Annotated in this window: 52 protein-coding genes and 4 tRNA genes (2 of these 56 cut by a window edge); 35 read left to right on the top strand and 21 right to left on the bottom strand. The window is 64.8% G+C overall.

The window, feature by feature from the left end; translation table 11 throughout:
* From ACZIYR_RS09845 to ACZIYR_RS09825, 5 genes are all read left to right on the top strand, one after another.
* Positions 1–33, top strand: partial view of a TRAP transporter substrate-binding protein gene (locus ACZIYR_RS09845; RefSeq protein WP_473033586.1) — the 3' end only. The gene continues 948 nt to the left of window position 1, outside the view; only the last 33 of its 981 coding nucleotides appear in the window; its start codon lies beyond the left edge, outside the window; the stop codon is at positions 31–33.
* 82 nt (positions 34–115) lie between these two features.
* The gene (locus ACZIYR_RS09840; protein WP_483526562.1) at positions 116–658 is read left to right on the top strand and encodes a TRAP transporter small permease; all 543 of its coding nucleotides are present in this window, start codon (positions 116–118) and stop codon (positions 656–658) included.
* Complete coding sequence (locus ACZIYR_RS09835) at positions 658–1,953, top strand: TRAP transporter large permease (RefSeq protein ID WP_483526561.1); 1,296 nt, start codon at positions 658–660, stop codon at positions 1,951–1,953. The genes ACZIYR_RS09840 and ACZIYR_RS09835 overlap by 1 nt, the downstream gene beginning before the upstream one ends.
* A 75-nt stretch (positions 1,954–2,028) precedes the next feature.
* On the top strand, positions 2,029–2,490 hold the full coding sequence (locus ACZIYR_RS09830; RefSeq protein WP_473033583.1) for a tellurite resistance TerB family protein: 462 nt from the start codon (positions 2,029–2,031) through the stop codon (positions 2,488–2,490).
* Between the two features lie 110 nt (positions 2,491–2,600).
* Positions 2,601–3,851: an NAD(P)/FAD-dependent oxidoreductase gene (locus ACZIYR_RS09825; protein WP_483526560.1), complete on the top strand. Its 1,251-nt coding sequence runs from the start codon at positions 2,601–2,603 to the stop codon at positions 3,849–3,851.
* 6 nt (positions 3,852–3,857) lie between these two features.
* On the opposite strand, the gene ACZIYR_RS09820 is transcribed toward ACZIYR_RS09825, so the two are convergent.
* Positions 3,858–4,271 (bottom strand): hypothetical protein, encoded by a 414-nt coding sequence (locus ACZIYR_RS09820; RefSeq protein WP_473033582.1) that lies wholly within the window; start codon positions 4,269–4,271, stop codon positions 3,858–3,860.
* 143 nt (positions 4,272–4,414) lie between these two features.
* Here ACZIYR_RS09820 and pyrC point away from each other — a divergent pair, with 143 nt between their 5' ends.
* Positions 4,415–5,452 (top strand): dihydroorotase, encoded by a 1,038-nt coding sequence (pyrC, locus tag ACZIYR_RS09815; protein WP_483526559.1) that lies wholly within the window; start codon positions 4,415–4,417, stop codon positions 5,450–5,452.
* A 56-nt stretch (positions 5,453–5,508) separates the two neighbouring features.
* Here pyrC and mtnN read toward each other — a convergent pair whose 3' ends face one another.
* Positions 5,509–6,249, bottom strand: a complete 741-nt coding sequence (mtnN, locus tag ACZIYR_RS09810) for a 5'-methylthioadenosine/S-adenosylhomocysteine nucleosidase (protein ID WP_473033581.1) — start codon at positions 6,247–6,249, stop codon at positions 5,509–5,511.
* Between the two features lie 97 nt (positions 6,250–6,346).
* Positions 6,347–7,225 carry a bifunctional methylenetetrahydrofolate dehydrogenase/methenyltetrahydrofolate cyclohydrolase FolD gene (gene folD, locus ACZIYR_RS09805; protein WP_473033580.1) on the bottom strand — a complete coding sequence of 293 codons (879 nt, stop codon included), beginning with the start codon at positions 7,223–7,225 and terminating at the stop codon, positions 6,347–6,349.
* A 226-nt stretch (positions 7,226–7,451) separates the two neighbouring features.
* Between folD and ACZIYR_RS09800 the strand changes: the two genes are divergently transcribed.
* The 11 genes from ACZIYR_RS09800 to ACZIYR_RS09750 all read left to right on the top strand — a co-directional run bounded on the left by ACZIYR_RS09800 (position 7,452) and on the right by ACZIYR_RS09750 (position 17,850).
* Positions 7,452–7,528: transfer RNA gene (locus ACZIYR_RS09800), tRNA-Pro, on the top strand.
* 68 nt (positions 7,529–7,596) lie between these two features.
* Positions 7,597–7,673, top strand: a tRNA-Arg gene (locus ACZIYR_RS09795).
* A 48-nt stretch (positions 7,674–7,721) separates the two neighbouring features.
* Positions 7,722–7,796 (top strand) — tRNA-His (locus ACZIYR_RS09790).
* A 35-nt stretch (positions 7,797–7,831) separates the two neighbouring features.
* Positions 7,832–7,906: transfer RNA gene (locus ACZIYR_RS09785), tRNA-His, on the top strand.
* Positions 7,907–8,184: 278 nt separating this feature from the next.
* Complete coding sequence (gene tig, locus ACZIYR_RS09780; RefSeq protein ID WP_483526558.1) at positions 8,185–9,555, top strand: trigger factor; 1,371 nt, start codon at positions 8,185–8,187, stop codon at positions 9,553–9,555.
* A 91-nt stretch (positions 9,556–9,646) separates the two neighbouring features.
* Positions 9,647–10,267, top strand: a complete 621-nt coding sequence (clpP, locus tag ACZIYR_RS09775) for an ATP-dependent Clp endopeptidase proteolytic subunit ClpP (protein WP_483526557.1) — start codon at positions 9,647–9,649, stop codon at positions 10,265–10,267.
* Between the two features lie 76 nt (positions 10,268–10,343).
* A complete protein-coding gene (clpX, locus tag ACZIYR_RS09770; protein ID WP_483526556.1) occupies positions 10,344–11,621 on the top strand; it encodes an ATP-dependent Clp protease ATP-binding subunit ClpX in 1,278 nt (425 codons plus the stop codon).
* A gap of 149 nt (positions 11,622–11,770) precedes the next feature.
* Positions 11,771–14,179: an endopeptidase La gene (gene lon / locus ACZIYR_RS09765; protein ID WP_483526555.1), complete on the top strand. Its 2,409-nt coding sequence runs from the start codon at positions 11,771–11,773 to the stop codon at positions 14,177–14,179.
* A gap of 176 nt (positions 14,180–14,355) precedes the next feature.
* Positions 14,356–14,628, top strand: coding sequence for an HU family DNA-binding protein (locus tag ACZIYR_RS09760; RefSeq protein ID WP_238976310.1), 273 nt, complete (start codon positions 14,356–14,358; stop codon positions 14,626–14,628).
* 191 nt (positions 14,629–14,819) lie between these two features.
* Entirely contained in the window at positions 14,820–16,637 is a 1,818-nt protein-coding gene (locus ACZIYR_RS09755; RefSeq protein ID WP_483526554.1) for a SurA N-terminal domain-containing protein, read from the top strand.
* Positions 16,638–16,803: 166 nt separating this feature from the next.
* Entirely contained in the window at positions 16,804–17,850 is a 1,047-nt protein-coding gene (locus ACZIYR_RS09750; RefSeq protein WP_483526553.1) for a CobW family GTP-binding protein, read from the top strand.
* Positions 17,851–17,884: 34 nt separating this feature from the next.
* On the opposite strand, the gene ACZIYR_RS09745 is transcribed toward ACZIYR_RS09750, so the two are convergent.
* Positions 17,885–18,646 (bottom strand): UDP-2,3-diacylglucosamine diphosphatase, encoded by a 762-nt coding sequence (locus tag ACZIYR_RS09745; protein WP_473033575.1) that lies wholly within the window; start codon positions 18,644–18,646, stop codon positions 17,885–17,887.
* Positions 18,647–18,707: 61 nt separating this feature from the next.
* The gene (locus ACZIYR_RS09740; RefSeq protein ID WP_473033574.1) at positions 18,708–19,205 is read right to left on the bottom strand and encodes a peptidylprolyl isomerase; all 498 of its coding nucleotides are present in this window, start codon (positions 19,203–19,205) and stop codon (positions 18,708–18,710) included.
* A 312-nt stretch (positions 19,206–19,517) separates the two neighbouring features.
* On the opposite strand from ACZIYR_RS09740, the gene ACZIYR_RS09735 reads away from it, so the two are divergent.
* From ACZIYR_RS09735 to ACZIYR_RS09720, 4 genes are all read left to right on the top strand, one after another.
* The gene (locus ACZIYR_RS09735; protein WP_483526552.1) at positions 19,518–21,215 is read left to right on the top strand and encodes a glutamine--tRNA ligase/YqeY domain fusion protein; all 1,698 of its coding nucleotides are present in this window, start codon (positions 19,518–19,520) and stop codon (positions 21,213–21,215) included.
* Between the two features lies 1 nt (position 21,216).
* A complete protein-coding gene (gene cysS, locus ACZIYR_RS09730) occupies positions 21,217–22,617 on the top strand; it encodes a cysteine--tRNA ligase (RefSeq protein WP_483526551.1) in 1,401 nt (466 codons plus the stop codon).
* 201 nt (positions 22,618–22,818) lie between these two features.
* A complete protein-coding gene (locus ACZIYR_RS09725; protein ID WP_483526550.1) occupies positions 22,819–24,165 on the top strand; it encodes a type II toxin-antitoxin system HipA family toxin in 1,347 nt (448 codons plus the stop codon).
* Positions 24,162–24,467: a helix-turn-helix domain-containing protein gene (locus ACZIYR_RS09720; RefSeq protein WP_473033572.1), complete on the top strand. Its 306-nt coding sequence runs from the start codon at positions 24,162–24,164 to the stop codon at positions 24,465–24,467. The genes ACZIYR_RS09725 and ACZIYR_RS09720 overlap by 4 nt, the downstream gene beginning before the upstream one ends.
* An 82-nt stretch (positions 24,468–24,549) precedes the next feature.
* Here the strand turns inward: ACZIYR_RS09720 and ACZIYR_RS09715 are convergent, their stop codons facing one another.
* Complete coding sequence (locus ACZIYR_RS09715) at positions 24,550–25,527, bottom strand: DUF1853 family protein (protein ID WP_483526549.1); 978 nt, start codon at positions 25,525–25,527, stop codon at positions 24,550–24,552.
* Positions 25,528–25,619: 92 nt separating this feature from the next.
* Between ACZIYR_RS09715 and osmF the strand changes: the two genes are divergently transcribed.
* The 8 genes from osmF (at position 25,620) to ACZIYR_RS09675 (ending at position 35,456) form a co-directional block, all read left to right on the top strand.
* Positions 25,620–26,537 carry a glycine betaine ABC transporter substrate-binding protein OsmF gene (gene osmF / locus ACZIYR_RS09710; protein ID WP_483526548.1) on the top strand — a complete coding sequence of 306 codons (918 nt, stop codon included), beginning with the start codon at positions 25,620–25,622 and terminating at the stop codon, positions 26,535–26,537.
* A gap of 51 nt (positions 26,538–26,588) precedes the next feature.
* Entirely contained in the window at positions 26,589–27,710 is a 1,122-nt protein-coding gene (locus ACZIYR_RS09705; RefSeq protein WP_483529068.1) for an ABC transporter permease, read from the top strand.
* Positions 27,707–28,648, top strand: coding sequence for an ABC transporter ATP-binding protein (locus tag ACZIYR_RS09700; protein WP_483526547.1), 942 nt, complete (start codon positions 27,707–27,709; stop codon positions 28,646–28,648). Before ACZIYR_RS09705 ends, ACZIYR_RS09700 begins: the two co-directional genes overlap by 4 nt.
* Positions 28,649–28,650: 2 nt before the next feature.
* Entirely contained in the window at positions 28,651–29,403 is a 753-nt protein-coding gene (locus ACZIYR_RS09695; protein ID WP_483529067.1) for an ABC transporter permease, read from the top strand.
* A gap of 225 nt (positions 29,404–29,628) precedes the next feature.
* Positions 29,629–30,855, top strand: coding sequence for a thiamine pyrophosphate-dependent dehydrogenase E1 component subunit alpha (locus tag ACZIYR_RS09690; RefSeq protein WP_473033568.1), 1,227 nt, complete (start codon positions 29,629–29,631; stop codon positions 30,853–30,855).
* A gap of 1 nt (position 30,856) precedes the next feature.
* The gene (locus ACZIYR_RS09685) at positions 30,857–31,834 is read left to right on the top strand and encodes an alpha-ketoacid dehydrogenase subunit beta (protein ID WP_483526546.1); all 978 of its coding nucleotides are present in this window, start codon (positions 30,857–30,859) and stop codon (positions 31,832–31,834) included.
* Between the two features lie 28 nt (positions 31,835–31,862).
* On the top strand, positions 31,863–33,494 hold the full coding sequence (locus ACZIYR_RS09680) for a dihydrolipoyllysine-residue acetyltransferase (RefSeq protein ID WP_483526545.1): 1,632 nt from the start codon (positions 31,863–31,865) through the stop codon (positions 33,492–33,494).
* 129 nt (positions 33,495–33,623) lie between these two features.
* Complete coding sequence (locus ACZIYR_RS09675) at positions 33,624–35,456, top strand: protein kinase domain-containing protein (protein ID WP_483526544.1); 1,833 nt, start codon at positions 33,624–33,626, stop codon at positions 35,454–35,456.
* A gap of 16 nt (positions 35,457–35,472) precedes the next feature.
* Here the strand turns inward: ACZIYR_RS09675 and ACZIYR_RS09670 are convergent, their stop codons facing one another.
* From ACZIYR_RS09670 to ACZIYR_RS09655, 4 genes are all read right to left on the bottom strand, one after another.
* Positions 35,473–36,777 (bottom strand): TRAP transporter large permease, encoded by a 1,305-nt coding sequence (locus ACZIYR_RS09670; RefSeq protein WP_473033567.1) that lies wholly within the window; start codon positions 36,775–36,777, stop codon positions 35,473–35,475.
* Positions 36,778–36,807: 30 nt separating this feature from the next.
* A complete protein-coding gene (locus ACZIYR_RS09665; protein ID WP_473033565.1) occupies positions 36,808–37,365 on the bottom strand; it encodes a TRAP transporter small permease in 558 nt (185 codons plus the stop codon).
* A 142-nt stretch (positions 37,366–37,507) separates the two neighbouring features.
* A complete protein-coding gene (locus ACZIYR_RS09660) occupies positions 37,508–38,491 on the bottom strand; it encodes a TRAP transporter substrate-binding protein (RefSeq protein ID WP_473033564.1) in 984 nt (327 codons plus the stop codon).
* Positions 38,492–38,610: 119 nt separating this feature from the next.
* A complete protein-coding gene (locus ACZIYR_RS09655; protein WP_483526543.1) occupies positions 38,611–39,048 on the bottom strand; it encodes a VOC family protein in 438 nt (145 codons plus the stop codon).
* Between the two features lie 210 nt (positions 39,049–39,258).
* On the opposite strand from ACZIYR_RS09655, the gene ACZIYR_RS09650 reads away from it, so the two are divergent.
* Positions 39,259–40,008 (top strand): 5-oxoprolinase subunit PxpA, encoded by a 750-nt coding sequence (locus tag ACZIYR_RS09650; protein ID WP_483526542.1) that lies wholly within the window; start codon positions 39,259–39,261, stop codon positions 40,006–40,008.
* A 20-nt stretch (positions 40,009–40,028) separates the two neighbouring features.
* Here ACZIYR_RS09650 and ACZIYR_RS09645 read toward each other — a convergent pair whose 3' ends face one another.
* The gene (locus ACZIYR_RS09645) at positions 40,029–40,250 is read right to left on the bottom strand and encodes a hypothetical protein (RefSeq protein ID WP_483526541.1); all 222 of its coding nucleotides are present in this window, start codon (positions 40,248–40,250) and stop codon (positions 40,029–40,031) included.
* Between the two features lie 265 nt (positions 40,251–40,515).
* Here ACZIYR_RS09645 and sugE point away from each other — a divergent pair, with 265 nt between their 5' ends.
* Positions 40,516–40,830 (top strand): quaternary ammonium compound efflux SMR transporter SugE, encoded by a 315-nt coding sequence (sugE, locus tag ACZIYR_RS09640; RefSeq protein WP_473035028.1) that lies wholly within the window; start codon positions 40,516–40,518, stop codon positions 40,828–40,830.
* Here the strand turns inward: sugE and csiR are convergent, their stop codons facing one another.
* The 6 genes from csiR to ACZIYR_RS09610 all read right to left on the bottom strand — a co-directional run bounded on the left by csiR (position 40,831) and on the right by ACZIYR_RS09610 (position 46,953).
* Positions 40,831–41,493 carry a DNA-binding transcriptional regulator CsiR gene (csiR, locus tag ACZIYR_RS09635; protein ID WP_473035027.1) on the bottom strand — a complete coding sequence of 221 codons (663 nt, stop codon included), beginning with the start codon at positions 41,491–41,493 and terminating at the stop codon, positions 40,831–40,833.
* A gap of 208 nt (positions 41,494–41,701) precedes the next feature.
* Positions 41,702–42,316 carry an ABC-type transport auxiliary lipoprotein family protein gene (locus ACZIYR_RS09630; protein WP_483526540.1) on the bottom strand — a complete coding sequence of 205 codons (615 nt, stop codon included), beginning with the start codon at positions 42,314–42,316 and terminating at the stop codon, positions 41,702–41,704.
* A gap of 13 nt (positions 42,317–42,329) precedes the next feature.
* Entirely contained in the window at positions 42,330–43,268 is a 939-nt protein-coding gene (locus ACZIYR_RS09625) for an MlaD family protein (protein WP_483526539.1), read from the bottom strand.
* 5 nt (positions 43,269–43,273) lie between these two features.
* Positions 43,274–44,059, bottom strand: coding sequence for an ABC transporter ATP-binding protein (locus ACZIYR_RS09620; protein WP_483526538.1), 786 nt, complete (start codon positions 44,057–44,059; stop codon positions 43,274–43,276).
* The gene (locus ACZIYR_RS09615) at positions 44,056–45,177 is read right to left on the bottom strand and encodes an MlaE family ABC transporter permease (RefSeq protein ID WP_483526537.1); all 1,122 of its coding nucleotides are present in this window, start codon (positions 45,175–45,177) and stop codon (positions 44,056–44,058) included. The genes ACZIYR_RS09620 and ACZIYR_RS09615 overlap by 4 nt, the downstream gene beginning before the upstream one ends.
* Before the next feature lie 63 nt (positions 45,178–45,240).
* Positions 45,241–46,953 carry a SulP family inorganic anion transporter gene (locus ACZIYR_RS09610; protein ID WP_483529030.1) on the bottom strand — a complete coding sequence of 571 codons (1,713 nt, stop codon included), beginning with the start codon at positions 46,951–46,953 and terminating at the stop codon, positions 45,241–45,243.
* Positions 46,954–47,077: 124 nt separating this feature from the next.
* On the opposite strand from ACZIYR_RS09610, the gene ACZIYR_RS09605 reads away from it, so the two are divergent.
* Together ACZIYR_RS09605 and ACZIYR_RS09600 are read left to right on the top strand one after the other, a co-directional pair.
* Entirely contained in the window at positions 47,078–48,352 is a 1,275-nt protein-coding gene (locus ACZIYR_RS09605; RefSeq protein ID WP_483529029.1) for an O-acetylhomoserine aminocarboxypropyltransferase/cysteine synthase family protein, read from the top strand.
* 184 nt (positions 48,353–48,536) lie between these two features.
* Positions 48,537–50,129: a methyl-accepting chemotaxis protein gene (locus tag ACZIYR_RS09600; protein WP_483529028.1), complete on the top strand. Its 1,593-nt coding sequence runs from the start codon at positions 48,537–48,539 to the stop codon at positions 50,127–50,129.
* A 6-nt stretch (positions 50,130–50,135) separates the two neighbouring features.
* On the opposite strand, the gene ACZIYR_RS09595 is transcribed toward ACZIYR_RS09600, so the two are convergent.
* Together ACZIYR_RS09595 and rarD are read right to left on the bottom strand one after the other, a co-directional pair.
* On the bottom strand, positions 50,136–51,320 hold the full coding sequence (locus ACZIYR_RS09595; protein WP_483529027.1) for an NAD(P)/FAD-dependent oxidoreductase: 1,185 nt from the start codon (positions 51,318–51,320) through the stop codon (positions 50,136–50,138).
* A 21-nt stretch (positions 51,321–51,341) separates the two neighbouring features.
* Entirely contained in the window at positions 51,342–52,259 is a 918-nt protein-coding gene (gene rarD, locus ACZIYR_RS09590; protein ID WP_483529026.1) for an EamA family transporter RarD, read from the bottom strand.
* A 182-nt stretch (positions 52,260–52,441) separates the two neighbouring features.
* Here rarD and ACZIYR_RS09585 point away from each other — a divergent pair, with 182 nt between their 5' ends.
* Both ACZIYR_RS09585 and ACZIYR_RS09580 read left to right on the top strand, forming a co-directional pair.
* Positions 52,442–53,257 carry an amidohydrolase gene (locus ACZIYR_RS09585; RefSeq protein ID WP_473033539.1) on the top strand — a complete coding sequence of 272 codons (816 nt, stop codon included), beginning with the start codon at positions 52,442–52,444 and terminating at the stop codon, positions 53,255–53,257.
* Positions 53,257–53,955, top strand: coding sequence for a pseudouridine synthase (locus ACZIYR_RS09580; protein ID WP_473033538.1), 699 nt, complete (start codon positions 53,257–53,259; stop codon positions 53,953–53,955). Before ACZIYR_RS09585 ends, ACZIYR_RS09580 begins: the two co-directional genes overlap by 1 nt.
* Before the next feature lie 77 nt (positions 53,956–54,032).
* Here the strand turns inward: ACZIYR_RS09580 and ACZIYR_RS09575 are convergent, their stop codons facing one another.
* Entirely contained in the window at positions 54,033–55,622 is a 1,590-nt protein-coding gene (locus ACZIYR_RS09575) for an ABC transporter ATP-binding protein (RefSeq protein WP_483529025.1), read from the bottom strand.
* Between the two features lies 1 nt (position 55,623).
* Positions 55,624–55,642, bottom strand: the end of a protein-coding gene (locus ACZIYR_RS09570) for an ABC transporter permease (protein ID WP_483529024.1). Its footprint extends 1,061 nt past the window's final position; only the last 19 of its 1,080 coding nucleotides appear in the window; the start codon falls outside the window, past its right edge; it ends in the stop codon at positions 55,624–55,626.

Below are 55,642 nucleotides of genomic sequence, written 5' to 3'. Positions count from 1 at the left end.
GCCGATGCCATGGGGGAGAGCGCCGCCGACTGAACGCCATCGCCCCGATATCGATACGATTCGTCAGCGGCGCCCTCCGGGACGCCGCTGATTTTCTGCCTAAAGGAGTGCCATCTTGACATCTTCTGTTATGCCGCCTCCGAGAGGTCTGGACAGGGCGACCTTTTACCTGCTCCGCGGCATCACCCTGGTGTGTGATGCCGTCGGTGTGCTGCTGCTTGCCGGGATTTTGGGGTTGATTGTCGCCGCCGTGATTGCGCGTGATCTCCTCGGCCTGGGGATGCCCTGGACCGAGGAGGTGGCGTCCATGCTGGCGATCTACGCCGTTGCCTTCGGTTCGCTATCGGCCTGGGTGCGGATCGAACATCTGGTCGTGGATCTGTTCAGCCATCGCTTGGGGTGGCTTGCTCGCGGCCTCCAGTACCGTCTGGTGGCGCTGCTCTCCTGTGGATTCTTCTCCTTGGCCGCCTATGGCGCCTTGACCATGTCCGTTGCCAGTGCCCACAACCGCACGGTGTCGCTGGGTATCAGCTTCAGCTACCTCTATTACGGCATCTTCATCGCTTTTGCCGGCATGGCGGTGCTGGCGCTGTGGCAGACATTGCGCGGTCCGGTACCGTGGCAGGATTCCCTTCGCGCCGAGCAGGAGCCCAGCTGATGCAGGAACTCATGGTGTTCGTCGGCGGCCTGCTGCTATTGATGGCGATCGGGCTGCCGGTGGTGGTGGCCATCGGCATTACCTCCTTCATCGCCCTGGCGGTGACCGGCGCCGGCGGCCTGCCGGTGGAGCTGATGTCGCTGCGAATGGTGCAGACGCTCAACAACTTTACGCTGCTGGCCATCCCGCTTTTCATCCTCGCGGCCAACGTCATGAACACCGGCTCGACGACCACGAGGATATTCGATTTCGCTACCGCTCTGGTGGGCTTCACCAAGGGTGGGCTGGGGCATGCCAACGTCGTTGCCAGTTCGATCTTCGCCACGATGTCGGGTACTGCCGTGGCCGATGCCGCGGGTCTTGGCAGCATCGAAATCAAGGCCATGAAGGAGCGGGGCTATGACCTGGGGTACTCGGCGGGAATCACCGCTGCCTCGAGCGTCATCGGGCCGATTCTCCCGCCTAGCATTGCGCTGGTCGTCTATGGTTGGCTGGCCAACGTCAGCATTGGCGCTCTGTTCATGGCGGGGCTGGTGCCGGGTATCCTCATGGCGGTCCTGTTCATGGGGATGACGGTGGCGCTCGGTGCCGGCAAGCGCGTGGCGATGCCGCCCCCCGCGCCGTTCGACGGCAAGGAAGTATGGCGTACCGGCAAGCGGGCCATCCTGCCACTGCTGATGCCCGCGATCATCGTCGGGGGAATCTGGGGCGGTCTCTTCACGCCCACCGAGGCCGGTGCGATTGCCTCGCTCTACGCCGTCATTCTTGGCGGCTTGATCTATCGCGATCTCTCCCTGCTCGACCTGTTCAAGGCATTTCGGCGCACCCTGATGTTCAGCGCGGCGATTCTGCTGATCATCGCCGTCTCCAGCTTCTATGGTTGGATTCTGGTCCGTATCGGGATACCTCAGGCGCTGGCTGGCCAGGTCGCCGGCATCGACATGCCCACTGTCCTGCTGCTGCTGGCGTTTGCCCTGTTCTTCTTGCTGATCGGCTGTTTCATGTCGGTGATCGAGAGTATTCTCATCTTTACGCCGATCGTGGTGCCCGCCGCCCTGGCGGCCGGGCTAGATCCGATCCACTTCGGAATCGTCATGGTGCTCGCTCTGTCGGTAGGCGTCATTACGCCACCCTTCGGCACGGTGCTGTTTCTGATGGTGGGCATTACCCGGCTGCGCTACGCACAGATCGTGATCTCGATCCTGCCGTTTCTTATCCCTATTTTGCTAACGATTCTGATTCTGATCGCAGCGCCGCCTTTGACGACCTGGCTGCCCCGAACGCTGGGGTATTGATTGGCACAAGTGACCGCGGAGGGAACGCTCGTCTCCGCCCTGGGTCTCAGACGAGAAACGCGCAAGGGAATTCGTATGCTCGCAAGTATTCAGCGTTTCTTCCAGCAGGCCCTGGCGGAGCCCGAGACCGCCACCGATCCCGCCCCGACCCTGGAGCTGGCCGCAGCGGCGCTGCTCTGCGAGGTGATGCGCGCCGACTACCACACCGACCAGACCCAGCTCGGGGCCCTTCGCGAGCTGCTCATGACCCATTTCACGCTATCCGCGTCGGCGGTGGAGGAGCTGATGGAGATGGCGCGTGAGGAGGTGGAGGCCGCCGTGGATCATTACCAGTTCGTCAGCCTGATCAAGCAGCACTACGCCTATGACCAGCGCTGTGAGCTGGTGCGCATGATGTGGCTGCTGGCCAATGCCGACGGCGGCCACAATGCGCTGGAGGAGCATCGCATTCGGCGCCTGGCCGAGCTGCTGCATGTCAGCCACTCCGACTTTATCCGTACCAAGCTGCAGGTTCAGGGAGGTGGCAGCGAGACGTGACCGTTACGGGCCCTGGGGCGCCGCAGCGCCGCCTGTTCCAGGCTGCTAGAATGGACGCTTCGCTCCGGTAGCATTGCCGGGGCTTTTCGTCTGTAGAACGGAGGAGCGGCATGTCTCGCGAAACCATCGTCCTCGGGGCCGGTATGGTCGGAGTCTCCATCGCTTGGCATCTGGCCAGGCGCGGTCGGTCGGTGCTCCTGGTGGACCGTCGACCGCCGGGACGAGAGACCTCGTTCGGCAACGGCGGACTGATTCAGCGCGAGGCGGTGCGTCCCTATCCCTTCCCGCGTGAGGTGGGCAAACTGCTGAAGGTGCTGCCCAATCGTCGAGTCGATATTCGCTATAGCCTGGGCGGTATGCTGGAGGCAGCGGGACCGCTGTTCAGCTACTGGCGCCACTCGGCGCCAGCGCCGCATGCCCGGATCATTCCCGAGTATGCGTCGCTGATCATGCTGTCGACTCAGGAGCATGAGCCGATGATCGAGGCGGCAGGGGCCGCCGAGCTGGTGCGAAAAGAGGGCTGGCTTGAGGTCTACCGCAGCGCCGCCGAGCTGGATGCTCGGGCAGGCGAGGCTCGCGATGCCGAGCGGCGCTTCGGAGTTACCCACGAGCTGCTCGACACGGCCGCGCTTCGCACGCGCGAGCCGCTGATATCCGAGGATCCGGTAGGGGCGATTCACTGGACCAATGCCTGGAGCGTGGCCGACCCTGGGGGGCTGGTGGCCGCCTACGCGACTAGCTTCGAGCGGGAGGGTGGGCGCTTTCTACAGGCGGACGTTCAGGGAGTGACGCCATCGGGCAGGGGCTGGCGGGTCGCGACCGATGCCGGTCACCAGGAGGCCGAAGAGGTGGTAGTGGCCACTGGCCCCTGGGCCGGGCAGATGCTCAAGCCGCTGGGCTATCGGCTACCGACGTTCGTCAAGCGCGGCTACCACATGCACTACGGTGCTCGGGAGGGGCGGCGTCTCCATCACTGGCTGCTCGATGCCGAAGTGGGCTATATTCTGGCTCCCATGACCGCCGGTATCCGTTTGACCACCGGGGCCGAGCTGAAACCCCTGGACGCCCCGGCAGATTATGGCCAGCTGGCAGCGGCCGAACGGGTTGCCCGCGAGCTGTATCCGTCGCTGGGGGAGCGCCTCGAGGAGACGCCCTGGAAGGGCGCTCGCCCCTGCCTGCCGGACATGAAGCCGGTCATCGGGCCGGCCCCCCGGCATCGAGGGCTGTGGTTCGCCTTTGGCCATGGCCACCAGGGCTTCACGCTGGGGCCGGTGACCGGGCGCCTGGTCGCCGAGATGATGGTGGGGGAGACCCCGGCGGTCGACATGACGCCCTTCCGTGCCGAGCGTTTCGGTACCTGACCGAGATCACCGACGCCGGCTTAGCTGATGAATGATGAACTTGATCACCAGGGTCATCACGTAGACGACCCAGCCGGCGGTGGCGAGGACGTTGAACAGCAGCATTTTCTGCTGTCCGCTGAGCGGCACGAACAGCCACTCCAGCACGATGCCTAAGGCCAGCGCCAAGGCCATGGGCAGGGCCAGGATATGCATCCACATCTCGGTTCGCCGCTTGCGCACGTGATAGCGGCTGAGGTGCACACGGAAGGGGCGGTGCACGAAGCTGACCAGGATCATCGCGCCGAGGGCGAGCAGGGCGGCGAGGACGGGTTCCACGCTGTCCAGCCGGGCTGAGATGCTGATCGACCAGAAGACCAATAGCCACATAAGGCCGGCCAGAATGGCAACGATATCGGCATAGTGGCGGACCCTGGGCATGGTGAATCTTCCTCACGGCGGTAAACGGCGACGATGATACGGGAAATCGCCTCGTCTTGCCGCCGCTTTGCGGTGCCGGCCCCGCGCCGGTTCGCTTTCGGTATAATGGGTGTCGTCCATTCACCCAGATCACAGGACCGGCCGTGAACGCTATTACCCTGACCCGCCCCGATGACTGGCACCTGCATCTGCGCGACGACGAGGCGCTTAACGCCGTGGTCGCCGCCACCGCTCGCCAGATGGGGCGCGCTATCATCATGCCCAATCTCAAGCCGCCGGTGACCAGCACCGAGCAGGCCCTGGCCTATCGTCAGCGCATCCTGGCAGCACTGCCGGCCGGCTCGTCCTTCGAGCCGTTGATGACCCTCTATCTCACTGACAATACGCCGGCCGAGGAGATCGAGCGGGCCAAGGCCAGCGGTCTGGTGCAGGCGGTGAAGCTGTACCCCGCTGGTGCCACGACCAACTCGGACTCCGGCGTGACCGACCTGGCCCATTGTGATGCGGCGATTGCGGCCATGGCGCGACTCGGTATGCCGCTGCTGGTGCATGGTGAAGTGACCGATGCCGAGATCGATATCTTCGATCGCGAGGCAGTGTTCATCGAGCGAGTGATGAAGCCGCTGCTGGCGCGTCACCCCGACCTCAAGGTGGTGTTCGAGCATATCACCACCGCCGATGCCGCCGAGTTCGTGGCTCAGGCGCCGGCCAATGTGGCCGCCACCATTACCGCGCACCATCTGCTCTTCAACCGCAACCATATGCTGGTGGGGGGAATCCGTCCGCACTATTACTGCCTGCCGATCCTCAAGCGCGAGCGTCACCGGGAGGCGTTGCTGGCAGCCGCCACTTCGGGCAGCCCCAAGTTCTTCCTTGGCACCGACAGTGCGCCTCATGCCCAGGGCGACAAGGAGAGCGACTGTGGCTGCGCCGGGGCCTACACCGCACCGGCGGCCATCGAGCTCTATGCCACTGCCTTTGAGCAGGCCGGTGCCCTGGAGCGCCTGGAGGGCTTTGCCAGCCACTTCGGCCCCGACTTCTACGGTCTGTCGCGCAATGCGGATACCGTCACGCTGGTGCGTGAGTCCTGGCGGCTGCCCGCCTCGCTGCCCTATGCCGGCGGCCAGCGGATCGTGCCGCTCAAGGCCGGCGAGACCCTGGAGTGGAAGCTGCGCGACTGAGCCAGCCGCGAGTGACAGGGGCGGCCGCTCGCGGGCGGTCGCGCCGGTGCTGGAAGTCAGCCCGCCACCGGCTCGGCGTCGACAGGCTGGCTATGGTTGGCCAGGCGGGCCACCATGGTCTCGACCATGCGCGCCGAATGCGCTGCGGCCTTGTCGAGAAACTCCTCGAAAGAGAGGTGATTGTCTTCCCCGCCGGCGATATCGGACAGTGAGCGGATGACGACGAAGGGGCAGCCGTAATGGTGGCAAGTCTGGGCGATCGCAGCGGCCTCCATCTCGGCGGCCACCATGGTCGGAAAGCGGCTGCGCGTCTTGGCGACCAGTTCCGGGCAGGCCATGAAGACATCGCCGGTGGCGATCAGGCCCTCGACCACTCGGACTTCGCCCAGCGTTTCGATGCATTCCCGGGCAAGGGCCATCAAGCCCGGGTCGGGCAGGTAGGCGGCCGGCATGTCGGGAACCTGGCCATGTTCATAGCCGAAGACCACCGCATCGACATCGTGATGGCGAACCTCGTTGGACACCACCACGTCGCCGATCGCCAGTCCTTCACCGAAGCCACCGGCGGAGCCGGTGTTGATGATGGCTTCAGGCTTATAGACGTCCAGCAGCAGAGTGGTGCCGATGGCGGCATTCACCTTGCCGATGCCGGACTGCAGGATCACCACGTCGACCCCGTGCAGCTGGCCGTGGTGGAAGGTGCAGCCGACGTGAGAGCGGGTGCGGCGACCCACGAGCAGCGAAGCGAGGTGCTCCACCTCCTGGGGCATGGCGCCGATGATGCCGATGCGTTTCATTATCCGTGGGGTCTCCAGTTAGCCGGTGGGGCGTGTTGCCAAACCCCGCCAATGGGGGCATACGCGATGGCGCTGCGGCCAGCAAGGGGGTGAGTCGTCAGGCGTGTTCGGCGGCAGGGGTCATGGCATCGTGGACTTCCGCGGCGAACAGGGTGTTTTCCAGCAGCGAGGCCACCGTCATGGGGCCGACGCCCCCGGGAACCGGGGTGATCCAGGCGGCCCGCTGGGCGGCCGCATCGAACTCCAGGTCGCCGACCAATCGGCCGTCGGCTTCGCGGTTGATGCCGACGTCGATGACGATGGCGCCATCGCGTACCCATTCGCCCTTGACCAGCCCCGGCTTCCCGACGGCCACGACGAGCAGCTCGGCGCGGCGGACGTGCGCCTCCAGGTTGCGTGTGAAGCGGTGGCAGACGGTGGTGGTGCAGCCCGCCAGCATCAGCTCCAGGGCCATCGGCCGACCCACGATGTTGGAGGCGCCGACCACGGTGGCATCCAGGCCGCGGACGTCGAGGCCGGTCTCCTGCAACAGGGTCATGATGCCCTTGGGGGTGCAGGGGCGCAGCATCGGTAGCCGCTGCGCGAGGCGGCCCAGGTTGTAGGGGTGGAAGCCGTCGACATCCTTATGCGGCAGGATGCGCTCGAGAATCGGGCGCGGGTCGAGGTGTTCCGGAAGCGGCAGCTGTACGAGGATGCCGTCGATACGGGAGTCCTCGTTGAGCTCGTCGACCAGCTGCTCCAGGGTGCGTTGGCTGGTGTCTGCCGGAAGCGCGTGCTGAAAGGAGAGGATTCCAGCTTGCTCGCAGGCGCGATGCTTGTTGTTCACGTAGACCTGGGATGCCGGGTCATCGCCCACCAGGACGACGGCCAGGCCGGGAGTCCGCTTGCCCTCCGCCTGGCGCGCCTCGACCCGGCGTGCGACTTGCTGGCGGACATGGGCGGCAATGGCCTTGCCATCGATGCGTTGGGCGGTCATCGTCTCTCCCCCGTTGGTGGATGGTGTATGCGGCTGGCCAGCAGTCCGACGCGGCCGTGGCTCTGGCAGTCATGCAAGGATGGCGATTTTCGCATGCCGCGGCCCTCAGGCAAAGAGCAAAAAAGCCCCGCCCCGTCAGGTGGCTATTGACCAACGGAGATTCTCGCGTAGAATACGCAGCGCTCGATGAGGCCCTGTGGCGGCATCGGGGCCGTGCGAAGGCCGGCGGGGTGTAGCGCAGTCTGGTAGCGCGCCTGCTTTGGGAGCAGGATGTCGGGGGTTCAAATCCCTCCACCCCGACCACAACTCTCTGTTTGTGCTTGATATTTTTTCGGGCAGGGGTTGCGGTAAGGCGCCATGAAGCGTAGAATGCGCCCATAGCTCAACCGGATAGAGCAACGGCCTTCTAAGCCGTAGGTTGCAGGTTCGAGTCCTGCTGGGCGTGCCAGAGCGGCGTGTTCGCGGCGGTGATTCGATTCGAGCTGTTGTCGATATGGTGGATGTAGCTCAGTGGTAGAGCCCCGGATTGTGGCTCCGGTGGTCGTGGGTTCGATCCCCATCATCCACCCCACATCGACGCCCCAGGTGTTTGCGGTACTTGCAATGGTGGATGTAGCTCAGTGGTAGAGCCCCGGATTGTGGCTCCGGTGGTCGTGGGTTCGATCCCCATCATCCACCCCATTGCACGCGGCCCTGTCGCTGTTCCTTTCCCTCGCTTTCCTGGTCGATCGATTCCGTATGCCGGTCGCCGCCTCTCTTTGTCTGCTGTGTTTGGCGAAATCGGTGAGCTCTGCTGCGTGCCGGAGGGCGCCTGTGCTCCAGTTTGCCTTGAAATCGTGCCGCAGAGCCCCCACCCAGTCAGGGTGGCGCTTGCCAGCGCAAGGTGGGATTCTTAGAATCAACCTTTTGACCTTTTCCACGCATTCAACAGAACGCCCCCAGTCGGTAGAGGACTATTCATGCAAGTTTCCGTCGAAACGACCTCCCAGATCGAACGCCGTGTCACGTTTCAGGTGCCTGCGGCCGAGGTCGACGAAGCCGTCGAGGCACGCCTCAAGGACACGGCCAAGAACGTGCGCCTGAACGGCTTCCGCAAGGGTCGTGTGCCCATGTCCGTGGTGCGGCAGCGCTATGGCCGCGATGTGCGCGACGAGGTGGTGGGCGAGCTGATGCGCGAACGCTATGTTCGTGCCATTACCGAGGAAAATCTCAACCCGGCCGGTTTTCCGAGCATCGAGCCGAAGGTCAATGAGTCTGGCAAGGATCTGGAATTTGTTGCCTCCCTGGAGGTCTATCCGGAAATCGAGCTGAACTCGATCGAAGGTACCGAGGTTGAGCGTCCGGTTGTCGAGGTGTCGGAAGCCGATGTCGACGAGATGATCGAGACCCTGCGCAAGCAGAACGCCGCCTGGGAAGAGGTGGAACGTGCGGCGCAAGAGGGGGACCAGGTCACCATCGATTTTGAAGGCTTTCTGGGCGATGAGCCGTTCGAGGGCGGCAGCGCCGAGGGGCATGAGCTGGTGCTGGGCTCTGGCAGCTTTATCCCCGGTTTCGAAGGGCAGCTGGAGGGGGCTCAGGCGGGCGAGGACAAGGAGATTCAGGTCACCTTCCCCGAGGACTACCAGGCGGAGCACCTGGCCGGCAAGGAAGCGACCTTCAAGGTCAAGGTGCACAAGGTGAGCGGTCAGGCCTTGCCGGAGCTCGACGCGGAGTTCATTCAGCGCTTCGGCGTGGAAGACGGCGACCTCGAGAGGTTCCGCGAGGAGGTCAAGCGCAATATGGGGCGTGAGGCCAAGCAGGCCGTCGATAACCGCGTCAAGCAGCAGGTGCTCGAGGCACTGAAGAAAGCCAACGACGTGCCGGTACCGCAGTCGCTGGTGCAGCAGGAGACAGACGCCCTCAAGCGCCAGGCGGCCCAGCAGTTCGGTCTTGGTGAAGATTTCGACGTTTCCCAGCTGCCCAACGAGCTGTTCGCCGAGCAGGCCAAGGGGCGCGTGCAGGTCGGCCTGCTGTTGGCCGAAGTGATCAAGGCCGGCGAGCTCGATGCTACCGATGACGAGATCAGAGCCCGCGTCGAGGAACTCGCCGAGCAGTATCAGGACCCGCAGCAGGTCGTTGACTACTATATGAGCAACGATCAGCTGAAAACGCAGGTCAAGTCAGCGATCCTCGAAGAGAAGGCCGTCGATAAGCTGCTGGAGCAGGCGACCGTCAAGGACGTCGAGATGAGCTACCAGCAGGCCCTGGCTGCGGCACAGCAGCAGGCAGAGCAGGATGACGCCGACGAGGAGGCGCAGGCGGCCTCGGAAGGTGAGCAGGATAAGGCCTGATCATTCGGCCTGATACCCTTCCGGGGGCCGGGCAGGTCCCCGGAAGGTGGCGCGACCGCTTCCATTCATCGGATGCAAGGACATCACACTGATGAGCAACGAGTTCGAGACCCTGAACGCTGGCGGCCTGGTGCCGATGGTGGTCGAGCAGAGCGCGCGTGGCGAGCGGGCCTATGATATTTATTCCCGCCTGCTGAAGGAGCGCGTGATCTTCCTGGTGGGGCCGGTGGAAGACTACATGGCCAATCTGGTGGTGGCCCAGCTGCTGTTCCTGGAGTCCGAGAATCCGGACAAGGACATCCACCTGTATATCAACTCACCGGGCGGGGCGGTGACAGCCGGCATGGCGATCTACGACACCATGCAGTTCATCAAGCCGGACGTGTCCACCGTCTGTGTTGGCCAGGCGGCCAGCATGGGGGCCCTGCTGTTGACCGGCGGTGCGCCGGGCAAGCGCTACTGTCTGGCCAACTCGCGGATGATGATCCATCAGCCGCTGGGGGGCTATCAGGGGCAGGCGTCGGATATCGAGATCCATACCCGCGAGATCCTGGGGATTCGCGATCGTCTCAACCGCATTCTGGCTCATCATACCGGCCAGGACATCGAGACCATCGCTCGGGACACCGACCGCGACAACTTCATGGATGGCGACCAGGCGGTGGAGTATGGGCTGATCGACGCCACGCTGGATAAGCGGCCGACATCCTGATAGCGTAATTTCTAGACACGCCCTACATACGTGATTTCCGGCGGCCCCGGGCCGCCGAAGCGACAGAGGTACGCGAATGGCCGACGGCAAAGGCAAGGACGAAGGCGGTAAGCTGCTCTACTGCTCGTTCTGCGGCAAGAACCAGAACGAGGTGCGCAAGCTGATTGCCGGCCCGTCCGTGTATATCTGCGACGAGTGTGTCGATCTGTGTAACGACATCATTCGCGAGGAAGTTCTCGATGCCGAGGCCGAGAGCGACGAGGAGCGTCTGCCGGTTCCTCGCGAGATTCGTCGCACCCTCGACGACTACGTGATCGGGCAGGACCGTGCCAAGACGGTGCTGTCCGTCGCGGTATACAACCACTACAAGCGTCTTCGCGCCGGCATCAAGGGCGATGACGTCGAGCTGGGCAAGTCCAACATCCTGCTTATCGGTCCTACCGGCAGCGGCAAGACGCTGCTCGCGGAAACCATGGCGCGCCTGCTGAACGTGCCATTCACCATTGCTGATGCCACCACTCTGACCGAAGCGGGCTATGTGGGCGAGGATGTCGAGAACATCATCCAGAAGCTGCTGCAGAAGTGCGACTACGATGTGGAGAAGGCCCAGCGCGGCATCGTCTACATCGATGAGATCGACAAGATCTCGCGCAAGTCAGACAACCCCTCGATCACCCGCGATGTCTCGGGTGAGGGCGTTCAGCAGGCGCTGCTCAAGCTGATCGAGGGCACGACCGCGTCGGTGCCCCCTCAGGGGGGGCGCAAGCATCCGCAGCAGGAGTTCCTGCAGGTCGATACCGCCAATATCCTGTTCATCGTTGGCGGCGCCTTCGCCGGCCTGGACAAGGTCATTCGAGACCGCGCCGAGAAGGGCGGGATCGGCTTCAATGCGACAGTCAAGAGCAAGGATGAGACCAAGGGGGTCGGCGATCTGCTGCTCGACGTCGAACCCGAAGATCTGGTCAAGTTTGGTCTTATCCCCGAGTTCGTCGGTCGTCTCCCGGTGATCGCCACCCTTACCGAGCTGACCGAGAATGCCTTGATCCAGATCCTCACCGAGCCAAAAAACTCGTTGATCAAGCAGTATGCCCGGCTGTTCGACATGGAAGGCGTGGAACTCGAGTTCCGCGACGACGCCCTGCGTGCCGTGGCGGGCAAGGCCATGGCCCGCAAGACCGGTGCCCGTGGCCTGCGCTCCATTCTCGAGTCGGTACTGCTCGATACCATGTACGAAATTCCCTCGATGGAAGGGGTGACCAAGGTCGTGATCGACGCTTCGGTCATCGCCGGCGAGAGTGAGCCGCTGCTGATCTATTCCCAGCAGGAGCAGCGGGTCGACGGCACCGACGGCTGAAGATCGCTGCGATCGTTCGGTACCGCTGACTTGGAAGGGGTCGCCTGGGCGGCCCCTTTCCGCGTGCGCTGCCTGCCTTGCCCTTGCAATGGGGCTAGCCTGCCCCCATTCCTTCCGTATCCACCCGATTCGTTTGAGGAACGTCTGCGATGCAGCAGAACGCCGATCAGACCTTGAGTCTGCCCCTCCTGCCACTGCGCGATGTGGTCGTCTATCCGCAGATGGTGATACCGCTGTTCGTTGGCCGGGAGAAGTCGATCCAGGCTCTCGATGCGGCCATGGCGGCCGATAAGCGCGTGCTGCTGGTAGCCCAGCGAGAGGCCGGTCAGGATGACCCCGGCACCGACGATCTCTTTGCCATTGGGACCGTTGCCGAGATCATGCAGCTGCTCAAGCTGCCGGATGGCACCGTGAAGGTGCTGATCGAGGGCACCTCTCGTGCCGACCTGCGCGAGGTCCACCACACCGACCAGGGGTATAGCCTGGCCGAGGCGGTGCTGCGTGACAGCCAGCCACTCTCCGAGCGTGAGCAGGAAGCGCTGGTGCGCGTGCTGCTGAATCAGTTCGAGCAGTACGTCAAGCTCTCCAAGAAGGTACCCAACGAGGTCCTCAATTCCCTCTCGGGGATCGAGGACCCCAGTCGGCTGGTTGACACCATTTGCGCCCACCTTTCCCTGAAGATCGGCGACAAGCAGGAGCTGCTGGAGATGGATCGCGTACGCGACCGTATCGAGCACCTGATGGCGCTGATCGAATCGGAGATCGACCTGCTCCAGGTAGAGAAGCGGATTCGCTCGCGGGTCAAGGACCAGATGGAGAAGTCTCAGCGGGAGTACTATCTCAACGAGCAGATGAAGGCCATCCAGAAGGAGATGGGCGAGCTTGAGAACGTACCCAACGAGGCCGAGAAGTACGAGAAGGCGATCGAAGAGTCGGGCATGCCCAAGGAGGCGCGCGACAAAGCGACGCAGGAACTGGGCAAGCTGAAGATGATGTCGCCCAACTCCGCCGAGGCCACGGTGGTGCGCTCCTATCTCGACTGGCTGGTGTCGGTGCCCTGGAAGAAGCGTACTCGGGTCAAGCATGACCTGGTGCATGCACACAAGGTGCTGGATGAAGACCATTACGGTCTGGATGAGGTCAAGGAGCGTATCCTGGAGTACCTGGCCGTCCAGAAGCGGGTCAAGAAGCTCAAGGGGCCGGTCCTGTGCCTGGTAGGCCCTCCCGGGGTTGGTAAGACGTCGCTTGGACAGTCGATTGCGCGTGCCACCAATCGCAAGTATGTGCGGCTGGCGCTGGGTGGGGTTCGCGACGAATCCGAGATTCGTGGCCACCGGCGTACCTACATCGGCTCGCTGCCCGGCAAGATGATCCAGCGCATGAGCAAGGCGGGGGTCAAGAACCCGCTGTTCCTTCTCGACGAAGTCGACAAGATTGGCATGGATCACCGCGGTGACCCGGCATCGGCGCTGCTCGAGGTGCTCGATCCGGAACAGAATGACAAGTTCAGCGATCATTATCTGGAGCTGGACTACGATCTCTCCGACGTCATGTTCATCTGCACCGCCAACTCCATGAACATTCCCGGCCCGCTGCTGGATCGCATGGAGATCATCCGCCTGCCCGGCTACACAGAAGACGAGAAGCTGGCCATTGCACGCCGCTATCTGGTGCCCAAGCAGCTCAAGGCCAACGGTTTCAAGGAGGACGAGCTGGCGTTCTCCGATGAGTCACTGCTTGAGCTGATCCGCTACTACACCCGCGAGGCAGGCGTTCGCGAGCTGGAGCGCCAGATTGCCAAGGTGTGCCGCAAGGTGCTGCGTCAGCGCCTGGAAGCTGAGGGCAAGGAGGGTGCCCAGGCTGCCCAGACGCTCTCTGCGGCCGATATCGAGGCGCATGCCGGTGTTCGACGCTATAGTTACGGACTGGCCGACCAGGAAGACCAGGTCGGGCGCGTCACCGGCCTGGCCTGGACCTCCGTGGGGGGCGAGCTGCTTAGCATCGAGTCGGTCGTGACGCCGGGCAAGGGGCGCATCAACAAGACCGGCTCCTTGGGTGATGTCATGAAGGAGTCGGTCAGTGCGGCCCATACGGTGGTCAGGGCGCGTGCCGATGGCATGGGGATCGACCCCGAGCGCTTCGAAAAGGAAGACCTCCACATCCACGTGCCGGAGGGGGCCACGCCCAAGGACGGCCCCAGCGCCGGTATCGCCATGGTCACCGCCATGGTCTCTGCCTACACGGGCCGGCCGGTTCGCTGCGACCTGGCCATGACCGGGGAGGTCAATCTGCGCGGTGAGGTCATGCCCATTGGCGGCTTGAAGGAGAAATTGCTGGCCGCCCGGCGGGGTGGTATAAAGTCTGTGCTTATTCCGGAAGAGAACCGTCGGGACCTCAAGGAGGTGCCGGACAATATCAAGGACGCACTGGATATCCGGCCCGTTCGCTGGATCGACGAGGTGCTTGAGGCAGCGCTAGCCGAAAGGGGCGATGCCAAAAGCGATGAATCGCGAGCGGAAGACTCGACATCATCGCCCTCGATGATCAGTACGCATTGATGATGATTTTCGTGCCATCGCCGGGGTAAAACCCCGGTATGGCGCGGTTTTGCGCCGCTGTTTGCTTGACACATCTTTTGCGGCATTGCTATAAACTGCAGCCATGCTGTGATCGCGTTGCTCGCCGAACGTTGCGCTGATTAGAGCCATTTTCCGAAACAGTCAAGGGGTGAAGTGTGAACAAATCCGAGCTGATCGAAGCCATCGCCGCGTCTGCCGATATTCCTAAGGCCGCTGCGACTCGTGCGCTGGATGCCATGGTCGACACCGTCGCCGATAGCCTCAAGAACGGCGAGACCGTTTCCCTGGTGGGCTTTGGTACCTTCTCCGTCAAGGAGCGTGCTGCCCGCACTGGACGCAATCCGCAGACCGGCGAGCCGATCCAGATCAGCGCAGCCAAGGTGCCGACTTTCAAGGCCGGCAAGGCGCTCAAGGACTCCGTGAACTGAGCCGACGGGCCATTTGCGCCGAGGACAGTTGAAGTCGTCAGTCTCGCCGACGACTGTGAGAAATAGGCGCATCGCCACCGCGATGCGCCTTCTTTATGGGCTGGCAAACCGGCTACACCGTGGTCGAGGCATCGCTGCAAGGCGTATACTATGGCGCGACTGCCAGCCAATCATCATCAGCCGAGGCCTGCATGCTGCAAAGTATTCGTGATCGTTCCAGAAGTTGGGGCGCCAAGATCATCGTCGGTGCTGTGGTCGTGACCATGGCACTGTTCGGCGTCGAGTCATTGGTCGGGCTGTTTGGCGGAAGCGGGGATGAAGTGGCCAAGGTCAATGGCCAGACGATCACGCGCCAGCAGCTCGAGTTGGAGGTTCAGCGGGCCATTCGCACCGGTCAGGTGCCGCCCGAGCAGGAGCGGGCGCTACGTGGCCAGGTGCTTGACGAGCTGATCGGAGAGCGACTCATCACCGCTTTCGCCGAGGATGGCGGACTCTACCTCTCCGAGGAGCAGCTCGATCAGGTGATCGTGACCCTCCCAGAGTTTCAGGACCAGAGCGGTCGTTTTGACAGCGATCTGTTCCGTAATCGACTGGCCAGTGCCGGGTTTACGCCAACCAGCTTTCGTGAGGCGCTGAGGGTTGATCTCAAGCGCCAGCAGCTCCAGCAGGGCCTGGCGGTCAGCGACTTCACCCTCGAGAGTGAGCGCGAGGCCCTGGCGGCGCTTCAGCGTCAGACTCGCAGCTTCCGTCACCATACGCTCGGCCTTGAGGATCTGCCGGAGCCCGTGATCGTCAGCGAGGCCGATCTCCAGGCCTATTACGATGCGAATGCCGAGCGCTATCAGCGTCCCGAGCAGGTGCGCCTCGAGTATGTCATTGTGGATCGCGAAGAGATGGCCGCGGCCGTCGAGATCAGCGAGTCCGACCTGCGCGACGCTTGGGAGGCACGAGGACGTGACGCCGATCGCCGGGTATCGCATATCATGGTCACCTTCAACGGTGAGCGCAGCCGCGAAGAGGCCATTTCGCGACTCGAGTCGGTGCGTGAGCGCCTTGCCGAAGGGGAGGCGTTCGCTGATCTGGCCCAGACATATTCCGATGATGCCTCCACGGCCGAGCAGGGCGGTGACCTAGGTGTCATCAGCCGTGGCTTCTTCGGTGATGCTTTCGATGAGGCCGCCTTCGGAATTGGCCCCGGACAGGTGTCGAGAATCGTTGAGACCAGCAATGGCCTGCATCTTGTCAAGGTCACCGAGCTTGACCAGCCGCCGCTGGAGGAAATGCGTGATGAACTCACCCGCGAACTGGCCCTCGCGCAGGTCAGCGATACCTTCAACCGGCGTGTCCAGGCGCTGATCGACGAGAGTTTCGCCGCCGATGACCTGGATAGCGTCGCCGAGAGTCTCGACCTGCAGCTGCACGAGAGCGACTGGGTCTCCCGCGACGGCGGCGATGGCGTGCTCTCCGAGCCGGGTGTGATGAGCGAGGCCTTTAGCGAAGATGTCCTCGGTGAAGGGTTCAACAGTGAAGTGATCGAACTCGACGAGGACCGGCGCATGGTGCTGCGGGTCGCCGAGCATCGTGAGGCCACGGTGCTGCCCCTCGAGGAGGTGCGCGACCAGGTCATGGCGGCGGTGGAGCGCCGCGTGCAGCGTGAGGCGCTGCTCGAGGTGGCGCGGGACCGGGTAGACCAGCTCCGTGCTGGGGCGGAGCCCGAGCTTGACTGGGAGCGTGTCGAGAGAGTTGGCCGTCAGAGCGGCCAGGTCCCCCAGACCGTGTTGCGGGCAGCCTTCCGGCTTCCTCATCCTGCCGACGACCGGCCGGTGTACGGCCACGCCAGCGATGAGGATAGGGTTCATCTGATCGCTCTGGAGTCCGTCCAAGAGGGCGAGACTGACGCCCAGATGGAAGCCTTCGTGGCGCGCATGGCCGAGCAGCTGCGTGGCCAAGCCGCCGTTCAGGGGCTTCAGGTACACCTTCGCGATACCGCCGAGATCCAGCGCCGCTGACCCGGGCGCGACGATAAGCGAGGGGCGCCTGTGCGCCCCTCTCTTTTCCTCCGCCTTTATACCGTTATCTTTCTTTTAGTTGCCATCGTTGCTCGGGCCGGGCGACTTTTGGGTCGTCTGACCATAATGTTACTCTGTAACAATTACCGCCTTGGGAGCCCTCATCATGCCTGACAAGCCGCTCGAATCGATTCCTGTCCACCTGATTACCGGCTTTCTCGGTAGTGGCAAGAGCACGTTGATCCGCGGGCTGATCGAGCAGAAACCGCCGGAGGAGACCTGGGCCATCGTGATCAACGAGTTTGGTCAGATCGGTATCGACCAGGCGATGTTCGCCGAGCGGGATGATCTGGTCGTGAAAGGGCTGCCGGGCGGCTGCCTCTGCTGCCAGCTGGCGTTCGTGATGCAGGCGTCGCTGGTCAATCTGCTTCACCGCCACCGCCCCGACCGGCTGATCATCGAGCCCTCCGGGCTGGGGCATCCGGCGGGGCTGTTGGACGTGCTGCGTGGCGAGGCCTTCCAAGGGGTGCTGGAGGTTCGCGATATCATCGCGGTGCTCGATCCGCGCCGCCTGGACGACCCGCGATCCCGGGAGCATGAGACCTTCCGCGATCAGCTGGCCATGGCGGATGCGGTGGCATTGACCATGACCGACCTGGCCACGCCGCAGCAGGTGGCGGCGGCCAGGTCGCGTATGACCGCTCAGTGGCCGCCACGCAAGTGGGTGGCGGAGGCGCCGCACGGCGAGCTGCCGCCTACGCTGCTGCTGGAGAGCGGCCGACATCGCGAGGCGCGCGGCGGAGAGCGACGCAGCGAGGCGCACCGGCGGCTTCAGAGTCAGGCTGCCGAGGTGGTGGCGCTCGATGATGCCTTCGCTACGCTGCCGGAGCCGGGCCGGCCGTTTCGGGATGTCGGTGAGGCCTTGGGACAGGCCACCCTGGGGTGGCGCTGGCATCCGGTCGATCGCTTCGACCTCGATCGGGTGGCAGAGCTGCTCGGCGGCATGCCCGCCGGGCTGCGCATCAAGGGAGTGCTGCATACCGATGCCGGCTGGAAGCTCTACAACCGGGCCTCGGGGATGGTAAGCCTGAGTGCCAGCGCCTGGCGCCGAGATTCGCGGCTGGAGATCATCGGCGACAGCGACAGCCTGCCGAGCGCCGAGGCGTGTGAAGGGGCGCTGGCGGCCTGTCTTTTGGCGCCAGCGCGGGAGTGAGCCGCGACGAGCGTCACGGATGCCCGGTGCTCGGTTAGCCGAGCGGAAAGGGGGTCAGCCTGGGCGCGTCGTTCTCCTCGACCCGAATCTCCCAGCCCTGCTGCGGCTGCCAATCACCCAGCACCATGCGCTTGGCGGGGCGGTCATCGAGGGTGAAGTCATGCACCGCGGGGCGATGGGTATGCCCGTGGATCAGTGTGGTGACGCCGTGATCGCGCATCACGTTGACCACCTCCTCGGGCGTTACGTCCATGATGTCCTCGGCCTTGTTCGACGTCGCTTCGCCGGACTGCTCGCGCAGCTGCTTGGCCAGCGTGATGCGGTCGAGAATTGGCATTGCCAGCACCTGGGCCTGCCACTGCGGATCGCGCGCCTGGGTGCGGAATGCCTGGTAGGCAGTGTCCCGGGTGCAGAGGCTGTCGCCGTGCATCAGCAGCACGGGCTGCGCTCCCATCGACACGATCGCCGGCTCGGCCAGAAGCTCGGCACCGGCGGCTTTGGCAAAGCGCTCGCCGAGCAAGAAGTCCCGATTGCCGTGCATCAGATAGAGGCGGGTGCCGCCACTAGAGAGGCGCTCAAGGGCGTTGGCGACAGTCACCGCGAGGGCCGCGTTCCCGCTAGGATCGGCGTCGACCAGGTCGAGCAGGTCGTCGCCGATCCAGGCTTCGAAGAGATCGCCAAGGATATACAAGGCGTCGACGCCCTGGGCGCGCGTCTCCAGCCAGTGCAGGAAGCCCTCGGTGATCTCGGGGGCGCCAGGGTGCAGGTGCAGGTCGGAAATCAGCAGGGTGGACATGGCGGCTCGCTTGCTGGAGTTCACAAGACGGCGCCCGCGCGACGGCGGGCGCGACGGGGGATCAGGCCTCTTTGACGTAGGCCTTTTGGATGATCACGTCCTCGGCGGGCACATCCGCATGCATGCCGCGGCGGGTAGTGGACACCGCCTTGATCTTCTCGACGACCTCCATGCCCTCGACCACTTCGCCGAAGACACAGTATCCCCAGCCCTGGATCGACTTGCCGCTGTGGTTGAGGAAGTCGTTGTCGGCCACGTTGATGAAGAACTGGGCGGTGGCGGAGTGGGGGTCCTGGGTGCGCGCCATGGCCAGGGTGCCGGTGGTGTTCTTCAGGCCGTTGTCAGCCTCGTTCTCGACGGGGTCGCGAGTAGGTTTCTGGTTGAAGTCGGCATCGAAACCGCCGCCCTGCACCATGAACCCGTTGATGACGCGGTGGAAGAGGGTGCCGTCATAGAAGCCGTCGCGCACATACTGCTCGAAATTGGTGGCGGTCTTGGGGGCCTTCTCGTGGTTGAGCTCGACGGCGATGTCGCCGAAATTGGTCTGCAGAATGATCATCGAAAACCTTCCTGTCCGTGAAGGGGCTCACGCCTTGGCGTTGCCCGTGGGCGTGGCGCTATAATAGCGGTTTTGCCTCGCTGCGCGAAGCGAGCACGAGCGTCGCAGGACAGGCGCTTGTACCGACGCCAGCGGCGAGGGGCGCCGGGGACAAGCCGTAGAGGAGGTCCTATGCCAGGGATGGCATCGGTAGCGCCCAGGGATGGGTTTACAGCGCCTCCTCGCAGGCTAGTCGCCGGAAAAGCCCCGAGCAGCGAAGGCTATCTGCAACGGCACCGGACCGCACCCCAACCAGAGGTTGTTTTTCCAACCATGACCACCGACACCACCAGCGCGCCGAATTTCATCCGTAACCAGATCCGCGAGGAGCTCGACGCCGGGCGCACCGGCAAGATCGTCACGCGCTTCCCCCCGGAGCCCAACGGCTTTCTGCACATCGGCCACGCCAAATCGATCTGTCTCAACTTCGGGCTGGCCGAGCAGTTCGGTGGTGACTGTCATCTGCGCTTCGACGACACCAACCCGATCAAGGAGGAGCAGGCCTATATCGACGCCATTAAGGCGGACGTCGAGTGGCTGGGCTTCCACTGGGCCGGCGAAGTCCGGCACGCCTCCGACTACTTCGACCAGCTCTACGCCTGGGCCCAGCACCTGATTCGCGAGGGCAAGGCCTACGTGGACGACCTCTCCCCTGAGGAGATGCGCGAGTATCGCGGCACCCTGACCGAACCGGGCCGCCCGAGCCCCTGGCGTGAGCGGAGCGTCGAGGAGAACCTCGACCTGCTGGAGCGAATGCGTACCGGCGAGTTTGCCGAAGGCGAGAAAGTGCTGCGTGCCAGGATCGACATGGCCTCGCCCAATATCAACCTGCGCGATCCCATCCTCTACCGGATTCGCCACGCCGATCATCACCAAACCGGCGACAAGTGGAAGATCTACCCCTCCTACGACTTCGCTCACGGCCAGTCGGACGCCATCGAGGGCATCACCCACTCCATCTGCACCCTGGAATTCGAGGACCATCGTCCCCTCTATGAGTGGTTTCTGGACAACCTGCCGGTGCCGGCCAAGCCGCGGCAGATCGAGTTCGCCAGGCTCAACCTCAACTACACCCTGACCTCCAAGCGCAAGCTCAAGCTGCTGGTGGACGAGGGGATCGTCGACGGCTGGGACGACCCACGCATGCCCACCATCTCCGGCATGCGCCGCCGCGGCTACACGCCCGCCTCCATTCGAAAGTTCTGCGAGATGATCGGCGTCACTCGCGCCGACGGTGGCCTGGTGGATATCGCCATGCTCTACCACGCCATCCGCAGCGACCTGGAGGAGAACGCACCGCGGGCCATGTGCGTGCTCAAGCCTTTGAAGGTGGTCCTGACCAACGTGCCCGAAGGGCATGAAGAGGCCTATGAGGTGCCCGGTCACCCGGCACGGGACGATCTGGGCATGCGCCGGATTCCCTTCACTCGGGAGATCTATATCGACCGGGACGACTTTATGGAGGAGCCGCCGAAGAAGTTCTTCCGTCTGGCGCCGGGCAAGGAGGTGCGGCTGCGCAACGCTTACGTGATCCGCTGCGACGAAGTGATCAAGGATGACGCCGGCGAGATTGCCGAGCTGCGCTGCTCGGTGGACTTCGACACCCTGGGCAAGAACCCCGAAGGCCGCAAGGTAAAAGGCGTGATTCACTGGGTCAGCGCCGTCCATGGCGTGCCCATGGAGGTCCGGCTCTACGACAACCTCTTCCAGGTGGAGCAGCCCGACCGCGATAAGGATGCCGACTTCCTCGAGCACCTCAATCCCGAGTCGCTGGTCGTCTGCCAGGCCGTCGGTGAGCCGAGCCTGGCCGAGGTAACGCCGGAGAGTCGCTTCCAGTTCGAACGGGTGGGCTACTTCTGCGCCGACCGTCATGCTTGCAGCGAAGGCAAGCGGGTGTTCAATCGCACCGTGGGGCTCAAGGACAGCTGGGCGAAGATCCAGAAGAAAGCGCACGATCAGAAGAAGGGCTGACATGCAGATCTACAATACGCTGACCCGTCGTAAGGAAGCCTTCACGCCCATCGAGCCGGGCAGAGTGCGCATGTACGTCTGCGGCATGACCGTCTACGACTACTGTCACCTGGGGCACGCTCGGGTGATGGTGGCCTTTGACGTCATCACCCGCTATTTGCGCCAGCGCGGCTACGACGTCACCTATGTGCGCAACATCACCGACGTCGATGACAAGATACTCCGGCGTGCCGAGGAGAACGACGAGCCGATCAGTTCGCTGACCGAGCGTATGATCGCGGCCATGCATGAGGATGAAGCGCGCCTCTCCGTGTTGAGGCCCGATCAGGAACCTCGTGCCACCGGCCATATCAGTGAGATCATCCGGATGATCGAGACGCTGATCACCAAGGGCTTCGCGTACGCCGCGGATAACGGCGATGTTTACTACCGGGTCAGGCAGTTTGCCGATTACGGCAAGCTCAACAATCGCGACCCCGATGAGATGCGCGCCGGTGCCCGGATCGAGGTGGATGAGCACAAGGAAGACCCGCTGGACTTCGTGCTATGGAAGGCGGCCAAGCCGGGCGAGGCGAGCAGTTGGCCTTCGCCGTGGGGGTCGGGGCGCCCCGGCTGGCATATCGAGTGTTCGGCCATGTCTACCTGTTGTCTGGGCGAGACCTTCGACATCCACGGCGGGGGGCCGGATTTGACCTTCCCCCACCATGAGAACGAGATCGCCCAGTCGGAGGCGGCCACCGGCAAGACCTACGTCAATACCTGGATGCACGCCGGTGCGGTGCGGGTCAATCAGGAGAAGATGTCCAAGTCGCTGGGCAACTTCTTCACTATCCGCGAGGTGCTCGAGCACCATGACCCGGAGGTGGTGCGTTATCTGCTGGTAGCCAGCCACTATCGCAGCCCCATCAACTATGCACCGGAGTCGCTCGCCGAGGCCCGCAGGTCGCTGGAACGCTTCTACAACGCACTGGAAGGCGTGGTCCCCCAGGAGGGCGGGATCGATCCCCGCTATGCGGAGCGTTTCACTGCGGTCATGGACGATGACTTCAACACGCCGGAAGCCCTTTCTGTGCTCTTCGAGCTGGCGCGCGAACTGAACCGGGCCAAGAAGGAAGCGCCCGAGCAGGCCCCGGCGCTGGCCGCCGAGCTCAGGCACCTCGGCGGTATCCTGGGACTGCTGCAGCAGGACCCGACGGCGTTCCTCAAGGGAGGGGGCGGCGAGTTGCCGCTCTCGGAAGCGGAGATCCAGGCGAAGATCGACGAGCGTGCCGCGGCCAAGCAGGCCAAGGACTTCGCCACGGCGGACGCCATCCGCGATGAGCTCGCCGCACTCGGCATCATCCTCAAGGACTCCCGGGAAGGGACCCGCTGGGTCTTCGAGAAGCCCGAGACCGAGTCGTAGAGCAGGCGTCCCACGCTGAAGGCCTTGACGCCCGGCCCGCCGTTGGAGGAGGGGCGGGCCTCTCCCTCCTGCTCGACGCTTGCATACTTATGAGCACTATCCCGCTCAAAAAGCCTTAATTTTGTTGCTGTTGTGCACTATGCTGCGCATGTGGCAGAGCAGATTGGTACTTTTGAGCGGAATAGTGCGCATGGGGGTGGCGTGAAACTGACGGTGCAGATTCACTTCGACCGAGCCTGGCACGATGCGGCTGAGCTCTCCTTGCCGGACCCCGAGCGTGGGGCGGGCGGAATCTCCCGCCTGCACTACGGCACCGACTATGCCGTCGAGTGGATGTTCCATGACGACTTGCACGCCTGCAGCCTGATGCTGCCCGTGGAGCTGATGCTGACCCATGAGTCCCCGCGCTGGTTCGGTTTCCTGGGGGACATCATGCCGTCGGGTGCGAGTCGTCGTTTCTGGGTGGACTATCTCGGAATCCGGAATCTGCCGACCGGACGCCAGGACGCGGAGCTGCTGGCCCGAGGTACCATCGCCCCGGTGGGCAACCTGCGCATCAAGGAGGCGGTGCCCGACCACCGCCTCAAGAATCCCCTGGGGGAGCGGCGCTTTCCGATGCAGAGCGTGGTGGAGCGCGACGTGGATTTCCTGGAATATGCCCAGCAGATGGGGGCGGCCAGCGGCGGTGCGACCGGTGCCGGCGGCGAAGCGCCCAAGCTGCTGATCAGGCTCACCCAGGACGAGCGGGTTTGGATCGATACCTGGCAGGAGGAGGTTCAGGTCCCGGATCTCCCGATGTTGGTGAAGTTTCCCCGCGGAAGCCGCTCCGCCGACGACTGCGATATCCTGCGCGCCGAGTATCACTTCTACCAGGAACTGGCCGCGCTGGGCATCGATACCATCGAGGTTCGGGGCATGCGCCTCGTCGAGGGGGAGCGCTATCCCTCTCTCTGGCTGCCACGCTTCGACATGCACTACCTTGATGGGACCTGGGTTCGCTACGGCCTGGAATCCGTCTATTCCCTGATGGGCGCGGCGCCCGGCAGCTTTCTCCGGCATGGCGACACCCTGCGTCACCTGGTGGCGCTGCTCCAGGCGCAGTACCGGGTCCGCGAAGGGGGCGAGACCTTCGACACCCAGGCCTTCGTGATCGAATGGGTTCGGCGAGATCTCCTCAATGTCGCCTTCGGCAATTCCGACAACCACGGCCGCAATATGGCCCTGCTCAAGCGCCCCGAAGGCATCGGGTTGGCGCCGGTCTATGATTTCGCCCCCATGCGGGCCGATCCCGAGGGAATCACGCGTACCACCCAGTGGGGGCCGCCGTTGGAAGCGGGGGGAGAGTATGACTGGCGGGCTATCGCGGACTCCCTGGCGGATCTCGTGGACCCCGAGCGGCTGATGGAGGCACTCCGCGGGCTTGCCGCGGACCTGCAGGGAGTGGATGAGCGTCTGGCCGCCCGGGGCGTCCCTGCTCGCATCCTGGACATGCCGGCGGTAGGCTTGCGTTCAGTAGAAACACGACTCGATCGCTGGGGGCTGCGGTGAAGCCGCGCGCGCCCGAAGATCGTGAAGAGGCGCTGGTGGCGCTGCTGAGGCGCTTCTACGACGGTGAGCTCAGCGACGGCGAGCTATTGCGTGCCCTGCGCCGCGAGGTGCTGGGCCTCTCCCAGACCCGCTATGCCGCCCTGGTCGGTATCAGCCGTCGTACCCTGTCTGACCTGGAAGGCGACAAGGGCAACGTCACCCTGGAGGTGAAGAACCGCGTCTTCCGGCCCCTAGGCCTGGAGGTCAGCCTCCTGCCGCGCAAGCGCGCCCTGCTGGCGCAGGCGCTGGCCCCCACCGAGTAAACGGGAGCCCGCTTGGATTACACCCCCTTCAGCTATGTCACCGCCGAGAAGGCCGAGCTCTATCGACGGGTGATGCGCGCCATCAGTCGCTGGGGTAGGGTGGCAAGGGAATCTGCAGTGGCCAGTCGTCGGCGACCACGAACACCCGCTGCCATCCGGCCGCGTTGTGCCACAGGGCGAGCTGGATTGGTGAGGCGGGCGCACGGAAATGCTGGGCCAGTCGCGCCTCGAGGTGTCGCAGTGCCAACAGCCCCTCGCGCCGGGGGAGGGCGAGCCAGTGGGGCTTGGCCAGCCAGGCGCCACGGGTGCCGGCGGGCAGGGCGTCGCGAAAGTCGCGCCAGCGGCGCCAGCGAAGCCAGTGGCCTCGCAGGTGGTCGGGACTCGCTTCTCTGGGGGGCGGCAGCGCCTGTTGCCACGGATAGAAGAGCACGCCGGGTATCGCCAGCTGCTGCTTGATGCCTGGTTCCGGCGACGGGCCGATATCGCGGGGGCGGGTGACCAGTCGGATGGCCTGACGGGTCTCGTCCTGCGCCGATAAGGGCAGCTGGTGACGGAGCAAGTGCTCGCGCTTGCTGGCCAGGCTATCGGCGCCCCCCGGGCCGATCCAGCGTGCCTGCTCCCGGTCGTCGCCCGGGCCCTGCGGCAGGCCAAGATAGAACTTGATGGCGACCTCCAGATGGATGGGGGTCGGATCGTCCCGCCGACGGTAGAGCAGGTCCAGCTCCCCCAGCGTCTGCTTGCCGCGCAGTATGCGCAGGTTGTGGGCCAGCAGCCGGGTTCCCGGGGCGGTATCGAGCAGGAACTGCCAGAGTCGCTCATGATAGAGCCCCATGCGACCATTCACGGTAGTACCGACCCGTCGCTCCAGCGGCTCGGGGACAGCTTCCAACGCCGTAAGCAGATCGTCAAAGCATGCATCGTCCGCCAGTCCCAGCTGCTCACGGGAAGGGCGTCCCGGGTAGGCCGTATCGATCAGGTCCGGCGCCTGGCTGATCCAGGCCAGATCTCTCACCAGCGGATGGTGGCAGCGGGTGAGCGCGGTGGTGCAGCGTTGCAGCATGATGAAAAGGGTCCGCGTTGAGAATCGGGTCTGACAGCCAAACTGTACACGCCTTATACTCAGCGTACATTCACAACCCATGGGGGATAGCGATGAAACGCTCCCTGACCGGCCTGGCGGCGATGGCCGCCGGCTCGCTGCTGACGTTAGCCACCGCCCAGGCCAATGATCCCGTCGTGGTCTCCTCCAAGATCGATACCGAGGGCTCGGTGCTCGGTCAGCTGATACTGCAGCGTCTCGAGCAGGGGGGGATCGAGACCCGCGACCGCCTGCAGCTCGGCGGTACCAGCATCGTGCGCGGTGCGCTGCTAGCGGACGAGGTCGATCTCTACCCGGAGTATACCGGCAACGGCGCCTTTTTCTTCGATATGGCCGACAGCGACGTGTGGCATGATGCCGAGCAGGCGCTGGCCACGGTGCGCGAACGCGATGCCGACAACGGCCTGGTGTGGCTCACGCCGGCGGATGCCAACAATACCTGGGCGATGAGCGTGCGCGGCGACCTGGCCCGTGAACACGGCCTGGCGACCCTGGAAGACCTGGCGACCTTTCTCGAGGAGGGCGGCGACTTCAAGTTTGCCGCCAGCGCCGAGTTCGTCGAGTCCGAGCAGGCGCTTCCGGCATTTCAGCGGGCCTACGGCTTCGAACTGACGTCGGATCAGCTCCTGGTGCTGTCGGGGGGGAACACCGCCGCGACCATGCGTGCGGCGGCTCAGCAGACCAGCGGGGTCAATGCGGCGATGACCTATGGCACCGACGGCGGTCTTGGGGCGCTGGACCTGGTGGTGTTGGAAGACACCCAAGGGGTGCAGCCGGTCTATCAGCCGGCCCCGGTGGTGCGCGAGTCCGTCCTCGAGGCCTATCCGCAGATTGAATCGTTGCTGGCGCCGGTGTTCCAGGCCCTGGATCTGGACACCCTCCAGCGGCTCAACGGTGAGGTGGCGGTCAATGGCCTGGACCCTCGCCAGGTGGCAGCGGACTTCCTCGCCGAGTTGGATGCGGCGGAGTAAGGCGTGACGGCAGAGCGACCCGCGTCTCCCAACTGGGTGCTGCTGAGCCTGATGCTGGCAGGGCTCTTGGCCTGGCTGCTGCTGGATGCGGTCAACGTGGCGCCCAACCGGATCGTGGCCGGCACCCCTTTTCGGGCCCACGACGTCATCGGCGGCTGGCTGGCGCTGCTGGCCTCGCTGCCGATGCTGGGGGTCATGGCGTTGGCCTGGCGACCCGATACCCGGCGCCTGCTCCTGGCGCTGGGTCTGGTTGTAGCGCTATTGGCGGCGCTGCCGCTATGGCTTGCGGTGGCGGTGTCGGCCCTGGTGGATCCATCGCTTCCCCAGGCGCGGCTGGGGATCGGCGCTTCCCCCTGGCTGCTGCTGTTTCTCTGGCTGCTGGTGCTGCTGGAGCTACGCACCCGACTGGGCTTGTCGCGTCTCCAGGGCTGGGCGCTGCTGCTGCCGGTCCTCGCGGCCTGGTGGTTGGCGCTTTCCAACTGGCTGGAGCCCTTGGCCCTGTACCGCGAATATCAGGGGCGTAGCGACCAGTTCATTGCCGCCATCGGCTACCATTTGGCGCTGGTGGGGGCCGCCGTGGGGGCGAGTCTGTTGCTGGGTGTCGCCCTGGCGCTGGCGATGCGTCGCCATGCCGGACTTCAGCGGGCCGGATTCGCGGTCCTCAACTTTCTGCAGACCATTCCCAGTCTGGCACTCTTCGGCCTGCTGCTGGCGCCGCTCGCCTGGTTCTCGGCACGAGTCGATTGGCTCTCGGCACTGGGCGTGAGCGGTATCGGCTGGGCGCCTGCCTGGTTGGCGCTGCTGGCCTACAGCCTGCTGCCCATGGTGCGCAATACCTTCGTGGCACTGGAAGGGGTGGATGCCGGGGTGATCGAATCGGCAAAGGGAATGGGCATGAGTCGCCAGCAGGTCTTCTGGCAGGTGCGCCTGCCCCTGGCCGTTCCGGTGATGCTGGAGGGGGTGCGAATTACCACGGTGCAGGCGATCGGGTTGACCGCGGTTGCCGCCTTGATCGGGGCCGGCGGGCTCGGCACCTTCATCTTTCAGGGGCTGGGGCAGGCGGCCATGGATCTGGTGCTGCTCGGCGCCCTGCCGATCATTGCTCTGGCGCTGCTGGCGGATGCGCTGTTCGGCGCCTTGACGGACTGGCTGCGCCCGGGAGGGGCGAGATGATCGAACTGTTCGATGTGACCAAGCGTTTCGGCGACGAGATCGCGGTGAATGGCATTTCGCTGCGGGTCGAGAAGGGCGAGCTCTGTGCGCTGGTGGGCACCTCCGGGTGTGGCAAGTCCACCACCCTGCGCATGATCAACCGCCTGATCGAGCACAGCGAAGGCGAGATTCATCTCGATGGCCAGCCGGTGAGAACCTTCAATGAGGAGATTCTGCGTCGCCGCATCGGCTATGTGATCCAGAGCACCGGGCTTTTCCCCCACTGGACGGTGGCGCGCAATATCGGTCTGGTGCCTCGGCTGCTCAAGTGGCCCAGGGAGCGAGTCCGTGCTCGCGTGGCGGAATTGATGGCGCTGCTGGGCTTGCCGACTGCGGAGTTCGCCGACAAGTATCCGCATCAGCTCTCCGGCGGCCAGGCGCAGCGGGTCGGCGTGGCCCGCGCGCTGGCCGCCGACCCGGAAATTCTGCTGATGGACGAGCCCTTCGGTGCCCTCGATCCCATCACCCGGGAATCCCTGCAGCAGGAACTTCGCGACCTGCAGGCGCGGCTGCACAAGACCATTGTCTTCGTCACCCATGACATGGACGAAGCCCTGGCCCTGGCGGATCGGCTGGTGGTGATGCATGAGGGGCGCATCGTTCAGCAGGGGCGGCCGATCGAGCTGCTACACGATCCCGTCGATGACTTCGTGGCGTCGCTGCTGGGCGGCGTGGAGCGCGGTCTCAAGGAAGCCGGCCTGACACGGGTCGGCGAGCGGATGCTGCCGCTGGGACCGCGCCTGCTGGCCAGCGAGCGGGTGGCGCAGACGGCGCCGCTGCGCGACGCCCTGTCGATGATGCTGTGGCACCGGGTCGACCGTCTGACGGTGGTGGATGACGACGACATCCCCATCGGCGAGCTGTCGCTGCGCCGGCTGGTCGGGGGGAGGCCGACGTGAGCATGACGACAGCGAGGGCGTCGGGGGTGCCGCCGTGGCGGTGGGCCATGCCGCTACTGTGGCTCGTCCTGCTGCTGGGGGCCACCCTGGGCATGGAGCAGCTGGACAGCCTGATGCGGCTGATCGAACCCGATAGCCGCGAGGTGATCTATCGACGTGACAGTTTTCTGACCCTGCTGGCACAGCATGTCATGGTGGTGACGGCGGCGTCGCTGCTGGCCATTGTGATCGGCATCGGTGCCTCTATTGCCGTGACGCGACCGGGCGGGCGCGATTTTCGCCCCCTGGTCGGCCAGCTCGCTTCCATCGGCCAGACCTTCCCGCCGGTAGCGGTGCTGGCACTGGCGGTGCCGGTGCTCGGCTTCGGTACCCTCCCCATCGTCATGGCGCTGCTGCTCTACGGGTTGCTGCCCATCGTGCGCAATACCCTGGCCGGTATCGAGGGCATCGATCCAGCCGTCCACGAGGCCGCCCGCGGCATGGGCATGACCCATGCGCAGATTCTGCGTCAGGTCGAACTGCCCCTGGCGGCACCGGTCATCCTGGCCGGCGTGCGCACCTCGGTGACCATCAACATCGCCACGGCCGCCATTGGTGCCACCGTGGGGGCCAGCAACCTGGGCGACCCGATCATTTCCGGTATCGTTAACGGCAACACCGCCTACGTGGTGCAGGGTGCCGTACTGATCGGCCTGCTGGCGATCAGCGTCGACAGCCTATTCGAGCGCCTGCAGCCGCGCCAGTTGCGTCGCTGAGCAAGAGGGCCCGGTCACGGTCGACAACCGCCCGGACAGGATAATCGTCAGCATTTCCTTCGTCGGGCAGCAAAATGGATGCGTTCGCCCGCATTTTACGTTAACGTCAACTGCGCTACGTTGGCTGAGCGCTGGAGCTAACCCCTGGCGTGCGGCTACAGTAACGTCAACACTGCCCTCACAAGGGGCGGTTTTTCCTCCTGCCACTACCCAAGGACCAGGATGATGACAACAACACAAGACACCCATTCGCTGGCCTTCATGACCGGCGACGAGCTGCACATTCCGACCTTTCGGCTCCTGCAGCAGGATGGCACCCTCTTTGAGGGGGCCGAGGCACCCGATCTGGACAAGGAGAAGGCGCTGCGCATCTACCGCGCCATGCTCGTCACCCGCGTCCTCGACGAGCGCATGCTGGCGGCTCAGCGCCAGGGGCGTCTCTCGTTCTACATGCAGTGTACCGGTGAAGAAGCGGCGGTCATCGGCGCCGCGGCGGCGCTAGATGACGCCGACATGATCATGGCGCAGTACCGCGAGCAGGGCGCCTTGGCCTATCGCGGCTTCACCTACGACGAGTTCATGAACCAGCTGTTCGGTAACGAACTCGACTACGGCAAGGGGCGCCAGATGCCGATCCACTACGGATCGCGCAAGCTCCACTACATGACCATCTCCTCGCCGCTGGCCACGCAGATTCCTCAGGCCGCCGGCTATGCCTATGGGCAGAAGCTGGCCGGTGAAGGGCTCTGCACCATCACCTTCTTCGGTGAAGGGGCGGCGTCGGAGGGCGATTTCCATGCCGCGCTCAACATGGCTTCGGTGCATAAGGCGCCGGTGATCTTCTTCTGTCGTAACAACGGCTATGCCATTTCCACGCCGGCCAGCGAGCAGTTTGCCGCCGACGGTATCGCCCCGCGCGCCTTCGGCTATCGGATGCACGTCATCCGGGTCGACGGCAACGATATCCTGGCGGTCTATCGGGCGACGCAGCAGGCCCGCGCCATCGCCGTGGAAAAGAATCAGCCGGTGCTGATCGAGGCGATGACCTATCGCCTGGCCGCCCACTCCTCCTCGGACGACCCCTCCGGCTACCGCTCGCGCAAGGAAGAAGAGGCGTGGCGCGAAAAGGATCCCATTCTGCGCATGCAGCGCTGGCTGATCGACCTGGGCTGGTGGAGCGAGGACGAGGAGAAGGCCCTTCAGGAGAGCCTGCGCCGTGAAGTGCTCGAGACCCTCAAGCGCGCCGAGAAGCGCCCACCCCCGCCTCTGGATAGCCTGGTCAGCGACGTCTATGCCGACGTGACGCCGGCGCTGCAGCGTCAGCTCGACCGCCTCAAGTCGCACATTCGCCGTCACCCGGAGGCCTATCCGAAGGGGGCGCGCTCACTGGACCCGGATGTCAGCGCAACGGCAGATGCCGACAAGAACAGCGGCGAGCAGGGAGGAGCCTGAAATGCCCAAGATGAACATGCTGCAGGCGATCAACAACGCCCTCGATATCGCCATGGCCGAGGATGAAAAGGTGCTCTGCTTCGGCGAGGACGTCGGGGTGTTCGGCGGGGTCTTCCGCGCCACCAGCCATCTTCAGGAGCGCTACGGCAAGTCCCGCTGCTTCAATACGCCGCTGGTCGAGCAGGGCATCATCGGCTTCGCCAACGGCCTGGCCGCCCAGGGCTCAGTGCCGGTGGCCGAGATCCAGTTTGCCGACTACATCTTTCCGGCCTTCGACCAGATCGTCAACGAAACGGCCAAGTTTCGCTTCCGCTCCGGGGATCTGTTCAACGTCGGCGGGCTGACCATCCGCACCCCCTATGGCGGCGGGATCTCCGGCGGGCTCTATCACTCGCAGTCGCCGGAGGCCTACTTCGCCCATACGCCGGGCCTGAAGGTCGTGGTGCCCCGCAACCCCTACCAGGCCAAGGGGCTGCTGCTCTCCGCAATCCGCGATCCCGACCCGGTCATCTACTTCGAACCCAAGCGGCTCTATCGCGCCTCCACCGGCGAGGTGCCGGAAGACGACTACCAGCTGCCGATCGGTGAGGCCGAGGTGACCAAGGAGGGCAGCGACATCACCGTGCTTGGCTGGGGCGCGCAGATGGAGCTGATCGAGAAGGCCGTGGAGATGGCCGAGAAAGTGGGGATCTCTTGCGAGATCATCGACCTGCGTACAATCCTGCCCTGGGACGAGGATACCGTGGTGGAGTCGGTGCTCAAGACCGGCCGGCTGCTGATCACTCACGAGGCGCCGCGCACCGGCGGTTTCGCCGGCGAGATTGCCGCCACCGTCCAGGAGCGCTGCTTCCTGTACCTGGAGTCGCCCATCGAACGGGTGACCGGCCTGGATACGCCCTTCCCGCTGACGCTGGAGAAGGAGTACATGCCGGATCCCCTCAAGATCTTCGAGGCCATTCGCGCCAGCGTGGAATTCTGACGTTCGATATCAGGACAGGAGATGCAAAATGAGTGACTTCATGCTGCCCGATATCGGCGAAGGTATCGTGGAATGCGAGATCGTCGACTGGCGAGTCGCCGAGGGCGATGTCATCGAGGAAGATCAGCCGGTGGTTGAGGTGATGACCGACAAGGCGCTGGTGGAGATCACCGCCCCCGAGGCGGGCCGTGTCACCAGGCTGTATGTGCCCAAGGGCGAGATCGCCAAGGTGCACGCGCCGCTGTTCGCCTATGAGGCGGAAGGCGGCGGCGAGGCTGCCCAATCGGCCGAGCCGCCGCGGCCCGTCGCTTCGGCCGCGGACGAAGTGGCGAGCCCGGCCGCCGAAGCCCCGGCGGTCTCTCGGGGCCCCGCGGAAGCGTCTGCGCCCGGTGCGGCGTCCAAGGATTTCATCCTGCCCGATATCGGCGAAGGGATCGTCGAGTGCGAGGTGGTCGAGTGGCGCGTGGCCGAGGGTGAGACGATCGAGGAGGATCAGCCGCTGGTCGATGTCATGACCGACAAGGCGCTGGTGGAGATCACCGCGCCGGAGGCCGGGCAGGTCACCAAGCTGTATGTGCCCAAGGGGGAGATCGCCCAGGTCCATGCGCCGCTGTTTGCTTATCTGCCGGCGCAGGCCGAACCGGTGAGCCAGCCGGCCCCCGCCGTGGCTGAGACGGCGAGCCCCGCCCCCAAGCCGGCGACTCCCGCCACGAGTCGTCCGGTGGCCAGCGGTGGACGCGGCCCCTACGGGCGGGTGCCGGCCAGTCCCGCCGTGCGCCGACTGGTGCGCGAGCACGGCGTCGCCCTGGAGGACGTGCCCGGCAGCGGCAAGGATGGCCGGGTGCTCAAGGAGGATGTGCTGCGCTACCTGGAGCAGGGCGCCCAGGCGCCGGCGCCGAGTGAAGGGGCGGCCGCTGCCGCACGCCAGGCAGAGCCGCAGGCGCCTGCCCAGGGCGAGGTTCGCGTCGAGCCCATTCGCGGCATGCGGGCGGTGATGGCCCGACGCATGGTGGAGTCCGCCAGCACCATCCCGCACTTCCAGTACGGCGAGGAGATCGACGTCACCGAGCTGCTGGCGCTGCGCCAGCGGCTCAAGCCCCAGGCCGAGTCGCAAGGCACCCGGCTGACGCTGATGCCGCTGTTCATGAAGGCCATGGCGCTGGCGGTGCAGGAGCATCCGATCCTCAATGCCCGGCTCAACGACGACGTCAGCGAGATCCACTACCTGCCGTCGTGCAACGTGGGCATGGCGGTGGATAGCCGGTCGGGCCTGCTGGTTCCCAACGTCAAGGGGGTTGAGCGCCGCACGCTGCTCGACGTGGCGCGCGAGGTCGAGCGACTGACCACCTCAGCGCGGGAAGGGCGGGTCGACCAGGCCGATCTCAAGGACGGTACCATCACCATCTCCAACATCGGCGCGCTGGGCGGTACCTATGCGGCCCCGATCATCAATGCCCCGGAGCTGGCCATTGTCGCCATCGGCAAGACGCAGTGGCTGCCGCGCTTCGACGACCGGGGCGAGGTCACCCGGCGGGCGATCATGACCGTGACCTGGGCCGGGGATCACCGGGTGATCGACGGCGGGACCATCGCGCGCTTCTGCAACGCCTGGAAGGGCTACCTGGAGGCCCCGGAGAGCATGCTGTTGCATCTGGGGTGACGCCGCCGTGGCCTGGCCGCTCCCTCCCGCCGCTGGCATGCTGGCGGGAGGGAGCGCGCCCGGACGCTCCCGTCGGGGCGATGCCCGACCGCTTACCCGCACCGATTCGGCAAGCCTTATGGTGAGCTTATGAGCCAGGCGCCCCTCCAGCAGTTCTATATCCCCGAAGAGCAGTCCATCTATCTGCTCAGCCACGACGATGCCCGCAAGCTCAAGGAGTGGGTGGCGCTGTGTCAGGCCCAGCTCGAGCAGCTGGGCTATCGTGATATCGCCCTGATCGGGAAGGGCGCCTATGGCTTCGTTTTCGCCGGCGTCACGGCGCTAGGGGCGGAGTACGTTTTCAAGTTCACCCGGGTCAACCTGCCCCAGCACCTCCAGGACCGCCTCGAGGAGGAGGCCTTCATGCTGGAGCAGGTCGTCCATCCCCGGGTGCCTCGGCTGATCGTCTTCCAGCGGGTGCGCAACCAGTCGATCCTGGTGATGGAGCGGGCCCCGGGTCTCAACCTGGAAGAGGTCTCCCTGCGCGAGGGGCGACTGTCGCCCCGGCTGGTGGTGCGTATCGCCGACCAGCTCGCCGATATTCTGCGCACTCTGCGCATGGAGTCCGGGCCGGCGGGCAAGCCCATCGTGCATGGCGACATCAAGCCCTCCAACCTGGTGTTCGATGCCGCCAACGAGGCCGTTGCCCTGATCGACTGGGGCTCCTCGGTGTTCGCCCAGCTGGATGCTAACCAGCAGTTCGTGGCCTCCAACGTCATGGAACTGATGTCGGACAACCTGCAGCAGACCAATGCGCGCCTGGGGGATGTCTACTTCATCGGCGAGGAGCAGTTGAACGGCGCCTTGTCGTCACCGCGTTTCGATGAGCAGGGCGCCGCCGGCACGCTCTATGCGCTCGCTTCGGCTCAGTCGTGCCGTTTCGGGCATCGGGCGATTCCGGCCACCTCGCTGGGCCTGCCCATGGAGTTCGCACGCATGCTCGATGGCATGCTCGATCCCGACCCGCGCATCCGCATGAAGGCGGGAGACCACTTCGTCAGCGAGATGCCGAGGCTGGCGCGGCTGGTGATGATCGACCTGCCCGAGCCCGCGGAGACGCCCCTGGTGCCTGCCTGGGTGCGTCCCTCGAGCCGTGAGATCGACACCGTGGTGTACAGCTCGCGCAAGGCCTTCCTGCGCGAGGAGGGCGGCAAGGAAACCCTGAGCGACGTCAACGATGTCCAACTCGACCGTTACTACAAGAACTTCATGCAGGGCATGGGGGAAACCGAAAAGGCCTTCCTAGCGGCGGTGAGCCGCCTGGGCCAGTATCCGGTGGTGGGCGGGTTGGCGGTGCGCTGGGAGGTCGACGGCGTCTATATCGATACCTCGCTGAGCCTGCATGACCCGTCACTCAAGCCGGCCTTCGTGGCGGCGGTGAACAATATGGTCAACCTGGCGCGGGCCATCTACCGCCAGGGGATCTTCAAGAGCTGCCTGTTCAATGCCCGCGATACCCTGCACCTGGATCGCGAGGCGCCCACGGAGCCCTTCGTGGTGACTCCCGGGATGCGGCTGCGTTACGAGGTTAGCGCCGTGCCCGAGCTGGAAGATCGCTCAAGGCTGCATAGCTACTTCGAGGATGGCCCAGACCCGGAGGAGTTCCTGGTGCTGCCAGAGGCGATCATCGCCTCCCTCGAGGCCCTCAACGAGATCCACCATACCGGGATGATCATCTTCGAGTCGCTACCCCAGCACCTCAAGATTCACAGCTACTATCGGCTGCTCGACCCCTCCCGGGAAGCCGAGTTCCGCCGACGGCTCGACGACATCTTGGCCGCCGTGGGGCTGATCGAGGGACTCGGCGTGTCCGGGTTCATGAAGATGCCCTACAAGGACACCCGTTTCTTCGCCCATACGGAGCGCCAGCCAGAGCGCTACTATCCGCGCGACCCGCGGTCGGCGCAGCGCGATAACGTCTGAAAACTGCCGTCCCGGTTCATCGGTTCATGGCTTGCGGCAAGTAGAGCGCGATTTCCGGGAAGGCGTGCAGCAGGGCGATCGACAGCAGCATTAGCAGAAAGAAGGGCAAGGTGGCCTTGGTAATGGTCACGATATCCTTGCCGGTCAGCCCCTGGATAACGAACAGGTTGAATCCCACCGGCGGGGTGATCTGAGACATCTCCACCACCACCACGAGATAGATGCCAAACCAGATCAGGTCGAAGCCCGCGGCGCTGACCACCGGCATGATGATCGCCGTGACCAGCAGGATCAGCGAAATTCCGTCCAGAAAGCAGCCCATAATCAGCAGCAGCAGGGTCAAGGCGACCAGCAGCATGGTCGGCGAGAGACCCATCTCGCCGATTGCCCGGGCCAGCTGCATGGGCACCTGGGTAAAGCCCATCGCCGAGGTAAGAAACGAAGCGCCGGCGATGATGAAGGCGATCATGCAGGCGGTGCGTATGGCGGCGAACAGCGATGCCTTGAAGGTTGCCAGCCCGAATTCGCCGTTCCAACGGGCGATGAGGATCGAAAGCACCACCCCTACGGCGGCCGCTTCGGTGGGAGAGGCAAGCCCGCCATAGATCGAGAAGATGATGCCGCCGATCAGGGCCAGAATCGGCAGCAGCGACCAGGTTTGGCGCAGCTTGTCGAACAGCTTCAGGGAGGATTCATCCGCCCCGGTAAGGCCCGCGCGGTTACCCTTGATCAACGCCCAGAGCACTAGGTAGCTCATGAACAGCCCGAGGATTAAAAGACCGGGCCCGATGCCGGCCATGAACAGTCGCGAGATCGACTGCTCGGTGACCACCCCGTAGACGATCAGCACGATGGAGGGAGGGATCAGCAGGCCCAGGGTCGAGGCGCTGGCCAGGGTGCCGATGGCCATCTGTGGGTCATAGCCCCGGCGCTCCAGTTCGGGCAGCGTCATCTTGCCCACCGTGGCGCAGGTGGCCGCCGAGGAGCCACAGACGGCGGCGAACATGCCGCTGCCGATCACATTGGTGTGAAGCAGCCGCCCGGGGAGGCGATTGAGCCACGGGGACAAGCCGCGAAACATGTTGTCGGCAAGCCCCGAACGAAACAGGATCTCGCCCATCCAGATGAACATCGGCAGGGCGGTCAAATCCCAGCCATAGCTGGCCCCCCAGAAGTCTGAGGCCAGGATCGGTCCCGGTGCGAAAGGGCTGAAGAACGCCAGCGCAATCCAGGCGGTGCCGATCAGCGCAAAGGCGATCCATACGCCGCTACCGAGCAGCACCGCCAGGGTAAGGATGGTGGCCAGGCTGAGTATGAGCACGTCAGGTCTCCCAAAGCGGATCGGCGGCGATCATGGTTGGTGACTATCGTCAGTGGCTTCGCGAAAGCTCGCGGGATCGCGTAGGGCAATACGCAGCGTCATCAGCAGTGCTTCGGCCAGGGCCAGGCATAGCAGGCCAACGCCGGTTGCCAGCACGGCCTGGGGGATCCATAGCGGGATCGACAGGAAGCCGGAGGAGACATCTCGGAAGTGCAGGCTTTCCCCTATCAGTGTGATCAGGCCATGGCCCAGCAGCAGGCTGATCGTCAGCGCCACGATCAGGCCGAACACTTCGAACCAGACCCGCACTCTAGCGGGTAGGCGTGTTATCAGCAGGGTCACGCGAATATGGGCATGGTGCACGAAGGTATAGGCCAACCCCAGAAAGGTGGCGCCGACCAGCAGGTATGAGGCGATTTCTGAAACGCCCGTGATGCTCAGTCCTAGCCGACGCAGGCCCACCAGCACCAGCAGCGCATCGAGGACCCGAAAGGAGACCTGAATGGCCACCAGCGTGCAGATCGTCACCATGCAGGCCGCCGCCCCCCAGGCGCCGAGGCGGTAGAGCAGCGCAAGCTTGAAATTCATGTGGGAGCTCCTGACTCCAGGGCAGGACTAAACCGACGTGATCGACGCAGGTGAGCCGGCAGGGTGTCCGGGCCATCAAGCGCGCGACGCCATTGAGAGTGCAGGGAACAGACGCGGTGCGTCGCACCGCGTCCCGGTCTGGTCAGTCATCGAGGCTTGAACGATAGGCCTCGAGCAGTGCCAGGGCCTCATCGCTGGCTCGCTCCTGCCAGGAGGCGAACAGCTGGTCGCCCGCGGCCTGCAAGGCGTCTGCCACCTCGTCATCAGGTGTTGCGACCGTTACGCCGTTGTCTTGGAGCGCCTGGAGGCTCGCTTCATTGTTATCACGACTCATCTGCCAGCCCCGTTCCTCGGCACGTGCGGCCGCGTCGAGCAGCGCCTGCTGTGTTGTTTCATCGAGACGATCGAATGCACGCTGGTTGATGAATACGATGTTCTTGGGCAGCCAAAGATTGGCGTCAGTATAGTGCGAAATGTAATCCCAGGCGGTCATTGCATTGCCGGTGGCGCTCGAGGTGATCATGGCATCCACGCGGCCGGTACTGAACGCCGTGGGAATGTCCGACTCCTCGGTTTCGGTTGGGTTTCCGCCTAGATTCTGTACGAAACGTTGCGTATTGATGTTGGGGGCCCGCACCCTAAGGCCTTCGAACTGATCTTCACTCTCCAGCGCGAAGTCAGTGTAGATCCCCTGGGCGGGCCAGGCCACGGCATAGAGCGGCATCAGTCCTTCGTCGGCAAACAGCTCCGTGATCATGGGCTTGGTGGTTTGCCACAGAGCAAAGGCTTCCTCGTAGCTGCCGGCAACCCCGGGGAGGGTATCGATCTCGAAGATTGGGTCCTCGTTGGACAGCACCGAGAGGAAAATCTCGCCGGCATCGATGGTGCCACGGCGCACCGAGGGCTTGATCTCCCCATGTGCCACCAGCGAACCGCCGCTGTGTACGTTGATGCGAAGTTCACCATCGGTGGCCTCGGCCACGTCCTCAGCGAACTGCTTGACGTTCTGGGTGTGAAAGCTGGCATCGCCGTAGGGGGTGGCCATGTTCCATTCCATGGCCTGAGCGCTGGTGGCTGCGGCCAGGCCGGCCACTAGCAGCAGCGGGGTGACGTTGTGCTTGGTCATGAGCTCGGACCTCTTGTGGGATTTGATTGTGGGTCTTGAGGGTCATGCATTGCCCTGTGCCAACTCCCTGGCACCATTTGGGCATCTTGCTCGGTGGGTTCGACTTGTTGCGCCGCGTTTCAAGTCTTCTTGAACAGTTGGGCGTCGCGATCCTTGAAGGCCTTGAACTCCAGCGCATTGCCGGAGGGGTCGTAGAAAAACATGGTGGCCTGTTCGCCGGGTTCCCCTTGGAAACGAATATAGGGCTCGATTTCGAATCGCATGCCGTGATTGCGGAGTTTCTCGGCCAGCGCTTCCCATGCCTTCATTTCTAAGACCACTCCAAAGTGAGGGACTGGTACGCCGTGGCCGTCTACCGGGTTCTTGTGGCTGCTGACCGGCTGCTCCTTGAGTGCAGGGTTCAGGTGGCAGACGAATTGATGACCATATAGATCGAAATCGACCCAGCTGTCCGAAGAGCGTCCCTCGGGGCAGCCGAGAAAACGGCCGTAGAAGTCACGTGCTTCATCGATGTCGCGCACCTGGACGGCCAGGTGGAAGGGATCGGTAACGGCCATGGTGCCTCCTGAGTCAGGCTATTGTGTTGGTTATTGACCTTTCCCAGTGATAATCCCCGAATAGGCTGCCGTCAACCGCTTGTTCAGGCCAGCCCCCGCATGCCGGAGCGATAGTTCCGCCAAAACGGTTGTCGCCGGGCGGGCGTGATCCATTATAGTGGTTGGACGGGATGGATCATCCCGCCGACCGTTACCCCATCAGGAGTCGTCATGGCCATTCCCCTGCTGAATTGTGACATGGGCGAGAGTTTCGGTAGCTGGACCATGGGGCTGGATGCCGAGGTGATGCCCTACGTGGACTGCGCCAATATCGCCTGTGGCTTTCATGCCTCCGATCCCCATATCATGCGGCACACCGTCTCCCTGGCGACCCGACACGGGGTGCGGATTGGTGCCCACCCGGCCTATCCGGATCTGATGGGATTCGGCCGTCGCTCCATGGCCTGCTCGCCGCAGGAGGTCGAGGATCTGGTGCTTTACCAGGTGGGGGCCCTGGCGGGCATCTGTCAGGCGGAAGGCACACTCCTGCATTATGTCAAACCCCACGGGGCCCTCTATAACGACATGGCCCGGAATCCGTCGCTACTGCGTGCGGTCATGGCGGCGGTGCGTGCCTATGATGCCACCCTGCCGCTGATGGTCATGGCCACCGCCGACCCTGAGCCCTACCGGTCGCTGGCCGACGAGATGGGAATCACCCTGTGGTTCGAGACCTTCGCCGACCGCGCCTATGATGCCGAAGGACACTTAGTGTCACGGCGGTTGCCGGGCGCGGTGCATCATGATCAGGCGGCTATCGTGGCCCAGGCCGTGACATTGGCCCGTGGGGAGACCCTGACGGCCAGCGATGGCACCGAGCTTAACCTGCCCTGCGATACACTATGCGTGCACGGTGACAACCCCGAATCGGTGGCCGCCGTGAGAGCCATACGCCGTGCCCTTAGCGAGCTCGATAGCTGAGAGCTGGCACGCGGTCGCCATCAGGCGCCAAGCCCGCTTTCCCGGAGTACCTGGTCGAGGGTCGGAGTGTCGCCCGTGTTGGGCCGCTTGTCGGCACCCTCGACGAGCAGCTGGCTTTCGAAGTCGGCCAGACCGGCGGCGATGCAGCGTTCGATGAGCACGGATTTGCTCATGCCGGACTGCTGGCAGAGCCGTTCGAGGCGGGCTTCGACGTCGTGAGATAAACGCAGCAGATGTGGCATGTGGTGATCTCCCTGGCGCGGCCTCCTGGGCAGCCCGTCAGCGGGGGCAAGAGACGCTGGCTATGCAATCAAGATAAAACGCATGTTTGAGTTTGTCACCTTTTGAGTCTGCCTGACGCCGGTGACAGTGCGATGACGGGGCGCGCCTTGACCTGCTGCACGGGTGTGAGAGGATGCCGCATCAAGCCTCTGCTGCCGGGACGACCCGGTAAGCGCTGCCGCCATCGGGGACGACCCCGCTCAAACAGAGTGCCAACACATGAACATGGCGTGGATGCTGCTCGTCGTCGCCGGTCTGCTGGAAGTCGCCTGGGCGTTGGGTCTGAAGGCCAGCCACGGGTTCACTCGCCCACTTCCCTCGATCCTGACGCTGATGGCCATGGTGGCCAGCTTCTATCTGCTGGCCCAGGCCATGAAGGTGCTGCCGGTGGGCACGGCCTACGCGGTCTGGGTTGGCATCGGGGCGGTGGGGACGGTGCTGCTTGGCATCCTGATCTATGGCGATAGCGCCTCGCCGCTGCGCCTGCTCAGCCTGGTGCTGATCCTGGCCGGGCTGGTGGGCCTCAAGCTGGCCGGCTGATCAGGCTAGCCCCTGGCGCTGCATGACCTCGGTGATGATGGGCACCGGGGTCATCAGATGCTCGCGCATCATGGTGGAGGCTCGGTCGGCTTGGCGCTGAAGAATGACCTCGACCAGGGCGGCGTGCTCCTGGCGCTTGCGTTCCAGCGCGGCCTCGGAGAACACGGTCTCGCGTAGCCAGAGATGGCGGTAGCGCTCGACCTGGTCGAACAGACCTTCACGCACCTGTAGCAGGTTCGGGGAATTGCAGCCGCTGGCGATGGCGGTGTGAAACGCCTTGTGGCGGGTATCCCAGACCTCGAGAAGCTCGTCGGGAGTGTTCACCTCCATCACCTTGGCCAGGGTGTGGGCCTTGGCCAGGATATCGGCCTCCCAGCCATCGTCGCCACGCTCGATGGCGAGTCGCAGGATCAGTCCTTCGAGCTGAGCCCGGGCGTCATAGAGGTCGTGGAGTTCGGCCAGCGACATGGGGGCAACGCGATAGCCGCGCTGGCTGATGGCTACCACCAGGCGCTCGGCCACCAGCTGCGAGAGCGCTTCGCGCAGCGGGCCGATGCCCAGATCGTATCGTTCCTTGAGTCCGCTCATCAGCAGTTTCTCGCCCGGCTGGAAGACGCCGCGGATGATGTCGTGCTTCAGGCAGCGGTAGGCCGTGATGCCCAGGTTCTGGCGGGGGGGATGTCCATGGTCGGTATTCCTTCAATTTACCGAGCATGATAACGAATTGTGGGGTGTCCCGGTAACCGTCGATGTTGCCACAGGACTTCGATTCTCTTGAATCGGGTGGATATTTCTCTCTTGCACTAGCCGCCTGTCGGATTTGACCGATCGTCGCGAGAAGGCTCGGCTTGGCGTTAAGTCCGACAGGCGGCTAGGGATATTGGCGGGCCTCGTTCAGTGTCCAGTCCACCAGTTCCCGGGCGAGGCGATCGGCGGCGATCCCCAGGGCCTCGACGACCTCGCCAATCTCGGTGCTGTCGGCGACTTGCCGCTGGGAAAAGCGCTGGCTCGCCAGCAGTCGCTGCGAGCGTGTCTCGACGAGTCGGACGTCGAGGGTCACCACCGCTTCGGGCAGGTCGGCTTCGTATTCGCTTTGGAAGGCGCGCAGGTCGCTGGCTAGGGTCAGATCGCTGGAAAGGGATGACGCCCCGTGGGTAAGGCGTGACAGCCGGCCATCCTCGCGAAAGCCATCCAGCAGGCGGTCGCGCAGCAAGACGGGCGCGTCATCGGCCCAGCGGACGCCCTGATAGACGCTGGGCCGGTGGGGTTCGGGCAGGACCACGATCCGCGTACCGTCGAGCAAACGTCCGGCCTGCGGGGTGACTAGGTGCAGGGTCATTTCGGCAACGGTGCCGTCTGAAGCGCCGGCGGACAGTGGCTCGGCGGGTAGGGTATAGAGGCTGGCCGGCTCTCGGGTCGGTACCAGATTGCAGGCAGCGAGCAGCGAAGCCGTGAGCAGCAGCGAGGCGATGGCCAGTGGTTTCATCGGGACGGTTCCTTCACGGCGAGAATTCCTCGATGCCGTCGCGGCCCATCAGGAAATCGGCGGGGCTCTCTTCGAGACGGCGAACGATACGGTTCAGGGTGCCCAGGGTGCGGCGCAGCTCCGCGGAGGCCGGCCCCAGCCCCTGAATGCCCTGCATGCCGCTCTCCAGGGCGCCCTGATGATCGGCCAGCAGCGATTCGAGGCGTCGGGCGGTGCGCGCGAGGCTCTCGGTGGTTTCGCGGGCGCCGAGGACGATACGCTCTCCCTGGCCCTCGAGCAGGCTGCCGGTCTGGCGAGTCAGCTCGCCAAGCTCGCCGATGGCCTGGATCGCTTCGTCGAGGAGGGCATCGAGCTGCTCCATCAGCTGTGAGGATCCGCCCCCCAGCGCCGCCAGCTGGGCGCTGGTGCGTTCGAGGTTGGCGATGATCCGGGTCACGTTGGCGGTGTTCTCATCCGAGAGCAGTGCATCCAGGCCGGCCAGCACGCTGTTGACGTTGGCAAGAATCTCCTCGCTGTCGTCGAGCAGGGCGGAGATCGGCGACGGGTCGGCCACGATGCGCGGCGGCCTGTCTCCCTCGGCGAGCAGAGGAGGACTCTCCGGGGTGCCGCCGTGCAGCTGGATGGACATGCTGCCGGTGATATTGGCTAGCGCCAAGCGCGCCCGCGTGTCCTGCTTGATGGGCACGTGGCGCTGGACCCGAATACGGACCAGCACGTTGCGAGGGTCGGTCGGGTCGAGTCGCAGGTCGGTGACATCGCCGACGCGCACGCCGCTGTACTCCACCACGTTGCCGACGCTCAGCCCGCTTACCGAGCGATCGAAAAATACCTCGTAGTGGACGAAATCCCGGTCGGCGGTGCCTTGCCCCAGCCAGACGGCAAACAGCACCCCGCCGGCGGCGGCCAGCACGGTAAACAAGCCGATGATGACGTGGTGGGCACGGGTTTCCATGGGGGTCACTCCTGTCGCTGCGCGGCCTGGCTGGCTGCCCGTCCCCGGGGGCCATGAAAGTAATCGCGGATCCACGGGTCATCAGTGGCCTCGACCACCGCGAGGCGGTCGGCAACCCGTACCCGTCGGTTCGACAGCACCGCCACCCTGTCGCAGGTGCTGTACAGCGTATCGAGATCGTGGGTGACAAGAAAGACGCTGAGCCCGAGGGCGTCGCGCAGGGTCTGCAGCAAGCGGTCGAAGGCGGCGGCCCCGATGGGGTCCAGGCCGGCCGTCGGCTCGTCGAGGAACAGCACCTCAGGATCCATGGCCAGAGCGCGGGCCAGGGCCGCACGCTTGACCATCCCGCCAGACAAGGCGTCCGGGGCGAGCCGGGCCGCCTGGGGGGAAAGGCCGACCAGGGCCAATTTGACCCGGGCCAGATGCTCGGCATCGAGGCGGGTGAGTCCGCCATGTTCGATCAGCGGCAGGGCCACGTTCTCCTGAAGGTTGAGCGAGGTGAACAGGGCGCCGCGCTGGAACAGCACGCCGAAGCGGCGCTCCACGCGTGATCGCTGAGCGGCCGAAAGGCGCTGCAGATCCTCGCCGAGTACCCGAATCGTGCCGGCATCGGGGCGCTTGAGTCCGACGATGCTGCGCAGCAGGACCGACTTGCCGGTGCCCGAGCCACCGACCACGCCGAGTATCTCGCCCCGGTAAATGTCCAGGTCCAGGTTCTCGTGAACGCAGTGGGTACCGAAGCGGTTGACCAGATCGCGCACCTCGATGACCGCCTCGTTGTCGTCGCTCACCAGCCCATCTCCATGAAAAAGAGCGCCGCCAGGGCATCCAGCAGGATCACCATGAAGATCGACTGCACCACGCTGGAGGTGGTGTGCTCCCCGACTGACTGGGCGCTGCCGGCGGCCTTGAAGCCCTCCAGGCAGCCGATCACCGCGATCAGAAAAGCGAACAGCGGCGCCTTGGCGAGGCCGACCAGGAAGTGGGTGAGCGGGATATCGCGCTGCAGGATGGCCAGGAACTGTGCCAGGGGGATCTCCAGGGCCAGGCTGCATACCAGGGCACCGCCCAGCATGCCGCTGAGCATCCCGATCAGGGTCAGGATCGGCAGGCTGACCATCATGGCCAGCACGCGGGGTAACACCAGCAGTTCCACCGGACTCAGCCCCAGGGTACGGATGGCATCGAGTTCCTCGTTCGCTTTCATAGCGCCGATTTGGGCGGTAAAGGCGCTCGCGGTGCGCCCTGCCAGCAGAATGGCCGCCAGCAGCACGCCGAATTCGCGCAGGAAGGAGTAGGCCACCAGGTTGACCGTGTAAATGGTAGCCCCGAAGTCGCGCAGCACGGTGGCGCCGAGAAAGGCCACCACGGCCCCGACCAGGAAGGTCAGCAGCGCCACGATGGGAATGGCGTTGAGGCCCGTCTGATGCAGCTGGGCCACCAGCGCGGTGATGCGCCAGCGGCGCGGGCGCAGCAGGCTGCCCATCAGACTGGCCAGGGTGACGCCGATGAAGCCGATCAGCTGAAGCTGCTGTTGCCAAAGGCCCTCGACCTGTCGGCCGAGATCGGCCAGGGCAGCCAGCGGTGGGAAGACCGACGGCGGGGCAGTGTCCAGCGGCTCGCGCATGGCCTCGGCGACTGCCACCAGCAGCGCCTGCTGGGCGGCGGGCAGCGTCGGGGCCCAGTCGTCCACTCGACGCACCCGCTGCGCCCCGAGCAATTCGACCAGCAGCACGGCGCCGGAGGTGTCGAGTCGGCCAAGCGCCGTCAGATCCAGCGTCTCGGCGGAGGCTGCCGCGGCCACCTCTTGTCTCAGCCGCGGGTGGTGGGGCAGCGTCCAGTCGCCGACGGCACACAGCGTATCGCCACGCTGTTCAAGAGTGCCGGCATCTGTCGTCGTACGGGTCATCGCGTCACCCCTCTCTCCCTGAAGGCGGCCGCCATGGCAAGGCATGTGCCGGCCACTATAGCGTCATGTGTCATCACGTGACAGCTCGTGCCAGGCCGCATAGGTGCTGAGAAACACCCGGCCGGTCATGTCATCGAGGAAATCGCTGCGCTTGAGCCGGTCCATCACCGGCCCCTTGACCTCGGCCAGATGAAGGGTGACACCGGAGTCCTTGAGCCGTGCATTGATGGCATCGAGGCTCTCCAGCGCCGAGGCGTCGATCAGGTTCACCGCCGAGCAGATCAGCACCACGTGCTCCAGCGCGGGACGGCTGGCGACCAGGGCATAGACGGTGTCCTCCAGGTAGCGGGCGTTGGCGAAGTAGAGGCTTTCGTCGATGCGCAGCAGCGCCACATGGCTGGCGCTTTCGGTGTCGTGGCGCTCGATGTTACGAAAGTGTTCGGTGCCCGGAATGCGACCGACCAGGGCGCTGTGGGGGCGGCTGGTGCGATACAGGAAGAGCCCGATGGAGAGCAGCACCCCGGCGATGATGCCGGCTTCGACCCCTTCGACCAGGGTCAGGATGATGGTTACCGCCATGGCCGAGAAATCACTCTTGGAGTAGCGCCAAGTCTGGCGAATCATGGGGATGTCGACGAGGGTCAGCACCGCAACGCTAATCGTGGCAGCCAGGGTGGCGATCGGCAGGTAGTAGAGCAGCGGCGTCAGGGCGAGAGTGACGACGGCGATGCCGAGTGCGGCGAACAGGCCCGCCATCGGGGTCTGGGCACCGGCATCGAAGTTGATGACCGTCCGCGACAGCCCGCCGGTGACCGGCATGCCCGCGGAGAAGGCGGCGGCGATGTTGGAGCCCCCCAGGGCGACCAGCTCCTGGTTGGGTGAGATGCGCTGGCGCCGCTTGGCGGCCAGCATCTGGCCCATGGAGACCGACTCGACGAAGCCCACCACGCTGATCAGCAGCGCCGGGACCAGCAGCGCCTGCCACAGGGATCTCTCGAAACCGGGCAGGGTAAAGGGGGGCAGCCCGCGCGGGATGTCGCCGATCACCGCCACGCCCCGCTGGTCAAGGGCAAGCCACCAGGCAAGCAGGGTGGTGACCGCCACGGCGAGCACCGGCCCCGCCCTGGCCAGCAGCGCTGCGATCTCACCGGGGAGCCCGAGTCGCTGCAGTGCGCTCTTGCCTCGACGACGCACCCAGACCAGAAAGACCAGGGTGCCGGCCCCGATGGCCAGCGTCGGCCAGTGGGTCTGGTCGAGGTTGCCGGCGAGGCTCAAGCTGAGGCTGGCCACCGTATAGCCGCTGGCGTCCACTCCCAGTAGGTGGGCCGCTTGACTGGCGGCGATCAGGAGGCCCGAGGCCGAGAGGAAGCCGGCGATCACCGGATGGCTCAGGAAATTGGTGAAAAAACCCAGGCGCAGCAGGCCCATCAGGGTGAGCATCCCCCCGGAAAGCAGCGACAGCACCAGCGCCGCCTGGAGGTACTCGGGGGTGCCCGGGGTGGCTACCCCCGCCAGGGCAGCGCCGGTCATCAGGGCGATGATCGCCACCGGTCCCACGGCCAGGGTGCTGCTGGTGCCCAGCAGGGTATAGGCCAGCAGCGGCAGGATGCTGGCATAGAGGCCGACCACCGCGGGCAGGCCGGCGAGGATGGCATAGGCCAGCGACTGCGGAATCACCATCACGGTGACGATGACGCCGGCCAGCAGGTCGGCGCCGCACAGCCGGCGATTGTAGTGGGGCAGCCAGGTAAGAATGGGCAGGTAGCGCTTGAGCATTCGGTCTCGTCGTCGGGAGAGGGGAAGGCGAGCAACACGGTATCCGACGAGACTAAACGATATTGGTGCCCGGGTTGAGTGTTGGGTAGCATCGGCTGACACATCCGACGCACAAGGACACGCCATGAAACTCGAGACCCTCGCGCTGCACCACGGCTATCAGCATGACAATCAGAATGCCGTGGCGGTGCCGATCCATCAGACCACCTCCTTCGCCTTCGACAATGCCCAGCACGCCGCCGATCTCTTCGATCTCAAGGTCGAGGGCAATATCTACTCGCGGATCATGAACCCCACCTGCGCCGTGCTGGAGCAGCGCCTGGCGGCGCTGGAGGGTGGCATCGCCGGCCTGGCGGTGGCCTCGGGCATGGCGGCGATCACCTACGCGATCCAGACCATCGCCGAAGCCGGCGACAACATCGTCTCGATGAGCGAACTCTACGGGGGCACTTACAACCTGTTCGCCCATACCCTGCCGCGTCAGGGCATCGAGGTCCGCTTCGCCGACAAGGACGATTTCGCCGGCATCGAGTCGCTGATCGATGCGCGCACCAAGGCGGTGTTCTGCGAGAGCGTCGGCAACCCCTCCGGCAGCGTGGTCGACATGGCCAGGCTCGCCGAGGTGGCGCATCGCCACGGGGTGCCGGTGATCGTCGACAATACCGTGCCGACGCCCTTCCTGTGGCGCCCCATCGAGCAGGGGGCCGACATCGTGGTGCACTCCGGCACCAAGTACATCGGCGGCCACGGCACCACCGTAGGCGGGGTGATCATCGACTCCGGCAAGTTTCCCTGGGCCGAGCATGCCGAGCGCTTCCCGCTGCTCAACGAGCCTGACGTCTCCTATCACGGGGTGAGCTATACTCGGGACGTGGGCGAGGCGGCCTTCATCGCCCGGGCCCGGGTGGTGCCGTTGCGCAACATGGGCGCGGCGCTCTCGGCTCAGGCGGCCTGGAACCTGCTGCAGGGGCTGGAGACGCTGTCGCTGCGTATCGAGCGTATCTGCGACAATGCCCTGGCAGTGGCCCGCCATCTCGAGGCGCATCCGCTGGTTACCTGGGTCCAGTATGCCGGCCTGCCGGGCCACAAGGACCACGGCCTGGCCCATGAGTACATGGGCGGCCGGGCCTCGGGGATTCTCAGCTTCGGCATCCAAGGCGGACGCGAGGCCGGCGCCCGCTTCTACGACTCACTGGGCCTGATCCTTCGTCTGGTCAACATCGGCGACGCCAAGACCTGCTCGTCGATTCCCGCATCCACCACCCACCGCCAGCTCAACGACGAGGAGCTCAAGGCCGCCGGTGTCACCCCCGACATGGTGCGTCTCTCCATCGGCATCGAGCATGTCGACGATATCATCGCCGACCTGGACCAGGCGCTGGCCGCCAGTCAGTCCTGAGCCGCCACGGCGAGTGCCTGCACTGCCGACCGAGCGGGCGGCAGTGCGGCGTGACGCTATCGGCATGGCGTGAGCTGACTTGAGTCAGGCTTTAGTCTGTCAGTCGAAAGAACAACACAGCATGGCATGCCAAGGCGGTAAGCTGCTTCCCACATCAATAACAACGAGGGGAGTCGCTATGCGGATGCTGATGTGGCTAGCGGGTGCGGTGCTACTCGCCGCCGGGCTCGTGGTCTTGAGTCGGGGAGCCGAGGTGGGCCTGGGGATTGCCGCTGCTGGCCTCGCTAGCGGCGCGCTGGCCGGGGCGCTGTTCGCGCTGTCAGGCGCGGTTGGCGTGTTTCGGTCTGGCCCCGAGGCCCTGGAGGCGGGGCGGCTAAGCGCTTGGCTGCCTCCGACCCGAGATTACCTGTCGCTGCGTCGCATGGCCCACGGCTTGATTGACCGGGCCAGTAATACCGCCATTGCGTCTGCCGAGGTGTCGCACCACGCCGATCAGATGGATCAGCGTCTGGACCGTCAGGAAGCCGTGGTTGGGGAAGCGTCCTCGAGCATGACGGCCATCACCTCGGCCATCGAGCAGGTCGCCGCCAGCGCCGCCAACGTCGCCACCTTGGCCAGCCGATCTCGTGACGCAGGTCATGCCAGCCGCGAATCGCTGTCCCAGGTGATCGAGGAGATGCAGTCACTGGCGGAACGCTCTGAGGAGGCGCTGGGGCTACTCAACGCGCTCAGCGAGAAGGCCGATAGCGTCCGTCATGTGACCTCGCTGATCGAGGAGATCGCCGAACAGACCAATCTGCTGTCGCTGAACGCCTCTATCGAGGCGGCGCGTGCCGGCGAGCATGGCCGCGGTTTCGCCGTGGTCGCAGGCGAGGTACGCCAGCTGGCCGGCCGCACCGCGGATGCGACCCGTAACGTGGAGGCGCTGGTGGGCGATATCGGCGACAGCAGCCATCGCGTGGTGGACACAATCGGCCACCTGATGCAGCGGGTCGGGGACCGGGCGAAGGAGATGCACGGCGTCGGGGAGCAGCTCTCCTCGATCACCGGCGACTTCGACCAGGTCGAGAGCGAGATTCGCTCGATTGCCGACGCCATGGACGACACCAACCGACACACCCAGCGTGTCGCCGGCACCCTCTCTACGCTGAAGACGGAAACCGAAGAAGGCAATCGCGACATGCACGGCCTTGCCTGCCAGGCCCGCGCGCTGATGGAGGCGGCAGAGGCCGTGGACGGCGCCTTGGCCCAGCAGCGCCTAGAGGGGCGTCACCAGCAGGCGCTTCTGGCGGCCCGTCGTGCCGCCGAGCGGGTCGGCAAGCTGCTTGAAGAGGCTCTCAAGCGCGGCGAACTGGATGAGCGCAGCCTCTTCGAGCCGCGCTATACCCCGATTGCCGGCACCAACCCCGTGCTCTACCGAGCCGAATATGACCACTTCACCGACCAGCACTTCCCCGATATCCAGGAACCCATGCTCGATGAGCTGGGCTTGGCCTATGCCATCGGCATCGATCGCCGGGGCTATGTGCCGACCCATAATCGTAAGGTCAGCCAGCCACCCAAGGGTGACTATGCCCACGACCTGAAGTTCTGCCGCAGTAAACGGATCTACGAGGACCCCACCGGCCAGCGCTGCGCGACGCATCAGGAGCCGCTGCTGCTGCAGACCTATAAGCGGGACACCGGCGAGATCATGCATGACCTCTCGGTGCCGGTGTTCGTGGCTGGCAAGCATTGGGGAGGCTTTCGGGTCGGTTATCAGCCCGAGGCGGCCTGATCTCGCTCAGCGCCGGAACTGGCGCAGAAAGCCTCGGTCCAGCCGGCCTTTCCAGGCCAGGCTGAGGCGACCGGCCCACCAGAAACGCCCGCGGATGGCGAGTCCCTTGCCCTGGCCCACGTCCAGAATGGCCAGGGCCTGGCGCTGGGGCACATAGCGTTGCAAGGGACGCGATGCCAGCCTGGCGGCCAGGTTGTGAAGCAGCACCGGCGCCTGTCGGACGCCATAGACGCCGAGGCGAGGCAGGGCATGATCGAGCATGCCGGCACAGTCCCCCACGGCGAATATATCCGGGTCCTGTGGGCTTTGCAGGGTGTCCTGCACGGCCAGGCCACGGCCAGGCACCACCGGTAGGCCGAGCGTGTCGATCACCTGCGGCGGAGCCAACCCGGTGGCATGCACGACATGCTCTGCCTCGAGCAGGCTTAAACTGTCTTCGCCACTGGGGGTATCTTCCCGGGCGATCATCAGGCCCTCTTGTGCGTGGCCGACGGCGCGGGTCGCTACCCTCACCTGGATCCCCGTCCGTTCAAGGTGTCGCCATAGCCAGTGAACGGCGCACTGGGGGGCTCCCGCTAAGAGCCGGTCGCGACGCGTGACGAGCGTGACAGGCGCATCGACACGATGGCGCCGTGCCAGGCTCCTCAGGTTGCAGGCGACCTCCACGCCGCTGGCTCCGCCCCCCACGACCACCAGGCGTGGGGCCTTGCCGAGCCGAAAATCGGCTTCCAGGCGGCGTCGCAGACGAACGAGCTGGGGGATCGGCTTGACGGCCCACACCGCTGGCCCCGGCCTGCGCGGCTCCAAGACGCTGGCCTGGGAGCCCAGGTTGAGCGAGAGCAGGTTGAAGGGGAGGGAGCCGGTTTGCTCGAGCTGGACGCAGCGAGCCTCGCGGTCGATGCCCACCAGGCGGTCGCGACGGGCCTTTGCACCGTAGCGACGAGCCAGCTGCAGGGGATCCAGGCGGTCATCGGCGGGTAGCAGGCGCCCGCCGAGCACCCCAGCGGCCATGCCTGAGTACCAGAAGCCCCCGGGGTCGACCAGGGTGACCTCGGCATTGGCCAGATGCTGTCGATGGCGAAGCACATGCAGATGGGCGTGGCCGGCACCGACCAGCACAATGCCGGGGCGGTGCTCGAGGCCCGTGGTGGCGGGGTCCATAAGGCGAGCGTAGTGCATGGTGGCCGCCAAGGCGACTTCTCCTTCGCTGTGTCAGCGAGCCTTGCCGGCCGGCACGCCTCCGCTCCGAGTCTGCCAGGCGGACCAGGAGTAGAGCACCAGGCTCAGCCAGATCAGCATGAAGGTCGCCAGCTGAACGGGCTCCAGGGGCTCACGGAAGACCAGCAAGGCGATGAAGAACTGCAGAGTCGGGTTGAGATACATCAGAAACCCCAGCGTAGCCAGTCGCAGGCGGCGGGCGGCGCCGGCAAAGGCCAACAGGGGCAGGGCGGTGACGATCCCGCTCGCCACCAGCAGGAGACTGGCCTGCTGGGTCGTGAAGAAATGCGACAAATCCACCATCGACAGCCAGGCCAGGGCCATCAGCGCCAGCGGCAGCAGCAGCAGGGTTTCCACGAAGAGGCCGGAGAGACCGTCGAGTGGCACCTGCTTGCGCATCAAACCGTAGGTACCGAAGCTGAGCGCCAGGACCAGGCTGATCCAGGGCGCTTCGCCCAGCAGCCCTAGCTGGATGGCAATGGCCACGGCCGCCATCAGCACCGCGATCCGCTGCAGGCCGGCCATGCGCTCGCGCAGCACCAGCATGCCCAGGGCCACGTTGACCAGCGGGGTCAGAAAATAGCCGAGGCTGGCCTGAAACACCTGACGTGTCTCCACCGCATAGATGTAGACGCCCCAGTTGATGCCGATCAGCACCGCACAGCCGAGCACTCGCCATAGCCGCCGTGGTTCGGCCAGCGCCAGGTGAATCGCTCCCCAGCGGCGCAGCAGCGTTATCACGCCGACCAGAAACAGGCAGGACCAGATCACACGGTGGATCAGGATCTCAAAGGAGGGGATGCCCTCGAACAGGGCAAAGAACAGCGGGAAACATCCCCACATGATGTAGGCCGCCAGGCCGAACATCACGCCTTGGGTCGTTTCGCGATCCGCACTGGCTGGGGTGGTCATTGGGCACTCGAGCAAAAGCCAATAACTTAGCAGCCTATTGGAGCGGATGCCATCCGGCGATGACGCCAGGGGCGCTGCGGGCAGCCAAGGCCTTGTGTCGATTCCCGACGGGCTGACGAAAGTGACGCGCTGGGTTAGGCTGGCTAAACGCCAAGGCCAAAATCAGCGTTAAGGGACCCGAGATGAGTGAGCTTCGTACGACACTGGTACAGTGCGATCTGCGCTGGGAGGATCCGGAGGCCAACTGCCGGATGTTAGAAGAGACGCTCGGCGAACTGGGGCAGGCCGACACCGACCTGATCGTGCTGCCGGAGATGTTCGCCACTGGCTTCACCATGAACTCCCGCGAGATGGCCGAGCCCATGGCGCAGAGTCGCAGCGTGGCGTGGCTGCAGGAGCAGGCGCGTCGCCGCGGCTGCGTGGTGACCGGCAGCGTGGCGGTAGAGGAGGACGGTAGCTACTTCAACCGCCTGATCTGGGCACGCCCCGATGGCAGCCTGGTGCACTACGACAAGCGCCACCTGTTCCGCATGGCCGGTGAGCACGAGCGCTACGCCATGGGGCATGAGCGCGTCATCGTCACCCTCAACGGCTTTCGTATCCTGCTCAGCGTCTGCTATGACCTGCGCTTCCCGGTATGGCTTCGCCAGCAGCCGGGCCCCGGCGAACATTTCGAATACGATGCCCTGCTGTGCGTGGCCAATTGGCCGGCACCACGCCGCCACCCCTGGCGCATCCTGCTGCAGGCACGGGCGATCGAAAATCTCTGCCCGGTGATCGGCGTCAACCGCGTTGGAGAGGATGCCAATGGCATGGCCTATGCCGGCGACTCCATGCTGGTGGACTTCAAGGGAGAGGCGCTGATCGACGAGCCCGCCGACAGGCCGTTCGTCAAGACCGGTACCCTCTCCCGGGACGCCCTCGACGCCTTCCGCGAGAAGTTTCCTGCCTGGCGTGATGCCGATCACTTCAGCGTGGCCGACGGGGTGGGCTTCTGATGCGTCTCGATCGCTTCCTGGCCGAGACCACCGACCTGACTCGCAGCCTGGCGAAGAAGGCGCTGCAGCGTGGAGAAGTTCAGATCGACGGAGAGACCGTCAAGCAGGCCGCCACCCAGGTGAACGAAGCGAACAGGGTGACCTGGAACGGCGAGCGATTGAGGCTGGTGGGGTTGCGCTATGTGATGCTCCACAAGCCGGTGGGGGTGGAGTGCAGCGCCCGACGCGGGCTCTATCCGCTGGCCAGAGACCTGATCGAGCTGCCTCAGCGAGAGCGGCTGCAGACGGTGGGGCGGCTCGATGTCGATACCTCGGGGCTGGTGCTGCTCACCGATGATGGCCAGTGGTCGCATCGCGTGACATCGCCGCGCAAGCGCTGCGGCAAGGTGTACCGCGTGACCCTGGCAGAGCCTCTCGAGGGGGAGGCGCTGGCCACGGCGGTGACCCGGTTCGCCGAAGGGGTGCAGCTCGACGGCGAGGAGAAGCCCACCCGCCCGGCGGAGTTGACCATGCGCTCACCAAGCGAGGCGGAACTGATCCTCTATGAGGGGAAGTATCATCAGGTCAAGCGTATGTTTGCCGCCATAGGCAATCGTGTCACCGCCTTGCACCGTGAGGCGATCGGCCCCCTGGCGTTGCGGGGGTTGGCAAGCGGCGAGTGGCGCGAGCTTGACGCAAGCGAAGTGGCGTTATTCTAAGCCAGACCCAGGTTTATACCGTTATCTTCCGCTTTCATGCAAAGCTTAGCCTACGGCGGCGATACCACATAAGTAACTCAGAGCGGCAAAACTAGCCCCGCTGCGTTCACCAGCGCTTGCGTATAGGCGTTTTCCGGCCGTTCCAACACCTCGCGACAGTCGCCGCTCTCGATCACTTCGCCCTCCTTGAGCACCATCACCCGATGGGCCATGGCCCGCACCACGGCGAGGTCGTGACTGATGAAGAGATAGCTCAGTCCGCGCCGGGCCTGCAGATCCCGTAGCAGCTCCACCAGCTGCTTTTGCACCGTGCGATCCAGCGCCGAGGTGGGCTCATCCAGTACTACCAGCTCCGGCTCGAGGATGATGGCGCGTGCCACCGCGATGCGCTGGCGTTGCCCGCCGGAAAACTCATGAGGATAGCGGGCCGCGCAGTTGGCCGGTAGCCCGACTTCCTTGAGCGTGGCCTGAACGCGCCGCATCACCTCGTCGTCGCTCAGCGAGGGGTGATGGTAGCGCAGCCCTTCGCTGATGATCTCCGATACGGGCATCCGCGGTGACAGCGAGCCGAAGGGATCCTGGAAGACGATCTGGAAACGGTGCCTCTGTCGACGCAGCTCGCCTCCGCTTAGCCGGTCGAGGCGTGCATCGCCGAAATGAATCTCCCCGCGACTCTCGGCAAGGCGCAGCAGCGCCAGGGCCAGGGTCGTCTTGCCGGAACCCGACTCGCCGACGATCCCCAGGGTTTCACCGGGCGCCAGGGTCAGTTCCAGAGGCTTCACCGCTTCGAAGGCCGGCGGGCGTTTGGCAAAGAGTCGCTTCGGACGTTGAAAGCTCACCGATAGCGAGTTTGCCCGAAGCAGTGTACGCGACGCTGCCACCGGCGCTGGCTCGCCTTCCGGTTCGGCCTCGATCAGGGTGCGGGTGTAGGCGCTGCGGGGCGAGCGGAACACCTCGGTGACCGTACCGGCTTCCTGTTCGCGGCCGCCAAAGAGCACGCAGACACGGTCGGCATGGCGGCGTATCAGATTAAGGTCGTGGGTGATGAACAGCATGCCCATGCCGTAGCGCTGGCGCAGCTCGTCGAGCAGGGCGAGGATCTCCTGCTGCACGGTGACATCGAGCGCAGTGGTCGGCTCGTCGGCGATCAAAAGCTCCGGCTCGTTGGCGATGGCCATGGCGATCATCACTCGCTGGCGCTGGCCGCCGGAGAGCTGGTGAGGCCAGGCATGTAAAAGCTCATCCGGGCGCGGCAGCTTCACCTGGGCCAGCAGCTCGCGGGTTCTGTCGCGGGCCACGCGCCCCGACAGCCCCTGGTGCAGGCGCAGTGTTTCACCGATCTGCTTGGCCACGGTGTGTAGCGGATTGAGCGAGGTCATCGGCTCCTGGAAGATGAAGCCGACACGCCCTCCGCGCAGGGCCTGCCAGTCGCGGCGGCGCAACCCATTGAGATCGGTGTCGCCCAGCCAGCGCTGGCCCTCGATCATCGCATTGTCGGGCAGCAGGTTCATGGCGCCCAGGGCGCTGACCGATTTGCCCGACCCGGATTCACCCACCAGCGCCAGGGTCTCGCCGCGGCTCACCTCCAGGCTGAGGCGCTCCACCACGGTGGCCCGATCGAAGGCCACGCTGAAATTCTCCAGTCGGAGGAGCGGAGAAGAGGGCATGTCACGCATTCGTTTGGGTC

This window comes from Billgrantia sp. NRB1, assembly GCF_056921725.1.
This window is presented reverse-complemented; position numbering and strand designations above follow the sequence as displayed.

Bases quoted from the DNA above. Each gene is read 5' to 3' on its own strand.
- ACZIYR_RS09830 (WP_473033583.1), top strand. From the start codon at position 2,029: ATGCTCGCAAGTATTCAGCGTTTCTTCCAGCAGGCCCTGGCGGAGCCC.
- mtnN (WP_473033581.1), bottom strand. From the start codon at position 6,249: ATGAAACGCATCGGCATCATCGGCGCCATGCCCCAGGAGGTGGAGCAC.
- ACZIYR_RS09825 (WP_483526560.1), top strand. From the start codon at position 2,601: ATGTCTCGCGAAACCATCGTCCTCGGGGCCGGTATGGTCGGAGTCTCC.
- cysS (WP_483526551.1), top strand. From the start codon at position 21,217: ATGCAGATCTACAATACGCTGACCCGTCGTAAGGAAGCCTTCACGCCC.
- sugE (WP_473035028.1), top strand. From the start codon at position 40,516: ATGGCGTGGATGCTGCTCGTCGTCGCCGGTCTGCTGGAAGTCGCCTGG.
- ACZIYR_RS09675 (WP_483526544.1), top strand. From the start codon at position 33,624: ATGAGCCAGGCGCCCCTCCAGCAGTTCTATATCCCCGAAGAGCAGTCC.
- ACZIYR_RS09735 (WP_483526552.1), top strand. From the start codon at position 19,518: ATGACCACCGACACCACCAGCGCGCCGAATTTCATCCGTAACCAGATC.
- clpX (WP_483526556.1), top strand. From the start codon at position 10,344: ATGGCCGACGGCAAAGGCAAGGACGAAGGCGGTAAGCTGCTCTACTGC.
- ACZIYR_RS09835 (WP_483526561.1), top strand. From the start codon at position 658: ATGCAGGAACTCATGGTGTTCGTCGGCGGCCTGCTGCTATTGATGGCG.
- ACZIYR_RS09820 (WP_473033582.1), bottom strand. From the start codon at position 4,271: ATGCCCAGGGTCCGCCACTATGCCGATATCGTTGCCATTCTGGCCGGC.
- ACZIYR_RS09645 (WP_483526541.1), bottom strand. From the start codon at position 40,250: ATGCCACATCTGCTGCGTTTATCTCACGACGTCGAAGCCCGCCTCGAA.
- tig (WP_483526558.1), top strand. From the start codon at position 8,185: ATGCAAGTTTCCGTCGAAACGACCTCCCAGATCGAACGCCGTGTCACG.
- ACZIYR_RS09615 (WP_483526537.1), bottom strand. From the start codon at position 45,177: ATGACCCGTACGACGACAGATGCCGGCACTCTTGAACAGCGTGGCGAT.
- ACZIYR_RS09715 (WP_483526549.1), bottom strand. From the start codon at position 25,527: ATGCTGCAACGCTGCACCACCGCGCTCACCCGCTGCCACCATCCGCTG.
- ACZIYR_RS09575 (WP_483529025.1), bottom strand. From the start codon at position 55,622: ATGCCCTCTTCTCCGCTCCTCCGACTGGAGAATTTCAGCGTGGCCTTC.
- ACZIYR_RS09695 (WP_483529067.1), top strand. From the start codon at position 28,651: ATGACGACAGCGAGGGCGTCGGGGGTGCCGCCGTGGCGGTGGGCCATG.
- ACZIYR_RS09755 (WP_483526554.1), top strand. From the start codon at position 14,820: ATGCTGCAAAGTATTCGTGATCGTTCCAGAAGTTGGGGCGCCAAGATC.
- ACZIYR_RS09580 (WP_473033538.1), top strand. From the start codon at position 53,257: ATGCGTCTCGATCGCTTCCTGGCCGAGACCACCGACCTGACTCGCAGC.
- ACZIYR_RS09600 (WP_483529028.1), top strand. From the start codon at position 48,537: ATGCTGATGTGGCTAGCGGGTGCGGTGCTACTCGCCGCCGGGCTCGTG.
- ACZIYR_RS09685 (WP_483526546.1), top strand. From the start codon at position 30,857: ATGCCCAAGATGAACATGCTGCAGGCGATCAACAACGCCCTCGATATC.
- osmF (WP_483526548.1), top strand. From the start codon at position 25,620: ATGAAACGCTCCCTGACCGGCCTGGCGGCGATGGCCGCCGGCTCGCTG.
- ACZIYR_RS09745 (WP_473033575.1), bottom strand. From the start codon at position 18,646: ATGTCCACCCTGCTGATTTCCGACCTGCACCTGCACCCTGGCGCCCCC.
- folD (WP_473033580.1), bottom strand. From the start codon at position 7,225: ATGACCGCCCAACGCATCGATGGCAAGGCCATTGCCGCCCATGTCCGC.
- clpP (WP_483526557.1), top strand. From the start codon at position 9,647: ATGAGCAACGAGTTCGAGACCCTGAACGCTGGCGGCCTGGTGCCGATG.
- ACZIYR_RS09650 (WP_483526542.1), top strand. From the start codon at position 39,259: ATGGCCATTCCCCTGCTGAATTGTGACATGGGCGAGAGTTTCGGTAGC.
- ACZIYR_RS09665 (WP_473033565.1), bottom strand. From the start codon at position 37,365: ATGAATTTCAAGCTTGCGCTGCTCTACCGCCTCGGCGCCTGGGGGGCG.
- ACZIYR_RS09705 (WP_483529068.1), top strand. From the start codon at position 26,589: ATGCTGGCAGGGCTCTTGGCCTGGCTGCTGCTGGATGCGGTCAACGTG.
- ACZIYR_RS09655 (WP_483526543.1), bottom strand. From the start codon at position 39,048: ATGGCCGTTACCGATCCCTTCCACCTGGCCGTCCAGGTGCGCGACATC.
- ACZIYR_RS09690 (WP_473033568.1), top strand. From the start codon at position 29,629: ATGACAACAACACAAGACACCCATTCGCTGGCCTTCATGACCGGCGAC.
- ACZIYR_RS09750 (WP_483526553.1), top strand. From the start codon at position 16,804: ATGCCTGACAAGCCGCTCGAATCGATTCCTGTCCACCTGATTACCGGC.
- rarD (WP_483529026.1), bottom strand. From the start codon at position 52,259: ATGACCACCCCAGCCAGTGCGGATCGCGAAACGACCCAAGGCGTGATG.
- ACZIYR_RS09700 (WP_483526547.1), top strand. From the start codon at position 27,707: ATGATCGAACTGTTCGATGTGACCAAGCGTTTCGGCGACGAGATCGCG.
- ACZIYR_RS09605 (WP_483529029.1), top strand. From the start codon at position 47,078: ATGAAACTCGAGACCCTCGCGCTGCACCACGGCTATCAGCATGACAAT.
- lon (WP_483526555.1), top strand. From the start codon at position 11,771: ATGCAGCAGAACGCCGATCAGACCTTGAGTCTGCCCCTCCTGCCACTG.
- ACZIYR_RS09585 (WP_473033539.1), top strand. From the start codon at position 52,442: ATGAGTGAGCTTCGTACGACACTGGTACAGTGCGATCTGCGCTGGGAG.
- ACZIYR_RS09610 (WP_483529030.1), bottom strand. From the start codon at position 46,953: ATGCTCAAGCGCTACCTGCCCATTCTTACCTGGCTGCCCCACTACAAT.
- ACZIYR_RS09740 (WP_473033574.1), bottom strand. From the start codon at position 19,205: ATGATCATTCTGCAGACCAATTTCGGCGACATCGCCGTCGAGCTCAAC.
- ACZIYR_RS09630 (WP_483526540.1), bottom strand. From the start codon at position 42,316: ATGAAACCACTGGCCATCGCCTCGCTGCTGCTCACGGCTTCGCTGCTC.
- ACZIYR_RS09680 (WP_483526545.1), top strand. From the start codon at position 31,863: ATGAGTGACTTCATGCTGCCCGATATCGGCGAAGGTATCGTGGAATGC.
- ACZIYR_RS09625 (WP_483526539.1), bottom strand. From the start codon at position 43,268: ATGGAAACCCGTGCCCACCACGTCATCATCGGCTTGTTTACCGTGCTG.
- ACZIYR_RS09660 (WP_473033564.1), bottom strand. From the start codon at position 38,491: ATGACCAAGCACAACGTCACCCCGCTGCTGCTAGTGGCCGGCCTGGCC.